Source organism: Novosphingobium hassiacum, assembly GCF_014196055.1.
GTDB lineage: Bacteria > Pseudomonadota > Alphaproteobacteria > Sphingomonadales > Sphingomonadaceae > Novosphingobium > Novosphingobium hassiacum.
Genome location: NZ_JACICY010000007.1, coordinates 114,192 through 170,645, shown reverse-complemented (window position 1 = coordinate 170,645; position 56,454 = coordinate 114,192). Strand labels below are relative to the sequence as shown.

General features: G+C 63.6%; 54 protein-coding genes (2 of these 54 running past the window's edge). 19 read left to right on the top strand and 35 right to left on the bottom strand.

The window, feature by feature from the left end; translation table 11 throughout:
* The 5 genes from GGQ88_RS14835 to GGQ88_RS14815 all read right to left on the bottom strand — a co-directional run.
* On the bottom strand, nt 1-146 hold the 5' portion of the coding sequence (locus GGQ88_RS14835) for an iron-containing alcohol dehydrogenase (protein WP_183614223.1). 1,012 nt of this gene lie to the left of the window's left edge; only the first 146 of its 1,158 coding nucleotides appear in the window; it begins with the start codon at nt 144-146; the stop codon falls past the left edge of the window.
* Nucleotides 147-205: 59 nt separating this feature from the next.
* Nucleotides 206-1,396 carry a mechanosensitive ion channel family protein gene (locus tag GGQ88_RS14830; protein WP_183614222.1) on the bottom strand — a complete coding sequence of 397 codons (1,191 nt, stop codon included), beginning with the start codon at nt 1,394-1,396 and terminating at the stop codon, nt 206-208.
* Between the two features lie 176 nt (nt 1,397-1,572).
* Entirely contained in the window at nt 1,573-1,905 is a 333-nt protein-coding gene (locus tag GGQ88_RS14825; protein WP_183614221.1) for a 2Fe-2S iron-sulfur cluster-binding protein, read from the bottom strand.
* Between the two features lie 2 nt (nt 1,906-1,907).
* A complete protein-coding gene (locus GGQ88_RS14820) occupies nt 1,908-2,990 on the bottom strand; it encodes a cysteine desulfurase family protein (RefSeq protein WP_183614220.1) in 1,083 nt (360 codons plus the stop codon).
* Nucleotides 2,987-3,961 carry a cysteine desulfurase family protein gene (locus tag GGQ88_RS14815; protein ID WP_246386068.1) on the bottom strand — a complete coding sequence of 325 codons (975 nt, stop codon included), beginning with the start codon at nt 3,959-3,961 and terminating at the stop codon, nt 2,987-2,989. Before GGQ88_RS14815 ends, GGQ88_RS14820 begins: the two co-directional genes overlap by 4 nt.
* A gap of 176 nt (nt 3,962-4,137) precedes the next feature.
* On the opposite strand from GGQ88_RS14815, the gene GGQ88_RS14810 reads away from it, so the two are divergent.
* The gene (locus GGQ88_RS14810) at nt 4,138-4,794 is read left to right on the top strand and encodes an alpha/beta hydrolase (RefSeq protein WP_183614218.1); all 657 of its coding nucleotides are present in this window, start codon (nt 4,138-4,140) and stop codon (nt 4,792-4,794) included.
* 52 nt (nt 4,795-4,846) lie between these two features.
* On the opposite strand, the gene GGQ88_RS14805 is transcribed toward GGQ88_RS14810, so the two are convergent.
* A complete protein-coding gene (locus GGQ88_RS14805) occupies nt 4,847-6,316 on the bottom strand; it encodes an aldehyde dehydrogenase (protein WP_183614217.1) in 1,470 nt (489 codons plus the stop codon).
* A 99-nt stretch (nt 6,317-6,415) separates the two neighbouring features.
* Nucleotides 6,416-8,755 carry a TonB-dependent receptor gene (locus GGQ88_RS14800; RefSeq protein WP_183614216.1) on the bottom strand — a complete coding sequence of 780 codons (2,340 nt, stop codon included), beginning with the start codon at nt 8,753-8,755 and terminating at the stop codon, nt 6,416-6,418.
* Between the two features lie 174 nt (nt 8,756-8,929).
* On the opposite strand from GGQ88_RS14800, the gene GGQ88_RS14795 reads away from it, so the two are divergent.
* Nucleotides 8,930-9,421, top strand: a complete 492-nt coding sequence (locus GGQ88_RS14795) for a MarR family winged helix-turn-helix transcriptional regulator (RefSeq protein WP_183614215.1) — start codon at nt 8,930-8,932, stop codon at nt 9,419-9,421.
* 37 nt (nt 9,422-9,458) lie between these two features.
* On the opposite strand, the gene GGQ88_RS14790 is transcribed toward GGQ88_RS14795, so the two are convergent.
* The gene (locus tag GGQ88_RS14790; RefSeq protein WP_183614214.1) at nt 9,459-10,178 is read right to left on the bottom strand and encodes a nuclear transport factor 2 family protein; all 720 of its coding nucleotides are present in this window, start codon (nt 10,176-10,178) and stop codon (nt 9,459-9,461) included.
* A gap of 175 nt (nt 10,179-10,353) precedes the next feature.
* On the opposite strand from GGQ88_RS14790, the gene GGQ88_RS14785 reads away from it, so the two are divergent.
* Nucleotides 10,354-11,235, top strand: coding sequence for a dienelactone hydrolase family protein (locus tag GGQ88_RS14785; RefSeq protein ID WP_183614213.1), 882 nt, complete (start codon nt 10,354-10,356; stop codon nt 11,233-11,235).
* 40 nt (nt 11,236-11,275) lie between these two features.
* Here the strand turns inward: GGQ88_RS14785 and GGQ88_RS14780 are convergent, their stop codons facing one another.
* The 10 genes from GGQ88_RS14780 to ligR all read right to left on the bottom strand — a co-directional run bounded on the left by GGQ88_RS14780 (nt 11,276) and on the right by ligR (nt 21,218).
* On the bottom strand, nt 11,276-12,331 hold the full coding sequence (locus GGQ88_RS14780; RefSeq protein WP_183614212.1) for a phosphatase PAP2 family protein: 1,056 nt from the start codon (nt 12,329-12,331) through the stop codon (nt 11,276-11,278).
* Between the two features lie 5 nt (nt 12,332-12,336).
* Complete coding sequence (locus GGQ88_RS14775; RefSeq protein ID WP_183614211.1) at nt 12,337-13,260, bottom strand: NAD(P)H-binding protein; 924 nt, start codon at nt 13,258-13,260, stop codon at nt 12,337-12,339.
* On the bottom strand, nt 13,257-14,735 hold the full coding sequence (gene nov2 / locus GGQ88_RS14770) for a lignostilbene-alpha,beta-dioxygenase NOV2 (RefSeq protein ID WP_183614210.1): 1,479 nt from the start codon (nt 14,733-14,735) through the stop codon (nt 13,257-13,259). The genes GGQ88_RS14775 and nov2 overlap by 4 nt, the downstream gene beginning before the upstream one ends.
* Nucleotides 14,736-14,791: 56 nt before the next feature.
* Nucleotides 14,792-15,580: a CmcJ/NvfI family oxidoreductase gene (locus GGQ88_RS14765; RefSeq protein WP_183614209.1), complete on the bottom strand. Its 789-nt coding sequence runs from the start codon at nt 15,578-15,580 to the stop codon at nt 14,792-14,794.
* A gap of 195 nt (nt 15,581-15,775) precedes the next feature.
* Complete coding sequence (locus tag GGQ88_RS14760) at nt 15,776-16,720, bottom strand: Gfo/Idh/MocA family oxidoreductase (RefSeq protein ID WP_183614208.1); 945 nt, start codon at nt 16,718-16,720, stop codon at nt 15,776-15,778.
* A gap of 126 nt (nt 16,721-16,846) precedes the next feature.
* Entirely contained in the window at nt 16,847-17,689 is an 843-nt protein-coding gene (locus tag GGQ88_RS14755) for a class III extradiol dioxygenase subunit beta (RefSeq protein WP_183614207.1), read from the bottom strand.
* Nucleotide 17,690: 1 nt separating this feature from the next.
* Nucleotides 17,691-18,128, bottom strand: coding sequence for a protocatechuate 4,5-dioxygenase subunit alpha (gene ligA, locus GGQ88_RS14750; RefSeq protein ID WP_183614206.1), 438 nt, complete (start codon nt 18,126-18,128; stop codon nt 17,691-17,693).
* Nucleotides 18,125-19,150, bottom strand: coding sequence for an amidohydrolase family protein (locus tag GGQ88_RS14745; protein ID WP_183614205.1), 1,026 nt, complete (start codon nt 19,148-19,150; stop codon nt 18,125-18,127). The genes ligA and GGQ88_RS14745 overlap by 4 nt, the downstream gene beginning before the upstream one ends.
* Complete coding sequence (locus GGQ88_RS14740) at nt 19,147-19,986, bottom strand: NAD(P)-dependent oxidoreductase (RefSeq protein WP_183614204.1); 840 nt, start codon at nt 19,984-19,986, stop codon at nt 19,147-19,149. The genes GGQ88_RS14745 and GGQ88_RS14740 overlap by 4 nt, the downstream gene beginning before the upstream one ends.
* 62 nt (nt 19,987-20,048) lie before the next feature.
* Nucleotides 20,049-21,218, bottom strand: coding sequence for an aromatic metabolism transcription factor LigR (gene ligR, locus GGQ88_RS14735; RefSeq protein WP_183614203.1), 1,170 nt, complete (start codon nt 21,216-21,218; stop codon nt 20,049-20,051).
* 103 nt (nt 21,219-21,321) lie between these two features.
* On the opposite strand from ligR, the gene ligK reads away from it, so the two are divergent.
* The 3 genes from ligK (at nt 21,322) to GGQ88_RS14720 (ending at nt 24,219) form a co-directional block, all read left to right on the top strand.
* On the top strand, nt 21,322-21,996 hold the full coding sequence (gene ligK, locus GGQ88_RS14730) for a 4-carboxy-4-hydroxy-2-oxoadipate aldolase/oxaloacetate decarboxylase (protein WP_183614202.1): 675 nt from the start codon (nt 21,322-21,324) through the stop codon (nt 21,994-21,996).
* Nucleotides 21,997-22,119: 123 nt separating this feature from the next.
* Complete coding sequence (locus GGQ88_RS14725) at nt 22,120-23,184, top strand: 4-oxalomesaconate tautomerase (RefSeq protein WP_246386047.1); 1,065 nt, start codon at nt 22,120-22,122, stop codon at nt 23,182-23,184.
* Between the two features lie 135 nt (nt 23,185-23,319).
* Nucleotides 23,320-24,219 carry an amidohydrolase family protein gene (locus GGQ88_RS14720; protein WP_183614201.1) on the top strand — a complete coding sequence of 300 codons (900 nt, stop codon included), beginning with the start codon at nt 23,320-23,322 and terminating at the stop codon, nt 24,217-24,219.
* Here GGQ88_RS14720 and GGQ88_RS14715 read toward each other — a convergent pair.
* Nucleotides 24,189-24,809, bottom strand: a complete 621-nt coding sequence (locus GGQ88_RS14715; RefSeq protein WP_343057227.1) for an alpha-ketoglutarate-dependent dioxygenase AlkB — start codon at nt 24,807-24,809, stop codon at nt 24,189-24,191. The two genes, GGQ88_RS14720 and GGQ88_RS14715, sit on opposite strands and share 31 nt — an antisense overlap.
* Before the next feature lie 9 nt (nt 24,810-24,818).
* On the opposite strand from GGQ88_RS14715, the gene GGQ88_RS14710 reads away from it, so the two are divergent.
* From GGQ88_RS14710 to GGQ88_RS14700, 3 genes are all read left to right on the top strand, one after another.
* Nucleotides 24,819-25,235: a secondary thiamine-phosphate synthase enzyme YjbQ gene (locus GGQ88_RS14710; protein WP_183614200.1), complete on the top strand. Its 417-nt coding sequence runs from the start codon at nt 24,819-24,821 to the stop codon at nt 25,233-25,235.
* A 189-nt stretch (nt 25,236-25,424) separates the two neighbouring features.
* On the top strand, nt 25,425-27,314 hold the full coding sequence (locus tag GGQ88_RS14705) for a methyl-accepting chemotaxis protein (RefSeq protein WP_183614199.1): 1,890 nt from the start codon (nt 25,425-25,427) through the stop codon (nt 27,312-27,314).
* Between the two features lie 37 nt (nt 27,315-27,351).
* The gene (locus GGQ88_RS14700; protein ID WP_183614198.1) at nt 27,352-27,696 is read left to right on the top strand and encodes an energy transducer TonB family protein; all 345 of its coding nucleotides are present in this window, start codon (nt 27,352-27,354) and stop codon (nt 27,694-27,696) included.
* A gap of 75 nt (nt 27,697-27,771) precedes the next feature.
* On the opposite strand, the gene clpB is transcribed toward GGQ88_RS14700, so the two are convergent.
* The gene (clpB, locus tag GGQ88_RS14695; RefSeq protein ID WP_183614197.1) at nt 27,772-30,351 is read right to left on the bottom strand and encodes an ATP-dependent chaperone ClpB; all 2,580 of its coding nucleotides are present in this window, start codon (nt 30,349-30,351) and stop codon (nt 27,772-27,774) included.
* 255 nt (nt 30,352-30,606) lie between these two features.
* Nucleotides 30,607-32,226: a M28 family metallopeptidase gene (locus GGQ88_RS14690; protein ID WP_183614196.1), complete on the bottom strand. Its 1,620-nt coding sequence runs from the start codon at nt 32,224-32,226 to the stop codon at nt 30,607-30,609.
* 215 nt (nt 32,227-32,441) lie between these two features.
* On the opposite strand from GGQ88_RS14690, the gene GGQ88_RS14685 reads away from it, so the two are divergent.
* Together GGQ88_RS14685 and GGQ88_RS14680 are read left to right on the top strand one after the other, a co-directional pair.
* Nucleotides 32,442-35,297: a M16 family metallopeptidase gene (locus GGQ88_RS14685; protein WP_183614195.1), complete on the top strand. Its 2,856-nt coding sequence runs from the start codon at nt 32,442-32,444 to the stop codon at nt 35,295-35,297.
* 203 nt (nt 35,298-35,500) lie between these two features.
* Nucleotides 35,501-35,800 (top strand): hypothetical protein, encoded by a 300-nt coding sequence (locus GGQ88_RS14680; RefSeq protein ID WP_183614194.1) that lies wholly within the window; start codon nt 35,501-35,503, stop codon nt 35,798-35,800.
* A 42-nt stretch (nt 35,801-35,842) separates the two neighbouring features.
* On the opposite strand, the gene GGQ88_RS14675 is transcribed toward GGQ88_RS14680, so the two are convergent.
* The 9 genes from GGQ88_RS14675 to rpsU form a co-directional block, all read right to left on the bottom strand.
* Nucleotides 35,843-36,436, bottom strand: coding sequence for a DcrB/PsbP domain-containing protein (locus GGQ88_RS14675; RefSeq protein WP_183614193.1), 594 nt, complete (start codon nt 36,434-36,436; stop codon nt 35,843-35,845).
* 1 nt (nt 36,437) lies between these two features.
* The gene (locus GGQ88_RS14670; protein ID WP_183614192.1) at nt 36,438-37,469 is read right to left on the bottom strand and encodes a M48 family metallopeptidase; all 1,032 of its coding nucleotides are present in this window, start codon (nt 37,467-37,469) and stop codon (nt 36,438-36,440) included.
* A gap of 143 nt (nt 37,470-37,612) precedes the next feature.
* Nucleotides 37,613-38,341, bottom strand: coding sequence for a hypothetical protein (locus GGQ88_RS14665; RefSeq protein ID WP_183614191.1), 729 nt, complete (start codon nt 38,339-38,341; stop codon nt 37,613-37,615).
* Nucleotides 38,342-38,431: 90 nt separating this feature from the next.
* Nucleotides 38,432-39,925, bottom strand: coding sequence for an Asp-tRNA(Asn)/Glu-tRNA(Gln) amidotransferase subunit GatB (gene gatB / locus GGQ88_RS14660; RefSeq protein WP_183614190.1), 1,494 nt, complete (start codon nt 39,923-39,925; stop codon nt 38,432-38,434).
* Between the two features lie 57 nt (nt 39,926-39,982).
* Entirely contained in the window at nt 39,983-41,143 is a 1,161-nt protein-coding gene (locus GGQ88_RS14655) for an acyltransferase family protein (protein ID WP_183614189.1), read from the bottom strand.
* Complete coding sequence (gatA, locus tag GGQ88_RS14650; protein ID WP_183614188.1) at nt 41,137-42,621, bottom strand: Asp-tRNA(Asn)/Glu-tRNA(Gln) amidotransferase subunit GatA; 1,485 nt, start codon at nt 42,619-42,621, stop codon at nt 41,137-41,139. The genes GGQ88_RS14655 and gatA overlap by 7 nt, the downstream gene beginning before the upstream one ends.
* Before the next feature lie 115 nt (nt 42,622-42,736).
* A complete protein-coding gene (gene gatC, locus GGQ88_RS14645; protein WP_183614187.1) occupies nt 42,737-43,039 on the bottom strand; it encodes an Asp-tRNA(Asn)/Glu-tRNA(Gln) amidotransferase subunit GatC in 303 nt (100 codons plus the stop codon).
* A 99-nt stretch (nt 43,040-43,138) separates the two neighbouring features.
* Nucleotides 43,139-43,732, bottom strand: a complete 594-nt coding sequence (locus tag GGQ88_RS14640) for an FKBP-type peptidyl-prolyl cis-trans isomerase (protein ID WP_183614186.1) — start codon at nt 43,730-43,732, stop codon at nt 43,139-43,141.
* Nucleotides 43,733-43,881: 149 nt separating this feature from the next.
* Complete coding sequence (gene rpsU / locus GGQ88_RS14635; protein WP_144902223.1) at nt 43,882-44,088, bottom strand: 30S ribosomal protein S21; 207 nt, start codon at nt 44,086-44,088, stop codon at nt 43,882-43,884.
* A gap of 184 nt (nt 44,089-44,272) precedes the next feature.
* Between rpsU and crcB the strand changes: the two genes are divergently transcribed.
* Genes crcB through GGQ88_RS14605 form a run of 6 tightly spaced genes read left to right on the top strand, consistent with a single transcriptional unit; the run spans nt 44,273 to nt 48,294 of the window.
* The gene (gene crcB / locus GGQ88_RS14630; RefSeq protein ID WP_183614185.1) at nt 44,273-44,671 is read left to right on the top strand and encodes a fluoride efflux transporter CrcB; all 399 of its coding nucleotides are present in this window, start codon (nt 44,273-44,275) and stop codon (nt 44,669-44,671) included.
* Nucleotides 44,668-46,104, top strand: a complete 1,437-nt coding sequence (locus tag GGQ88_RS14625; RefSeq protein WP_183614184.1) for an RluA family pseudouridine synthase — start codon at nt 44,668-44,670, stop codon at nt 46,102-46,104. Before crcB ends, GGQ88_RS14625 begins: the two co-directional genes overlap by 4 nt.
* A gap of 9 nt (nt 46,105-46,113) precedes the next feature.
* Nucleotides 46,114-46,716 carry an FMN-binding negative transcriptional regulator gene (locus GGQ88_RS14620; RefSeq protein ID WP_183614183.1) on the top strand — a complete coding sequence of 201 codons (603 nt, stop codon included), beginning with the start codon at nt 46,114-46,116 and terminating at the stop codon, nt 46,714-46,716.
* Nucleotides 46,713-47,369, top strand: a complete 657-nt coding sequence (locus GGQ88_RS14615; protein ID WP_183614182.1) for an HAD-IA family hydrolase — start codon at nt 46,713-46,715, stop codon at nt 47,367-47,369. Before GGQ88_RS14620 ends, GGQ88_RS14615 begins: the two co-directional genes overlap by 4 nt.
* On the top strand, nt 47,366-47,596 hold the full coding sequence (locus tag GGQ88_RS14610; protein WP_183614181.1) for a hypothetical protein: 231 nt from the start codon (nt 47,366-47,368) through the stop codon (nt 47,594-47,596). Before GGQ88_RS14615 ends, GGQ88_RS14610 begins: the two co-directional genes overlap by 4 nt.
* Nucleotides 47,593-48,294: an ATP12 family chaperone protein gene (locus GGQ88_RS14605; RefSeq protein ID WP_183614180.1), complete on the top strand. Its 702-nt coding sequence runs from the start codon at nt 47,593-47,595 to the stop codon at nt 48,292-48,294. The genes GGQ88_RS14610 and GGQ88_RS14605 overlap by 4 nt, the downstream gene beginning before the upstream one ends.
* Before the next feature lie 144 nt (nt 48,295-48,438).
* On the opposite strand, the gene GGQ88_RS14600 is transcribed toward GGQ88_RS14605, so the two are convergent.
* From GGQ88_RS14600 to GGQ88_RS14585, 4 genes are read right to left on the bottom strand one after another with little or no spacing between them, the layout of a single operon-like run.
* A complete protein-coding gene (locus tag GGQ88_RS14600) occupies nt 48,439-49,014 on the bottom strand; it encodes an ABC-type transport auxiliary lipoprotein family protein (RefSeq protein ID WP_183614179.1) in 576 nt (191 codons plus the stop codon).
* Nucleotides 49,015-49,027: 13 nt separating this feature from the next.
* Complete coding sequence (locus GGQ88_RS14595) at nt 49,028-49,987, bottom strand: MlaD family protein (RefSeq protein WP_183614178.1); 960 nt, start codon at nt 49,985-49,987, stop codon at nt 49,028-49,030.
* Nucleotides 49,988-49,996: 9 nt separating this feature from the next.
* Complete coding sequence (locus GGQ88_RS14590; RefSeq protein WP_183614177.1) at nt 49,997-50,884, bottom strand: ABC transporter ATP-binding protein; 888 nt, start codon at nt 50,882-50,884, stop codon at nt 49,997-49,999.
* On the bottom strand, nt 50,884-52,002 hold the full coding sequence (locus GGQ88_RS14585; RefSeq protein ID WP_183614176.1) for an MlaE family ABC transporter permease: 1,119 nt from the start codon (nt 52,000-52,002) through the stop codon (nt 50,884-50,886). The genes GGQ88_RS14590 and GGQ88_RS14585 overlap by 1 nt, the downstream gene beginning before the upstream one ends.
* A gap of 141 nt (nt 52,003-52,143) precedes the next feature.
* On the opposite strand from GGQ88_RS14585, the gene GGQ88_RS21335 reads away from it, so the two are divergent.
* A complete protein-coding gene (locus GGQ88_RS21335; RefSeq protein ID WP_246386043.1) occupies nt 52,144-55,140 on the top strand; it encodes a valine--tRNA ligase in 2,997 nt (998 codons plus the stop codon).
* Between the two features lie 129 nt (nt 55,141-55,269).
* Nucleotides 55,270-56,013: a 7-carboxy-7-deazaguanine synthase QueE gene (locus GGQ88_RS14570; protein WP_183614175.1), complete on the top strand. Its 744-nt coding sequence runs from the start codon at nt 55,270-55,272 to the stop codon at nt 56,011-56,013.
* Nucleotides 56,014-56,147: 134 nt separating this feature from the next.
* On the opposite strand, the gene ssb is transcribed toward GGQ88_RS14570, so the two are convergent.
* Nucleotides 56,148-56,454, bottom strand: the 3' portion of a protein-coding gene (gene ssb / locus GGQ88_RS14565; protein WP_183614174.1) for a single-stranded DNA-binding protein. Its footprint extends 236 nt past the window's final position; only the last 307 of its 543 coding nucleotides appear in the window; its start codon lies beyond the right edge, outside the window; the stop codon is at nt 56,148-56,150.

Here is a 56,454-nt window from a genome sequence, read left to right as displayed (position 1 = left end):
ATCCGCGCGACCAGGCCGGACTGCACCAGAAACGCATCGGTCACCACAAATGGCCGTGACAGCCCGCAGCGCGCCAGGACTTCGGGAAGATCGTTGATAGTACCGCCGCCCACCCGCACGATCCGTGGCAAACTGATTTCGACCATGCGCATCCTCTCCGATTGCGCCGCCATGCAACCGCAATACCGGCATGGGCGCAAGGGGATTACGTGTGGTGCGCTGCCGCTACAGCGGTCAGGTCTCCTGCAACCACGTTCACTTCGGGGTATGGCATGATGATCGTGCCGTCTGGTGCGGCGGTGTACGACGTCTGCGTGGGGTAGGCCAAGCCAATGCCCTCTGCGGCAAAGCGGTCCATGATCGCCACGAGCAAACGGTCGCGCAACGGGTGCGCAACGCCCCAGTCGGAACCATGCACGTCGACGATGAACTGGAAGTCGAGCGAGCTTTCGCCGAATCCTTCGAACCCCGCCCGCGCGACCTTGGCGCCTTGGGCTTCGCCCAGCTCGTGCAGCATCCCGGGAATGCGGGCAAGCGTCGCGCTGGGAGTTTCGTAGGTAACGCCCAGCATGAACGTCAGGCGGATGTGATCGCGCTTGGTGACGTTGCGGATTTCCTTGTCCATCAGGTTCTTGTTGGAAATGATCAGCAACTCGCCGGTGAACAGGCGGATGCGCGTGGAGCGCATGCCGATCTGCTCGACGACCCCGATGATGTCGCCAAACGCCACCTTTTCGCCGACCTTGAACGGGCGGTCGAACAGGATCGATATCCCAGCGAACAAATCGGAAAAAACACCCTGCGCAGCAAGACCGATGGCGATGCCACCTACGCCAAGGCCTGCGATCAGTCCCGTCACATTGACGCCGAGATTGCCCAGAATCAGCACGCTAGCGATTGCGAACACAAGGAACGTGACCAAGGCGCGGATGATATTCATCGCCGAATTCAGCGCGCCATTGGCATGCTGCGCGCCGCCTGCACGGTGCTCGACAAGGCCCAACACCAGTTCGCGCGCCCAGATCGCAGCCTGAACCGTCACAGCGATGGTGAACAAAAAGCTGATCGTCTTGTCCAGCAGGACCGGCGTCTCGGCATATCCCGCCACGATCCGCGCCGCGATGATCACAATAAACCAGAATTTCGTGCGCGCCGCCATGCGACCGACGATCGTGCGCCAGTTCACCAGCGCGTCGTCCTCGCGGCAAAGACGCTGAGACAGCTTCTGCAGGGTGAGCAGCAGCAGCACGATCAGGACGGCAAAGCCGACGGCGATGGCGATTTTAAGCCAGTTCTCTGCAAGCCAGCTTGTCGTTTCCGACATCAGAAGCTGGGCTTGTGCGGTTATGTCCTTGGCTGCGGGAGGAGGCGTGGGTGATGTCTTGATGATCTGCATGAGGCGGCAGATGTCCTTTGCATGTTCTTGCCGGAATGAACGGGCTGCAGATGCGCGACCACGCGCACGCCCGTCGAGAAACGGCGCAAAGCAGCCATTCCTGTGTTCTTAAAGCCCCGGCCCGAACTAGGTTCCCGAATGGCGTTGGCCCGGGCGCCTATCCGGACCAGCCGGGACTACCGCCCCTGCATATCCCGTGCTTCTGCGGGAATATGGACGATCAGCCCGTCGATCGCCTCGGTCAGTTCGATCTGACACGACAGGCGGCTGGTGCGCGTCACCCCGGCAGCAAGGTCGAGCATGTCTTCCTCATCGTCCACCGCAGGCGGTACTTTGGCGAACCAGTCGGGGTCGATCACGACGTGGCAAGTGGAGCAGGCCATCTGGCCTTCGCAGGTGCCTTCGAGCGGCATGCCCTTGGCCTGGCCCAGTTCGAGCAGGCGCGTCCCGGCCTCGCCTTCAGCGGCGATCTTTTCGCCCTGGGGAGTTACGAAGGTGACGCGGACCATGACTACAAGACTCCCTGCGACCTCACAGCGGCATGGATTGCCGCTGCGGCCTCGATCAGATCATCGTCCCGTGTATAGCGTCCGAACCCTAGCCGGATCGCGGTTTTGCTATCCCTGTCCGAAAGTCCCAGCGCGCGCAAGACATGGCTTGGCCTGCCCGACCCGCTGGCGCAGGCAGAGCCTGCGGAAAATGCCACGTTGCGACATTCCGACAACAGCCGCGCCACGTCCAGCCCGTCCAGCCGCACATTGAGATTACCGTGCCAGCGCGCCTCCTCGCTGCCGTTCAGCGTCCAGTCGGCGAAGAGTGATCGAGCCAGCGTCCACAGCCTCTCCACATGTTCCGCATCGCTTGTGCCCAGGCTTGTGCACAGCGCCGCAGCCGCACCGAACCCGGCGCAAAGCGCGGGGCTGAGCGTGCCCGACCGCAAGCCGCCCTCCTGCCCGCCGCCATGGATCAACGGCGAAAGCTCCACCCCGTCGCGCACCCACAACGCGCCGATGCCCTTCGGCCCGTAGAGCTTGTGCGACGACACCGCGATCAGGTCCGCCCCCTCGGGCGCGGCGAGCTTACCGGCACCTTGGACCGCATCGCACAGGAAAAGCGCCGCAATCGCTCGCGTCCGCATAGCCAAGGCTTCGACCGGCTGCACCGTCCCGATCTCGTTGTTGACCTGCATCACCGCGACAAGGCCGGTCCCGTCCGGTATCGCCGCATCGGAATCGACAACCCCCGCCGCGTCCACCGGCAGCAGCGCCACGCCCGGATCAACGAACCGCGCCGTATCCAGCACCGCCGCATGCTCGATCGCCGAAACCGCGAGCCGCGTGGCGCGCGATCCGATGATCGCCAGATTGAGCGCCTCGGTCGCCCCGGACGTGAACACCACGCGCCCGCCCGCCGGAAACAGCGCAGCCACCTGTGCCCGCGCCACCTCGACCGCCGCCGCCGCCGCACGGCCATAGCGATGCGGGCTGTGCGGATTGGCAAAGCCCGGAGCCTCAGGCCCTGCCAGCCACGGCATCATCGCCTCGCGCGCTTCGGGCGCCAGCGGCGTCGTCGCCTGATAATCGAGGTAGATCATCCCCGGATATCCCGCCAAACTTCGACAAAGCGCGCAATCTCCGCCTCGGTCGTCTCGCGCCCGATAGACACCCGGATCACTTCGCTCGGGCCCTCGATGCCCATTGCCGTCAGCACGTGGCTTGCCTTCAACGAGCCCGAGGAACACGCACTTCCCGCCGAGACCGCGATGCCCGCGCCGTCGAAGCGGATCAGTTGCGCGGTGCTCGACTTGCCGGGCATCCGGTAGGCACCGATCGTCGCAAGGCGCGGCGCGGTTGGAGCGACAACTTCGGCCCCGATTTCAAGCAATTGACTCGTAAGGGATTCCCGCAAAGCTAAAGCGGACTTGAGCCATGAACCGCCCGCTTCCAGCGCCGCCGCCATGCCCAGCACCAGCGGCAAGGGCTCAGTCCCCGGCCGATAGCCGCGCTCCTGCCCTCCCGTCGGGCGCAGCAGCGCATAGTCGCGCACCAGCAGCGCCCCGATCCCGATAGGCCCACCGAACTTGTGTGCCGAAAACGCGATCATGTCGGCAGGCGGCAGCGGCAGTTTGGCGACCCCTTGCGCTGCGTCGACCAGAACAGTCCCACCCCGCGCTGTCACAGCCTCGGCCACGCGCGCGACATCCTGCACCACGCCGGTCTCGCTGTTGACCTGCTGAACCGCCACCAGTGCCGGACCATCCCCCAGCGCCTCGTCGAGCACCGCGAAGTCGAGCAGTCCATCCACGCCCACCGGCAAACGCACCGCATCGCGCGTCGTGCGCAGCACGGCATCATGCTCGACCGCGCTGGTAAGCACGCGTTCGTGCAAGCCCGAGGACACGGCCAGAGCAATCGCCTCGCTCGCCCCGCTGGTGAAGATCACCTCGCCCGTCCACCCAAGCGCCGCCTTGATCCGCGCGCGCGCATCTTCCAGCGCTGCCCGCGCCGCGCGCCCGGCCTTGTGCGGGCTGGAAGGATTGGCCCAGATACGGAACCCCTCCTCCATCGCGGCAAGCGCCTGCGGCAGTATGGGCGTCGTCGCAGCGTGGTCGAGATAGATCGTCAACGCAAATCCCGGAAAAGTTGCTTTCGCAACACTGGTTTCTATATAGCCGGTAACGCAATTCCCAGCCCCGGCATTCCTTGCCGTCGCGGCAAGAACACAGGCGACCAGAACAGGCAATGCCCGCAGTCATTTTTCCCGGCCCCGAAGGCCGTCTCGAAGGCCGTTTCCAGCCCGGTTCACGCCCGCGCGCACCGGTGGCTATGATCCTCCACCCGCATCCGCAAGCAGGTGGCACGATGAACGATCGCATCACCCAGGCGATGTACAAGACCTTCGTCGCGCGCGGCTTTGCCACGTTGCGCTTCAACTTTCGCGGTGTCGGACGCAGCCAAGGGTCGTTCGATAACGGCATCGGCGAACTGTCCGACGCGGCGGCGGCGCTCGACTGGGTCCAGTCGATCCATCCCGAAGCCAGCACCACGTGGATCGCGGGCTATTCGTTCGGCGCGCTGATCGGCATGCAGTTGCTGATGCGCCGCCCGGAAATCCGCGGCTTCATCTCGGTCGCACCGCCTGCCAACATGTACGATTTCAGCTTCCTCGCGCCTTGCCCCGCCTCGGGAATCATCGTGCAGGGCACCGCTGACACTGTGGTGACGCCCGGCGCTGTGCAGAAGCTGGTCGACAAGCTGCGCACGCAGAAGCACATCACCATCCATCACGATGAAGTGCCTCGCGCCAACCACTTCTTCGAGAGTGAACTCGACGATATGATGCGCGCCGTCGACAACTATCTCGACATGCGCCTGTCGCCCGACTGCCCGATCCGCTGATCCTCACTTCCCCCCTCCCGCAGGTGGGAGGGGGCGGGGGTGGGCCACTATGTCAAAGCGTGGCTGGCATCGCGTCGATCAGGATCGTCTTCATCTCGAGATAGGGCAACAGCCCCTCACGCCCGCCCTCGCGGCCGATGCCCGATTGCTTGAACCCGCCGAAGGGCAGTCCAAAGTCCATGCGCAATCCGTTCTGCCCGAAACCGCCCGTGCGGATGCGCCGGGCGATGCGGTAGGCGGCATCGGCGTCGTTGGTCAGCACCGATCCGTTGAGGCCATAGGCGCTGGCATTGGCGGTCCGGATCGCGTCTTCCTCATCGTCGACCGGGATCAGGCTCAGCACCGGCCCGAAAATCTCCTCCTGCGCGATGCGGCTGTCATTGCGGACATTGGCAAACAGCGTCGGCTCGATGAAAAAACCGCGATTGAGGTGCGCCGGCCGACTGCCGCCGGTCACGAGATCCGCAGTGCTCTTGCCCTCCTCGATATACATCTCGATGCGCTCAAGCTGGCGTTTCATCGCGACAGGCCCCAGTTGTGTATCCGGATCGTCCGAATAGCCGATGCGCACCTGCTTCATTTCGGCAGCGATCGCATCGGCCAGTTCATCCTGGCGATGGCGCGGCACGATCACGCGGCTGAGCATCGCGCAGACCTGACCTGACATCATCGTGATCGTGCCCGTCAGCATCTTTGCGGCAGCGTCGATCGGAAAGTCATCGCGAATGATAGCTGCCGACTTGCCGCCCAGTTCCAGCGTGCACCGCGCCATGCGCCCGCCGCAGACTGACGCGATGCGCTTGCCCGCCAGCGTCGATCCGGTGAACGAAACCTTGTCCACGCCCTCGTTGCACACCAGATGATCGCTCGCCTCGCGGTGTCCGGTGACAAGGTTGACCACGCCCGCCGGAATGCCAGCCGCCTCGGCCGCCTCTGCGATGATATACGCCTCGAGCGGGGTTTCCGGCGAAGGCTTCATGATCACCGTGCAACCCGTCAGCAGCGCATAGGCAACCTTGTTGGCCATGATCCCGAACGGTCCGTTCCACGGCGCGATGGCCGCGACGACGCCGACCGGTTCATAGGCGATCAGCGCGGCTTCTGCGGCGTGGCTGGGCCTGCGCTCGACGAATTCGAAGCTTTCGGCAAAGCCCGTGATGGCGCTCAGCGCCATCACGCTGCCGCCGTGCATCGGCCCTGCAAACGACGCGAGCCCACCCATCTGCGCGGTCCACGCTTTCGCCAGTTCCGGCAGACGCGCTTCGAGATGGGCAACCATGCGGCGAAAGGTGGCGATGCGCTCTGCAGGGGGCGTAGTTGACCAAGGACCATTGTCGAACGCCTCACGCGCGGCGGCAACTGCTGCGTCCATGTCAGACTCGTCCGCTTCGGCTACGCGCCCGATGACCTGCTCGGTGTCAGGTGAGACAAGCTCGATCATCCGGCCGGAGTTCGCCCGAACCCAGCAGCCGCCAATATAGAGCTTGCCGGGGTGGGCGATGTTGACGCCTGGTGGGGTCATCGTCATTTTCCTTTGCGCGCTGCGACAGGATGATACGTCTTCAACGGAAAAAGGGCGACCATCGCTGGCCGCCCCTTCCCCTCATGACTTTGCAATCGATCAGAAGCGCTTCTGGACGGTAACCGCCCATTCACGCGGTCGGCCAACCTGGCTGTAACCGGTGCCGGTGAAGCTATAGACCGACACGAAGCGGGCGGGCGTGTAGTATTCATCGAACACGTTCTGCACTTCGAGCGAGATCGAGAGGTCTTCCTCGGCGTTTCTCCATGTCAGACGTGCGTTGCCCAGATCATAGGCGTTGAAATATTCGATCGGCTGGCCAGCGGCGAGGCGGCCCGCACTCTGCCGCCCGACGTGTGCGTAATCGAAGCGCGGCGTGATCGAACCGGCAGTGCCCAGATCTGCGCGATACTGGATGCCCGCGCTCCACTTCCAGTTGGGCGTGACGATCGGATCGCTCAGCAGGATGGCGTTGCCGACGCGCGGATCGATGTTCTTGTAGTTGCCGGTCAGGTGGCTGAGCGACGCGTCGATATCCAGACCATCGATCGGCGAGGCCTGCATCTCGACTTCGAAGCCCTTGATCTTGCCGTTGCCCGCATTCTGACGAGCACCGCACGGCGCAAGCGAGCCCAGCGAGGCGCACGAGATCAGCGGAAGCTGGATGTCGTTGTAGTCGTTGATAAAGCCGGCGAAGTTCAGCCGCAGGCGACGGTCGAACAGGTCGGTCTTAAGGCCCGCTTCATAGGCGGTGACGGTTTCAGGATCGAAGCTGCCGTTGAGTGCTTGTGCCGCGTCGAATGGACGGGCGGTGACACCACCACCCTTGAAGCCGGTGCTGACCGTGACATAGGCCAGAACTTCGGGGCTGAAGCGGTAGTCGGCCGAAACGCGCCAGTCGACCTTGTCGCCAGAGTAGACTGCCTTGACGCCATCGAGCGCACCGAGGAAGGTCGAAACCGTGCCGTTGTAGTTCTTGCGAACGAACGTGTAGTCCTTGCTTTCCTTGGTGTAGCGCAGGCCGCCGGTGAGGGTCAGACCTTCGATCGGACGGGCGATGAGCGTGCCGAACAATGCCTTGCTGTCTGCGTTGACCGGATCGTTGCCGAGGAACTGGAAGTTCAGCCCCGGCGCAATGTAGCGGATGTCCTGACGGGTGAAGTACACTGAACGCTGGTCGGAATAGAAGCCGCCGACGGTGAAGTCGATGTTGTCACCGATCTGCCCGTTGACGCGCAGTTCCTGACTGAAAAACCAGAACTTGAGGTCATTGTAGCCTTGGCCCGCGATGGCGAGGTCCGGCGTGAAGTCATCGTCCGTGCCCCACCTTTGGCGATAGTTGCGATAGGCGGTGATCGATTGCACATTCAGAGAATCGTTCAGGCCCACGGTCATGTTGGCCGAGAAACCGTAGCCGTCGAACTTCAGACGGTTCGGCATTTCGTAGGCCTGGCTGACCTGTCCACCGGCCGGCGCGTAGAAGTTGGCGTAGGTGCAGAAGCGACCGCAGGCATAGGCATTGGTAATGCGGGCGGGGTTGATCAGCGAGATCACTTCGGCCGAATTGGTGCGCTCTTCATGCGTGTAGTCGCCGATGATCACCACGTCGAAATTGTCGCCCGGGTTGTAGCGAAGCGAGCCACGCAGGCCAGCGTAGCCCTTTTCGCCCAGCTTATCGATCACGCAGTCCGAACCTGAACCTGCGCGCCCGGTGATGCCCTGCGGGTTGCCCGGCTTTGCGCAGCCGTAGTCGATCTGATCGACGTAGCCGTTCTGGCGCTTGTAGACGCCCGAAACGCGGGCAGAGAGATCCTGTGCAAGCACGAAGTTCGCGCTGCCACGAATATCGACGCGGTTGCGGCTGCCGTAGACGGCCTCGACCATGCCCGAGTTTTCGTTGGTTGGCTTCTTCGAGAACAGCTTGATCGCGCCGCCGATGGCGTTGCGCCCGGTGAGCGTGCCCTGCGGTCCGCGCAGGACTTCGACGCGCTCGAGATCGAGCAGATCGAAGATGCCGCCGGTCAGTGTGGCGTAATAGACGTCATCGACATAGAGACCGACGCCGGGCTCATACGCGGGATTGAAATCGAACTGGCCGACGCCGCGGATCGACGCGCCGAGCGACGAGCCGAAGGCGCCGCCCATGGCGTTGAGCGTGACATTCGGAGCCTGCTGCGCGATCTGCGCGATGTCGGTCTGGTTGCGCGAAGCAAGCAGCGTGGCATCGACAGCGGTGATCGAGAGCGGCGTATCCTGCAGTCGCTGTTCGCGGAATTGCGCGGTGACGACGATTTCGCGGTTGGTGGCGGTCTCTTCGGCCTGAGCCTGGTTCTGAGCTTCCTGCGCGAACGCAGGCATGGCAGTTCCCAGCGCTAGCGCAGCGGTGCTGGCGGCGGCAAAAAGGCGCACGAATGATGTGGTACGATTGGCGATTGCCATAAACCCCTCTCCTGTATGTTCTCTGCGGAACAGCTTGATGTTTGTTAGTAAGACATACTAAATTGCGATTTGCAAGCCTAACATTTGCGACGATTGCGCGGCCGGATTTGTGATGCACAAAGTCCACACCCGACCTCTTGCCGACCAGTCAAAACCCGGCGATACAGGCGTGCTATGACCACGTCGCAGTTGCCCCGGCAGAACCCGAAGTCCGCGCTCGACGGCATCGCTGTCGAAGGCGATGTCGCACTGCTCATCGACCTGCTCAAGCTGGGCACCTTCATCGGTGGGCCGATGCGCGAAGGCGTTGCGGACCCGCTCGGCCTGACCACGACCGACTTGCGCATCGTGCTGGCGCTCGGCGGCGAGGGTGAACTGGCGGGCCACGAACTCTGCGAGATCATGGGCGTCGCCCCGATGAACGTCAGCCGCGCGATCACCGGCCTGATGGAGCGCGGGCTGGTCGAACCCGGGCTTGATCGGTCGAACCGCAGGCGCAAACCGGTGCGCCTCAGCCAGGATGGGGAACGCCTGTTCGCGGACACCATTCCCGCAATGACCACCGTCGGTGCCGACCTGTTCAAAGGCGTGCCCCAGCGGGATCGCGAGGCGTTCCGCCGGGTCGCTGCCGCCGTTCTCGCGCGGATCGGCCGCTGGAGCGTTTGAACCGAGAACGCTCACCCCTCCTGACCCTGCCCCAGAATCAAGGCCACTTCGTCTGCAGCTTGGTGAAGTCGCCGACCGCGAACGATTTCGCCAGCACCGGATGCGCAAAGCTCATCGGCACTTCCTGACGGTGCGGCCAGGTCTGGCGCACTTCCTTGTCGGGCAGGATCACATCGGGCCCGATCGGATTTTCGGGAAAACACACCACAGCTGGCTGTAAATGCGCGACCGTCTTGGCCCAGCCGCTTTCGTAATCGGCCTGCCACTGCATCATGTAGTCGAGCCGTTTGATCTTCCAGACCCCGTCTTCCTTGACGTAGTCGTTCTCGTACATGCCCGATTCCCAGAATTGCTGGGGCATCCCCTCAGGCTTGGCACCGACGATATCGTCATGCCAGCCGCCGGCCAGGATGCCGCGGAAGCGGCCCTTGGCGGTCTGCCCGTCGGGCGCGATGGTGATCACATCCTGCAATTGGAAATGATCGAGCAGCAGCCCGTGGACCGGGCCGCGACGGCCATCGGTGAACAGGTTCTGGAACCACGTTCCGTAGAGCCGCATCACCCCTTCGTAACCGCGGTATTCGCCCGACAGGAACACGACCGCGCCGTCCTTGGAGAACAGGCCTGCCACTTCCTCGGGCCGGTTGTAATCTATGTAGTAGCCATAAGCCCACTGCAGGCGGCGTATGGCGTTCAGGTCCTCAAGCTCGGTGACGCGGGCTTCGAGCGCGGCAAGCCGCGTATCGACATTGGACATCTGCGACTCTCCCAAGTCAGATAATTTGTATGTAACACTAACAATTCTAGGGGCGATTGCGAGCGGAATTTTCACTGCGCCTGCGTTTTCCCGCTCGCCCCGCTGAGGGCGACTTGTTTCGACGCGTGGGCACGCTAGGCTGCAAAGCAGACGGATATCCTGAGGAACGCTGCCGATGTGCGATGAGATCACCGAAGCCGAAAACGCCGCCCTGATGCGCGACGCAGGTTTCAACCGCCGCGAGTTTGCCAGCATGGGCGCGGGGGTTGCAGCGCTAGCTGCCCTACCCGGCTGCAGCATGGCCCGCGAATCGAGCGCCGCCACCGCCAGCCGCACCGTCACGATCGATACGCCCGACGGCAAGGCCGACGCGTTCTTCGTCTATCCGACCAAGGGGAAGCACCCGGCCGTGATCATGTGGCCCGATATTGCGGGGCTTCGCGATGCCTACATGACCATGGGCACACGTCTTGCCGCTGCGGGCTATGCGGTGCTGGTGGTGAACCAGTACTACCGGTCGAGCCCTGCCCCGATCCTCAATTCGCTGATGGAATGGCGCGCGCCCGAAGGCGCGGCGAAGCTCAAGCCGATGATTGCCGCGATCACGCCCAAGGGCACCACGTCCGATGCCGGAGCCTTCGTCGGCTGGCTCGACACCCAGAAGGAAGTGGACACGAAAAAGAAGATCGGCACCTGCGGCTACTGCATGGGCGGCCCATTCACCGTACGCACCGCCTTCGCCAATCCCGCGCGCGTTGGCGCGGCGGCCTCGTTCCATGGCGGTGGCCTCGTTGGCACCGACACCGATTCGCCCAACCGCCTGCTGGCCGAGACACAGGCCGCCTACCTGTTCGCCATCGCCAAGAACGATGATGAGCGCGCGCCTGATGAGAAGAACGTGTTACGCGCCGCCGCCAAAGCCGCCGGTCGCCCAGCAGAGATCGAAGTCTATCCCGCGCAACACGGTTGGTGCACCCTCGACGCGCCGATCTACGACCGCGCGCAGGCCGAAAAGGCGTGGAGCCGGATGCTGGCGCTGTTCAAGACCAATCTCTGAGATTGGAGACAGCGCGCAGGCTTGTTTCATGCATAGGGGGTCAGCGCGCCCGGTCAGGGTCGCGGCCTGCTGAGCGGATCAACCAGGCAGAAGCCGCCCAGGTTGCGGCTCCCGCCAACAAGTCGATGACATAATGTCCACCGATGACCACGGATGAAAGTGCGACCAGGAGCGACCAGATCACCGCAATCCAGATGCCAATCCGCGTTTCGCCGCGCAGGGCATAGGGCAACAATATTGCCATAACCATGTGAAACGATGGGAAAGTCACGATCCCCTGAACCTTCGCGAGGTCGAATATCGCGGAGGGGTCGTTCCGGAAGTACTCAACGGTCGCCATGTGGAACGTACCTGCCTGGCTCGGCAAGCCGGCAGTGCTTTCCATGCCGTGATAGACGGTACTTCCCAGCGCGGGGAAACCGGCCGAAACCGTCGCGGCCAGCAGAATGCAGAAGGTGAAACTGAATGCAAACTCGCACGCCCTCGCTCTGCGCCCGCTTGCCGCAAGAGCCAAGGCGGTGATCACGCAGACCGGCATGGCGCTGCTATAAATTACACCCAACAGCGCTGCAAAGGCGGGATATTTCGAAAGTTTGAGGACGATAGCCGGAGCATATAAACCGAGCGCGAGGTCCGCCCCGTCGAGTGCCCCGTCAATCTGAGGCGCGCGCAAGCGCAAGCTTGCGTGGCTGATGATAGCGGCCAAAAGGCAGGCCGAGATAAGGATGGCAAGAATCCCGCAGGTTGCGACAATCCGTTCATCGAACCTGTAGCGAGTGTAATAGGCCTGCACCCCGACCAGGGCCACCGCAAAGCAGACCAACGGGGCCACGCTGGTCACCAAAATTCCCATTCCGGTGACCTTCAAGGTCAACAATGCGACCAGAAACCCACAAGCGATGACGAGCCAGCTCGCCTGAAAGGATTGTGCCCGAGCAGAACCGCCCTCGCCTCGGGTTACACAAACAACGGGAGGTGCGGCGTGAACGGCTATCGGTGGCATGCCCAACGGATAGCCTTTCATGATTAAGAAGCACTTTACCTGGCGGCACCCTGCGCTCGCGCTGCCGGTTTTTTTGCGATGCAAACCGCGCAAAGGTCTCAAGCCCCGCGCAGGATCCCCACGTTTTCCTCGATCATCTGCCGCACCGAACGCGCCTTGCGTCCGGTCAGCCTCTCGACATCATCGGTACATATCTCGAGAAAGCCCTCGCGGATGGCGCGGCCGAACGAAACCATGTCGTCGCTGTTCCAGGGGAGCCCCGCCACTTCCAGATCATCCACCGGGCGGCGCGGGATGCCCAGCGCATCGAACATCGCGTATTGGCCTTCGTCGTCGAGCGGGACGAAGTCCACTGGACGCCCGGCAACGTCGGCCATCAACGCGGCGACCTCCTCGAACGTCTGCAACTCCGGCCCGGTGATGTCGTAAGTCCGGTTCTCGTCGCCCTGCCCCGTCAGCACCGCGACCGCGCATTCGATACAGTCGTCGCGCCAGACCATCGCCTCACGACCCTCGCCAGCGTTGGAGAACCACTTGCCCGACTGCATCACGCCGGGCCCCGCCATCAGGATCATCGCGTCGGCATAGTGCGCGTCGCGCAACATCGTCCATGCGCAGCCGCTCGCCTTGATCAGGCGTTCGGTCTCGATATGGTCGTGCCGCACTTCGGCAGGGTTGGCGGGATCGTCGATGCCGATGAAGCTGGTGTAGACGATGTGCTTCACCCCGCCCGCCGTGGCGGCATCGATCGCCGCCTTGTGCTGCACCACGCGCGCACCGACGCGGGTGCCTGAGATCAGCAACATCCTCTCCGCACCCTGCACCGCTGCGGCCAGAGTCTCAGGCTTGTCGAAATCGCCGTAGCGCACGTCGCAGCCGAGTGCAGCGCGATCGGCTAGTTTCTCCGGCTTGCGCGTGATCAGGATCAGGTCGGCGGCGCGGCCCTTGGCAACCAAGCGATCCGTTACGCCCCGGCCATAGTTGCCCGATGCCCCGGTGATGACGATCCTGCCCGCACTCACAGCGCGTCGAGCTGCGCTTGCGGCACCCACCAGCCGTGCACTTGCGGGCGCAGGCGCGCAGGGATCACCACCTTGGCGACGGCCCCCGCTGCGATGTTGCCTGCATCCACGACCCACGCCTCATGCGTAAACTGGTTGTCCCCGATCTGGCTGTCGACAATGAACACCAACCAGCCGTCCTTCGCTGGATCGGTTGAGGGTACGTGTACCGGCTCGTTGAACCCAGCCATCGGTGGCAGTGGCAGCGCCTGCGTGACCTGCGGCGTCGGCGTGTCCATGCCGTCCAGGCGCAGCAGGATATTGAAGCTGACACCGACCGGGCCTGCAAACAGCGGCGGCCCCTGCAGCGCCGGGTTCATCGAAAGCATGAAACCGGTCGTGTAGGGCTTCCCCTGCACTTTTGCCGCAATCACCGGGAAATCGCCCGGAGGCCCGATGATCGTTTCGACCACGTCTCCACCGTCGCTGCGCGGATCGACGGTCCAGCGGGTCAGCGCCCCGACCATGTCCTGCAGACCCATCTGGATACCCGATGGCTCGCGGATGAAAGCAAAAGCGTTGGTATTGTTGAGGCACGCGTCGAAGTGCAGCATGCCGTCTGCATCCTCCCACGCATTCATCATGTGGTACGAATGGCAGCCCTTGGGGCCCTTGAACCACTTGATCTCCGCAACATCGCCATAGCGCGGCATCACCCCGAGCCAGCTGTCGAGTTCCGGCTCGTGGTGCCAATGCTCGCCGCCAGCCTTGAGCCGGGCGAGGTCGGACGTCGTCGGGTAGATCGGGAACAGCGCGTAGTTCTCGCTCACCGTGAAATCGTGCATCATCGCGCAGTAGGGCGCGTCGAACCACTGCTCCGATTTCAGCGCGCCGTCGGGCGCGACCACGCAATAGGCGACCTTGGTCGACGCCTGCCCATCTGCTTCGTAACCATAGAAAAACAGCTCACCCGTCGCAGCGTCGATCCGCACATGCGCGGTCATCGTCTCGGATTTCAGCGCGCCGCCAAAATCGTAAGAGCCGATGGTTTCCAACGTCAATGGATTGACACGGTACGGCCGACCGTCTTCCTTGGCCATGAGCAGGCGTCCCGCGTGCCACACCGGGGTCGTGTTCGCGACGGTTCGGTCCACGCCCTGCACTTCCGCATCGTCGGTGAACGGATTGCGATATTTGCCGAACAGCGCCTTGCCCGCCGCCTTCTCCGCTTTGTACCGTGCCGTTTCGACGAACCTCATGATGAAGTCCGCGGTGCCATCATCGTTGAATGACAAGCGACTGATCATGCCATCGCCCGACAAGGTGTGATCGTTTTCGAAGCGCGGTGCGAAGGCCGGATCGGGAATCGCGCGGTAGAAACTACCCCGTACCTCGGCTGGCAGATCGCCTTCGACCTTCAGACCCCGGAGTTCGATTTCCTTGCCCACCGGTTCGTTCAGACCGGTAAAGTACATCGTCTGCGGAAACGCGCCCATCGTCATCCCTAACCGTAACTTTTGTTACGGTCCTTGTATCGCGATTCGAGCGCAGATCAAGCCCACCACCAAGCCGTGGCGCGCATCTCGATACTGATGCGTGGCGGCGCATCGGCCGGACAATCGGGCAGGTCGAACGCCACGTGCGGCACGTGGTGCGCCCGGCCCGGATCGCTGTCGTTGGTCTTGAACACGATAACCTCGTCGATCGTCATTGCCGGGTAGTAATACCAGCGATGCGAAGGGTTATGCGCCACGACAAGGCCCTCGAACGACCACTCGGGCTTGCCCGCTTCATCGAAAACGGCGTCGGCCTCGATCAGGTCCTGTGGCGCGATGCTGCGCGCGTCGCACACTGCCAGCGGCACGTCTTGTGGTGGCGGGGATATGGCGCGCCAGACGTTGTAGGCGGCGCAACGCAGGTATGGCCGCCCGTTTGCGCCTCGATCACCGAACTGCCGCGCGGTCCTGTCCGAGATATCGACATGAGCAAAGCGCGCGGGCATGGAATTGTGGAGACTTCCCGCCTTGCCCGACTTTTCGGAGAAACGCAGCAGTCCGGGCGCGCCGACATGGACATGGTCTGCACCCGTCACTGCCTGCACCAGGTCCTGGATCTCGCGCATGTGAACGCGCGCGACCTGATCGCGGTCGGCGAAATCGGTAACTGCGCTGGCGTGGCGCAGCAACTGGAAGCCTTCGCAGTCGATGGTTGCAGCAGCAGTACGCGCATCGTGCATTGTCACCGGCACGGGGACGATTTCGACCTCGTCACGTTCATGCGCGTTGGCATAATAGCGCGGACGCGCGAACTTGCGGCCCGAATAGGCAATCAGCGCTTCCATCATGCTCTCCTGTGGCGGCCGACTTTGTGTCGATCCTGCCGATGCACCAAACCTCGTCATGGTTAGCGTAGCGAAGCAATCCAGGGCGTCGTGCGCAGCATCTCTGGATTGCTTCGTCGCTGCGCTTCTTGCAATGCCGAGGTTGAGGACTCACTCACGAAAAAGGCCCGCCGTTTCCGGCAGGCCTGCATCGCATCACCCCGCAGCCAGTTGCTGCTCCAATTCGCCCAGCACCCGGTAGCAATCGAGCACTTGTCGCACCGAACTGTTCGGCTCGCGCCCTTCGCGGATCGACGAAATGAACTCGCGGTCCTGCAACTCGATTCCGTTCATCGAAACATCGACCTTCGAAACGTCGATCGGCTCTTCCTTGCCCGTAAACAGATCGTCGTAGCGCGCGATATAGGTCGCGGTATCGCCGATGTAGCGGAAGAACGTGCCAAGCGGCCCGTCGTTGTTGAACGACAGCGACAGCGTACAGATCGCGCCGCTTTCGCTCTTCAACTGGATCGACATATCCATCGCGATGCCCAGCTGTGGGTGGATTGGGCCTTCGACCGCATTGGCCTTGACGATCTTGCCCGCCTGATAGGCGAACAGATCGACCGTGTGCGCGGCATGGTGCCACAGCAGATGGTCGGTCCATGACCGCGCCTCACCCTTGGCGTTCATGTTCTTGCGGCGGAAGAAGTAGGTCTGCACATCCATCTGCTGGATGTTGAACTCTCCGCCCACGATCTTGTTGTGCACGTACTGGTGCGAAGGATTGAAGCGGCGGGTGTGGCCGACCATGCAAACCTTGCCCGTCTCTTCCTGAACGCGCAGCACGTCCTGTGCATCGGCCCAGCTGTCCGACAGCGGAATTTCCACTTGCACGTGCTTGCCCGCCTTCATGCAGGCAATCGCCTGTGCGGCATGCATTTGCGTGGGCGTGCACAAGATCACGGCGTCGACATCGTCGCGAGCCAGCGCATCCTCAAGCTCGGTGGACGAATGCTTCGCGCCATATTTCTCAGCCACTGCTGCAGCCTGATCGGCGCGGCGGCTGATGATCGAGGTAATCTCGACCCCGTCGATGTTCTTCAGTCCATCAAGATGCTTTTCGCCGAACGCGCCGGCACCCGCGAGGGCAATACGCATATAAATCTCCCTCTCCCCTTCAGGGGAGAGGGCCGGGGAGAGGGGGAATCTCGGGCCGGCCCATAATCCAAGTTGATCGTGGAGAGTCCCCCTCTCCCAACCCTTTCCCCTGAAGGGGAGAGGGCTTTAGATGGCTGGCTCCAGAACGATGTGGCCGATGGCCGTGTTGGAACAGGGAATGTGGTAGTGACGGTGCAGGGTCTTGACCTTCTCGCCCAGGGCTCCGCGCATGATCAGCCACATCACCATCTCGATACCTTCGGAGCCGGTCTCGCGCAGGTATTCGATATGCGGGATGTAGCGCGCAGCGTCGGTATCGGACGACAGCAGGTCGAGGAACTTGTTGTCCCATTCGCGATTGAGCAGACCCGCGCGCGGGCCCTGAAGCTGGTGGCTCATGCCGCCCGTACCCCAGATCTGCACGTTGAGATCTTCGGGGAAGCTTTCGACCGCACGCGCGATCGCCTCACCCAGCGCCCAGCAGCGGTTGCCCGAGGGGACCGGGTAGGTCACTACGTTGACTGCCACCGGCACGACCTTGACCGGCCATTTCTCGGGCTGGCCGAACATCATCGACAGCGGCACGGTAAGCCCGTGATCGACGTCCATCTCGTTGATGATGGTCATGTCGAAATCATCAAGGATCAGGCTTTGCGCGATGTGCCACGCCATGTCGGCATGCCCTTCGACGTCAGGCACCGGACGCGGGCCCCAGCCTTCGTCGGCGGACTTGTAGCGCTCGCCGCAACCAATCGCGAAAGTCGGGATGATGTTGGCATCGAACGCCGATGCATGATCGTTGTAGACCAGAATGACGACGTCGGGCTTGGCCTCGGTCTCCCACTGCCTGGTCCAATCGTAGCCCGCAAAAATCGGGCCGAAATAGTCGTCGCGGGTCTTGCCCTGATCGACGGCTACGCCAAGCAGCGGAACGTGGCTCGAGCCGACGCCTGCGGTGATACGCGCCATGTCAGTTGGTGTCCTTCAATGCGGCAAGGTTGGCCCGGATCGAACGGTTGCCTTCGGCAGAGCGCCCACCGTCCATCATCATTTGGCGATACTCGGGCCAGGTCATGTCGGTCATCGTGCTGACCGCTTCGGCGAACGGCAGCCCATCGGCCGAAAACAGCTTCGACAGGAAATAGACGTTGCCGCCCAGATCCAGCAGCTTGTTGTAGTCGCGCACCAGCAGCGCCTGCTTGGCCTCTTCCGAGATGTTCCACTCGTCCAGATAGGCGCGCTGGTCGGCCTTGAACCGGTCGCGGTTTTCGGGCTTCATCAGGCTCATCGCGAACTGGTTGATCCAGTACCCTTTGCGCGCGCGCGCGGCGGTATAGATCCGCGTGCCGGGAATATCGTCCAGTTCGGCAAGGTATTCGTGGATGTCCTGCTTGGGCTTGTCGCTCACAGGCCTCTCTCCTTCAATTTGGCGTCGAGGCGCGGGAACACCCGGCGGGCGTTGCCCTCGAAGATTGCGTGGCGCTCGGCATCGGTGATGTCCAGAGCATCGACGTACCGCTTGGTGTCGTCGAAATAGAAGCCAGTGGTGGGATCGATCCCGCGCACCGCGCCGACCATTTCGCTTCCGAACAGGATGTTCTTGTTCTCGATCACATCGGCCAGCAGGTTGATCCCCGGCTGGTGATAGACGCAAGTGTCGAAGTACACGTTGTTCATCAGATGCCCCGAAAGATCGGGCTTCTTCAACATGTCTGCCAAGCCGCGATAGCGCCCCCAGTGATAGGGCACCGCGCCTCCGCCATGCGGGATGATAAAGCGCAAGGTCGGGAAGCGGCTGAACAGATCGCCTTCGAGCAGTTGCATGAACGCGATGGTATCGGCGGCGATGTAGTATCCGCCGGTGGCGTGCATCGCGGGATTGCATGAACCCGAGACGTGGATCATCGCGGGCACGTCCAGCTCGACCATCTTTTCATAGAACGGGAACCAGTATGGGTCGGTCAGCGGGGGATGGGTGAAGCGCCCGCCGCCCGGATCGGGATTGAGGTTGCACCCGATGAAGCCCAGTTCGGTGACGCAGCGCTCAAGCTCGGCAATCGAACTGGTCATGTCCGCCTCGGGCGACTGCGGCAGCATGCACACGCCAGCGAAGATGTCCGGATACAAGCCGACAACACGCGCAATCAGATCGTTGCAGACTTGCGCCCACTTCACCGCGACCGACTGGTCACCCACATGCGGCGCCATCGCTGAGGCGCGGGGCGAGAAGATCGTCATGTCCGCGCCACGTTCTTTCAGCAAGCGCAACTGATTGCTCTCGATCGTCTCGCGGATTTCGTCGTCCGAGATATCCGGATAGGCCGGACACTCGGTCCCCGCCTTGAACGCCGCCTTCTGCTGCTCGCGCCATTCGTCATGCGCTTTCGGCAACACGGTATAATGGCCGTGGCAGTCGATGATCATGGTCATTCCGTCATCACTCCAATCACATCCCCACATCCGTTCGTGTCGAACGGAAGTTTCTTTCCAGCCATATCCCGCTGGCGCCTGACCGTGCCACTCGTCATCACCGGCTCGACCCCGAGCCCGATCAGCGTCTTGGCAGACTCCTCCATCTCCGCGGCGCGACGAAGCCCGTGCGTCGTCATCCGCTCGATGTTGTACTCAGCGCGCGCAAACCAGCTCTGCGATTTCTCGCTGGCGTCCAGCGAAGACAGCACTTCGTCCACAACGCCCGCCTTAGTCGCCGCCAGCATCATCTCAGCCGTCAGCGCCTCGACGCCTTTGACCATGATCGAGCGGATCATCTTGATCGCGCTGGCACGGCCGATGTCGGTGCCCACCACGCGCGTATTGCAGAAGCCCAAGGCGCGCAGCAGCGCCTCGGCCGACGGCGCAGCCTTGCCGGCCAGCAACAGCGGCACGTTCATTCGCGCCGGATTGACCGGGGCCAGCACCGCCACATCGACATAGCGCCCACCAGCTGCCTCGATGGCCAGCGCCGCCGCCCGCTTGGTGTCCGGAGCGACCGAATTCATGTCGCACCATAACACGTTCGGCTTGATCAGCGCGGCATAGTCCCGTGCGGCTGAAAGCGTCGAATCGGCAGTCACCAACGACAGCACGATATCGGCATCGGACAGCGCGTCCTCGGCTGCGGCACAGGCCACGACGCCTGCGCGCTCCATCGCAGCCCGCCGACAGGGCAGCACGTCGAAAGCGAGCGCCGCCGAGCGCCAGCCTGCAGCTTCGGCAAATGTCGACCCGGCCTCACCGAAGCCGATCAAGGCGATTGTGCTCTCCATGCCGGCGGTCCTGCGTCGGCGGGGGCAAACGAACAAATGCAAACATCGCAAGCGGTATAAATTTATGCAAAGCCTTCTGCCGCAACCTCACGCAGAAGCGTGACGAACACCTCCTGCGGTGCGGTCGGTCGCCAGCCTTCGCGCGTGGTAATCCCGATCGTGCGCAGGACCTGCACCGGCGGCGGCAGCGTTGCCAGAACGCCCGCCTGCAATTCCACCGCCAGTTGCGCCGGGGACAACAGCGTCAGCGCGTCCGATCCGAGCAGCAATTGCCGCACGGTCAGCACCGATCCGCACTCGATCCCGACATGCGGCGGCTCGGCCCCAGCCGCGCGCATCATGGCCTCCCAGTAGTGACGCAAAGGCGTATCGCGACCCGGCAAGATCCATGGGAATGCAGCCAGCATTGCCCCATCCACGCGATAGTTGAGCAACGGATGCCCCGCCCGCATCACCAGCGCCGGACGATCCTCGAACACCGCCTCCTGGTGCAGGTCGTCAAGCGCCATAGCCTCGCGCAAAGCGCCGAGCATCAGGTCCACCTCGCCATCGCGCAACGGCCCGGCAAGCTCGGCATGGCTGCCCTCGACGACCGCCACATCCACCCCCGGATGCCGCGCGCCGAAGCGCAGGATCGTTTCGGGCAACCAGCGCGCCCGGCTCAGCGGCATCGCACCGACCACGATCCGTCCCGCCGCCTTGCCCTGCCACGCGGCCACTTCGGCAAGCCCTGAACGCAGTTCCGCCATCGCCAGCCCGAACCCGCGCGCGCGCCGCGCTCCTGCTGGCGTCAACGCAACCGAACGCCCGCGCCGATCGACCAGCCGTTGCCCCAGCGCCACCGAAAGATCGGCCACAGCCCGATGCAACGACGCCGACGACAGCCCCGTCGCTTCGGCCGCCGCAGCGTAGCTTCCGGCCCTTGCCAAGGCGAGCAACGCCCGTACCTGCGTGCCAGTAACGCGCGGCGATCCGATCTGCGCGATGGCCGCCTCGGCGCGCGGCGCCAGCAGCAAGGCGGGCTCGGTCGGTGCCATGCCCGCAGGACCTCGTTCGAACAGCGTGCAGCCAAGCTCTGCCTCCAGCCGCGCGATGGCCTGCGTCAGCGCCGGTTGCGTCAGGTTCACCGCCCTTGCTGCACGCGTCACGCTGCCATGGCGGACCGTTGCGGCAAACGCAGCCCAATGGCGCGTGTTGAAAGCGTGGCGGCCATTGTTCGCAGGTTGAGCCATAAGCAGTGGCTTAGCATTTCCTTATGCCCATCGGCAAACAATGCATTGGCTGGCACGGATGACCGGTCGCATGGACGATCCACCATTTCCACAGGAGCCGTCCATGTCGGGTATCGTCGTCCAGAACATCGAACGCGCCGATCCGGCTGTGATCGACGGTCTTGCCGCATGTGGCGTCGCCACCGTGCACGAAGCGCAGGGTCGCACCGGCCTTCTCGCCAGCTACATGCGCCCGATCTATCGTGGCGCGCGCATCGCAGGCAGCGCGGTCACGATCAGTTCCGCTCCGGGCGACAACTGGATGATCCACGTCGCGATCGAACAGTTACAGCCCGGCGATATCATGGTGCTCGCGCCCACCTCGCCATGCGAGGACGGCTACTTCGGCGATCTGCTGGCGACATCGGCGCAAGCGCGCCAATGCCGTGGGCTCGTGATCGACGCTGGCGTGCGCGACGTGCGCGACCTGACCGAAATGAACTTCCCCGTCTGGTCTAAGGCGATCTACGCGCAGGGCACGGTCAAGAACACGCTCGGCAGCGTCAACGTCCCCGTCATTTGCGCCAACGCGCTGGTCAATCCGGGTGATGTGATCGTGGCCGACGATGACGGCGTCTGCGTCGTCCCGCGCGAGAAAGCGGCGGAAGTACTCGCCGCAGCGCAGGCGCGCGAAGCCAATGAAGGCGAAAAGCGCGAAAAGCTGGCCTCAGGCATACTCGGCCTCGACATGTACAAGATGCGCGAGCGGCTCGAAAAGGAAGGGCTGAAGTATGTGTAAGCACATCAGGGCACTCCTCGCTTCCCCCCTCCCGCAGGCGGGAGGGGTCGGGGGTGGGCTGTCCAGGCGCATTGCCCTGCCTCTGCCCACCCCCAGCCCCTCCCGCCTGCGGGTGGGGAGCAAATGACCACCACCAACCTCTCAGCCCCCTGCATGTGGATGCGCGGCGGCACCTCAAAGGGCGGTTACTTCCTCAAGGATGATCTCCCCGCCGACACCGCCACCCGCGACACCTTCCTTCTCGCCGTCATGGGCAGCCCCGACCCGCGCCAGATCGACGGCATGGGCGGTGCGGACCCACTGACCAGCAAGGTCGCGGTCGTCTCGAAGTCCACCCGTGAGGGCATCGACGTCGATTACCTGTTCCTTCAGGTCTTCGTCGATCAGGCCATCGTCACCGATGCGCAGAACTGCGGCAACATTCTGGCAGGCGTCGGCCCCTTCGCCATCGAACGGGGGCTGGTCCAAGCCACCGGCGATGAAACCCGCGTAGCGATCTTCATGGAAAATACCGGTCAAGTCGCGGTCGCTGCGGTGCAGACGCCCGGCGGCACGGTCACCTATCAGGGCGATGCCGCGATCGACGGCGTGCCCGGCACACACGCCCCCATCCCGCTCGAATTCCGCGATACCGCAGGCTCCTCCTGTGGCGCGCTCCTGCCAACCGGCAACGCGGTCGACGTGGTGAACGGCGTCGCCGTCACGCTGATCGACAACGGCATGCCCTGCGTCGTGATGAAGGCGCAGAACCTCGGCATCACCGGCTACGAAGACCGCGACTGGCTCGACAACGCTACCGACCTCAAGGCGCAGCTCGAAGCCATCCGCCTGATCGTCGGGCCGATGATGAATCTCGGGGATGTGAAAGACAAGTCCGTCCCCAAGATGATGCTGGTCGCCCCGCCCAAGAACGGCGGCGCGGTCACCGTGCGCAGCTTCATCCCCCACCGCGCCCACGCCACGATCGGCGTACTTGGCGCAGTCAGCGTGGCAACCGCCTGCCTGCTTGAAGGCTCTCCTGCTGCCAAAGTGGCGCAGATCCCGGACGGCCCTCGCAAGCTGGTTTCGGTAGAGCACCCTACTGGCGAAATGAGCTGCGTTCTGGAAGTGGACGAAAAGGGCGATGTCCGCACGGCAGCTTTGCTGCGCACCGCGCGCAAATTGATGGATGGGACCGCATTCGGGTAATAGCCCTCTCCCCTTCAGGGGAGAGGGTTGGGAGAGGGGCCACACGCTACTTGCCCCCGCTCAACTCCGGCTAGCCAGCAAGCTGGCAAGCCTGCGTATCTCTCCCCTGAAGGGGAGAGAGCTTAAGGAATAGACATGACCGACCGCATCATCAGTTGGCACGCCAACCCATCCAAGCCCCGCTACACCCCACCCGCAGGCGCGGTAGACGCGCATTGCCACGTGTTCGGCCCGATGGCGCAGTTCCCGTTCAGCGCGAAGGCGAAGTACCTGCCCGAGGACGCCGGGCCGGACATGCTGTTCGCCTTGCGCGATCACCTCGGCTTCGCACGCAACGTCATTGTGCAAGCCAGCTGCCACGGCACCGACAACGCCGCCACGCTCGATGCCATCGCCAGATCCAACGGTCGCGCCCGCGGCGTCGCGGTCGTCGATCCCGCGATCTCCGAAGCCGATCTCCACGCACTCCACGACGGCGGCATCCGCGGCATCCGCTTCAACTTCCTCAAGCGTCTTGTCGATGACGCGCCCAAGGACAAGTTCCTCGAAGTCGCGCGCCGTCTGCCCAAAGGCTGGCACGTGGTGATCTATTTCGAGGCCGACATCCTCGAAGAACTGCGCCCGTTCATGGACGCGATCGAAGTGCCGCTGGTGGTCGACCACATGGGCCGTCCCGATGTGCGCCAAGGGCCGAACGGCGCGGACATGAAGGCATTCCGCAATTTCCTGAACAGCCGCGACGACATCTGGTTCAAGGCGACCTGCCCCGACCGGCTCGACGCGATCAAGGAAGGCGGCGCGGGCGATCCCTGGAATCCCTTTGCCGATGCGGTTGCACCGCTGGTCGCCGATTATCAGGACCGCGTTTTGTGGGGCACCGACTGGCCGCACCCCAACATGGACACCGAAATCCCCGACGACGGCCACCTCGTCGACATGATCCCGCGCATCGCGCCGACCGCCGAGCTGCAGCGCAAGCTGCTGATCGACAACCCGATGCGCCTCTACTGGCCGGAAGAGACGGTCGGCGGCTGATCGCGCAAGGTCCGGAAAGTCACCGACCAGCGCGCCGATTCGACAGGCGCGATCGAATGCTCCCACTCGGTACGCGCAGGCCCATCAAGCAGATAGGCCTCGCGCGGCCGGAGCGGTAACGCGAACCGCTCGAACCCGCCCTCGTCACGCCGTCTGCGCAGACGCATCGTTTCAGCAGCGCCGAGCGATACGCCGATTACCGTCCCATATTGCGGGCGATCACGATGCCAGCCGATGCCGGCCCCCGGATCATAGCGGATGACCAGCGCCTGCTTCAGCCGCTCGGGTGCAAGGCCCGCCCACCGCGCCAGCCGCGCGCGCAAGGGCAGCAGCCAGTCGGGCATCGGCGGAGCGGGCATCACCGCGCCGCGCGTGTAATCGTAGGCACTGCCGAACGATGCCGTCAGCCGCTTGCCCAGCCAGCCCTGAAACTTGAACGGCTCAAGCCCCGCTGCATCAATACGCGCAATGATCGCCGCCTCCTCGTCGGCCGTCACCACACCAGCCTGCAGCCGCAGACCCTCCACGGGACAGGCAATCGGCAACGCCATGCCGAACAGGTCTGGCTGATCTGCGCTCATGTCTGGCATATGGGTACGATGCGCCAGACGACCACCGAACTTGTGATAGCCACGCCGGGCCAGGGCCTGCACGAAATCACGCGCCAAATCACCCGCTGGGTCTCCGCGCAAGGCATGAACACCGGCCTGCTCACGGTATTCTGCCGTCACACCTCGGCATCCCTATGCATCCAGGAAAACGCTGCGCCCGAAGTGCGCGACGACGTGGTCCGCTGGCTCGGCCGGATGGCGCCCGAAAGCACGGCTTATGCGCATGACGATGAAGGCCCCGACGACATGCCCGCTCACCTCAAGTCGATCCTGACCGGGGTCAGCCTGTCGATCCCGGTCATGGGCGGCAGGCCTGCGCTCGGCACATGGCAGGGCATCTACCTTTGTGAACATCGTCGCGCCCCGCACCGCCGCTCGATCGCCCTGCATCTTCTTGGAGATTGACGGTGCGTTAACCATGCCATGCGGCCATTGAAGCGGAGTCAGGTCCCCCTAACCCGACCAGCACGCGAACGCATTGGTTAATGCTTCCGTCCAGAACCTGCGAAGCAATACGGGGTCACGGACTCACCGAACCTTCCCCTTATCCCGGCTACTGGACGGCGACGTGCCGATCTTCAGCCAGGGAACACCATGCGAAAATTCAACATTTCGGTCAAGATCGTCACTGCCTTCGCCATTCTTCTGGCGGTCATGGCTTCGATCGGCGTGCTCGCGATCACCAAGACCGGAGCGGTCAACGCCATCGCGACCGAACAGCGAGACCGCTGGATGCCGGCGGCAGCCACGCTGGGCGACATTCATGCTTACACCTCACAGTACCGCTTGAAGCAGGATGAGATGTTCAACGCGTCCGCACCGGACGCCATGGCTCGCAACCAGAAGCTGCTGCGCAATGCCCGCAGTGTAATTGACGCAAGCCTGGACGACTACGGCAAGCTTGCCGTGGTGCCGGAGCAGGCCACCGCGCTCAAATCGATCCGCGACGCATGGGATGTCTACGCCCGACAGGACGAGACCATGCAGAAGATGACGTTGGGAGGCGACGGCGCAGGTGCGCAGGCGATGCATGATGCAGAGGGCCTCGATACCTTTTATGCACTCGAAGATTCCATCCTGGCCGCAATCGAGACCAACAAGAAGGCGTCCGATGGCGTCGCAGCACAAAGCGAACAGATCTACCGCTCGGGCCGCACGATTACGCTCGCCGCAATCACCTTCGGTCTCGTTACGGCGCTCGTGATGCTTGCGCTGCTGATGCGTGACATCGCCCGGCCCGTCAGACAGATGTCCGAGGCTGTCCGTCGCCTGCTCGACGGGGATCACGCAATCGCGATCCCGGGTCTCAACCGCCAGGACGAACTGGGCCACCTGGCCCGCGCACTCGATCAGTTCCGCGATGTCTTCGCGTCCGACCACGCCCGCGCCGAAGCCGAAAACGCCCGCGCGCGCGAAACGCAACTGACGATCGACGCGATCGGTGAAGGCCTGACCGCGCTCGCGGACGGCAACCTGACGTTGCGCGTTCCCGAGAACGGCAGCGGCGCACTTGCCAAGCTTCACGTCGATTACAACGCCGCCGTTGCCGAACTGGAGCGGGTCCTTGCCAAGATCGCGGACGGCTGCCACACGATCAGGCTCGGCACGGATGAGATTGCCAGCGCATCGACCGATCTTTCGCTGCGCACCGAACAGCAGGCCAATTCGCTGGCCGAGACATCGCGGACGCTCAACGAATTCACGACCTCGGTCAAGACCACTGCCGAGAACGCCAAGCAGACCAGTTCGCGTCTCACAATCGCGCGCGACACTGCCAATGGCGTTGGCGACACTGCCAACCGCGCCGTCGCTGCCATGCGCAGCATCGAGAGCAGTTCGCGCGAAATGGCCGAGATCGTCAACGTGATCGACGGGATCGCTTTCCAGACAAACTTGCTTGCGCTCAACGCTGGCGTCGAGGCAGCCCGAGCGGGCGAGGCAGGTAGAGGCTTTGCCGTCGTCGCAACCGAAGTGCGCGCTCTGGCTCAGCGTTCGTCGGACGCCGCCAAGTCCATCCGCGAACTGATCGGCAAGAGCACTGGCGAAATCAGCGGCGGCGTCGCCCTCGTTGAATCGAGCGGCGACGCGCTGCGCCAGATCGTTTCGGAAGTCAGCGCCGTGTCTTCTCTGGTCGAAGAGATCGCCGATGCGGCCGGAAAACAGGCCGCTGGCATCGCCGATATCTCGACGATGGTGGGCTCGATGGATGCGTTCACCCAGCAGAACGCCGCCATGGTCGAGGAAAGCTCGGCCGGAACGCGCAATCTGGCGTCGGAAACCGTCGCTCTGGTGCAGCAGCTCGGCCGGTTCCAGCTTGGCGGTACGGCGCATCACGCAAGAGCCGAAAAGCCCGCCGCCTATGCATTCGAGGCTGCCGCCACTGCCCAACCCGCGCCTGTCCTCCGGTCAGTCCTGCAAGCGCGGCACGCACCCCCGATCGTCGGAAATACCGCGCTCAAGGCCGACGATTGGTCCGAATTCTGACTCGCCTTTCCTCAACCATGTACAAGGATATAAGCCAATGAAAATGATCGGAAAGTTTGTCCTCGGCGTGACTGCGCTGGCGCTGACCACGACTGCCGCGTTTGCACAGGCAGCAGACTGGCAACGCCAGGTGACGCGCATCATCGCATCCAAGCAGACTTACCCACGCTCGGCGCAGATGCGCGGCGAGGAAGGGACGGCCCGTGTCAAGATTTACGTCGGTGCCGGTGGCGCGATCGAACGCGCCGAACTGGTCGCGCCGTCGGGTTCGGCTACACTCGACAAGGAAGCGCTGTCGATGACCACGCGTGCCGGCTCGGTTCCGCCCCCGCCCGGCGGAGCGACGGCGCTGGTCGTGCCATTGACGTGGAAACTGCTCTAATCCGACATCTGTACCGGTCTACCCCTGCCGGTCAGCAAGACTGGGGCGGTCCTTCGCAGGACCGCCCCATTTTTATCAGGCGACGCTGAATGTCAGCGCGCCGTCGCCTTCGTCGATCCGCACGGTACTGCCGTCGGGGATTTCGCCACCGAGCAGCTTTTCGGCAAGCGGGTCCTGCAGATGCCGCTGCACCGCCCGCTTCAACGGCCTTGCACCGTAGACCGGATCGTAGCCGACGCGGCCCAACCAGCGTTTGGCCGCATCGGTCAGGTCGAGGACGATCTTGCGGTCCTTGAGCAGCTTCTGAACACGTCCGACCTGGATTTCCACGATCGGAGCCATGTGCTCCTGGCCAAGCCTGTGGAACAGGATGATCTCGTCCAACCGGTTCAGGAATTCCGGGCGGAAGTGGCCGCGCACGATGTCCATCACCTGCGGCTCGACCGCCTGCACGTCCTGCCCTTCTTCCAGATTGGCGAGGTACTGACTGCCAAGGTTGCTGGTCAGGATGATCAGCGTGTTGGTGAAATCGACCTGCCGCCCCTGTCCGTCGGTCAGGCGACCGTCGTCGAGAACCTGCAACAGCACGTTGAACACATCGGCATGTGCCTTTTCGACCTCATCGAACAGCACGACCTGATACGGTCGTCTGCGAACCGCTTCGGTGAGAACGCCACCTTCGTCATAACCAACATAGCCCGGAGGCGCGCCGATCAACCGGCTCACGGAATGCTTTTCCATGAACTCGGACATGTCGATACGCACCATCGCGCTGTCGTCGTCGAACAGGAAACCAGCCAGTGCCTTGGTCAGTTCGGTCTTGCCGACGCCCGTGGGCCCCAGGAACAGGAAACTGCCCAGCGGACGGTTCGGGTCCTGCAAACCTGCCCGCGCCCGGCGCACGGCCTTCGATACTGCCAGCACCGCGTCCTTCTGGCCGATCACGCGCTCGCCGATCACGTGCTCCATCTTGAGCAGCTTCTCGCGCTCGCCTTCCATCATCCGGTCGACCGGAATGCCGGTCCACTTGCTGACGACCGCCGCGATGTCCTCTGCGGTCACTTCCTCGCGCAGCATCGCATTCTGGGTCACGCCCTGCGCCTCGGCTTGCTGCCGCTCCAGATCGGGGATGCGCCCATAGGCAAGCTCGCCCGCCTTGGCGAGATCGCCATTGCGCTGCGCCTGCTCAAGTTCGATCCGCGCCGCGTCCAACGCTTCCTTGATCTTGCCTTCGGCGGCGATCTTGTCGCGCTCGTTCTGCCAGCGCGTCGTCAGTTCGGACGACTGCTGCTCAAGGTTGGCCAGTTCCTCGCGCAAGGTCGCCAGCCGGTCCTTCGACGCGACATCGCTCTCCTTGGCGAGCGCCATTTCCTCGATCTTGAGCTGGATGATCTTGCGGTCGAGCTTCTCGATTTCCTCCGGCTTGCTTTCCACTTCCATGCGGATGCGGCTGGCAGCCTCGTCCATCAGGTCGATCGCCTTGTCGGGCAGGAAGCGATCGGCGATGTAGCGGTGCGACAGGGTCGCCGCCGCCACGATCGCGCCATCGGCGATGCGCACGCCATGGTGCAGTTCGTACTTGTCCTTGATCCCGCGCAGGATCGAAATCGTGTCCTCCACGGTGGGCTCACCCACGAACACCGGCTGGAACCGCCGCTGCAACGCGGGGTCCTTCTCGACGTACTTCTGGTATTCATCCAGCGTCGTCGCACCGATGCAATGCAGTTCGCCCCGCGCCAGCGCGGGCTTGAGCAGGTTCGAGGCGTCCATCGACCCTTCGGAAGCACCCGCGCCGATCAGCGTGTGCATCTCGTCGATGAACAGGATGATCTCGCCCTCGGCACCCTTGACCTCGTCGAGCACCGCCTTGAGCCGTTCCTCGAACTCGCCGCGATACTTCGCGCCCGCGATCAGGCTGCCCATGTCGAGCGCCATCAGACGGCGGTCCTTGAGGCTGTCGGGCACGTCGCCATTGGCGATACGCAGCGCCAGCCCCTCGGCAATCGCGGTCTTGCCGACGCCGGGTTCGCCGATCAGCGCGGGGTTGTTCTTGGTCCGGCGCGCCAGGATCTGCACGGTCCGACGGATTTCTTCATCACGGCCGATCACCGGATCGAGCTTGCCGTCACGCGCAGCCTGCGTCAGATCACGCGCATACTTCTTCATCGCGTCATAGGCGTTCTCGGCGCTCGCGCTGTCGGCGCTGCGGCCACCGCGCAGCGCAGTGATCGCAGCTTCGAGCGCCTGCGGCGTGACATTCGCGGCCTTCAGCGCCTGCCCGGCAGCCGTCGTGCTGGCGAGCGCCAGGGCCACGAGCATGCGCTCAACCGTGACGAAGCTGTCGCCCGACTTGGTCGCGATCTGCTCGGCCGAATCGAGCACGCGCACGGCGTCGTTGTCGAGCCCCGGCGTCTGCTGCGCGCCCGAGCCCGAAACCGCAGCCAGCTTGCCCAGCGCCTTGTCGACTTCGGCCTGCGCGACGGCGGGATTACCGCCCGCACGCTGGATCAATCCGCTCGCCATGCCTTCGCTATCCTCAAGCAGTGCCTTGAGGATATGCTCGGACGTGATCCGCTGATGGCTCATGCGGATGGCTACAGTCTGGGCGGCTTGCAGAAAGCCCTTGGCGCGGTCGGTGAATTTCTCGAGGTTCATAACTTGAGTGTCCTCCTGTTGCGCAGAACATGGTGTGGCTTTTGCGCAACACAAGGGCCACGCCGACGAAAGTGCGATAGCACTCGATACGGGGCGTTGTGTTGATCGAACGCAAGAAGGGTTTCACGCAGGGACGCCGAGAGAAAGGGAGACGCGGAGAAGAGGAATTGGTCGTGGCTGAGCCATAGGCCAGCTTGGATTTCTTCCTCCGCGTCTCCCTTCTTCTCTGCGGCTCTGCGTGAAACAGCAAAGTGCTTACTTCGCCGGAGCATCCGCCTTGGCCGCACCCGGCGCGAATTCCTTGCCGAAAAAGCTGTTCGCGTACCACTTCGGCCGCTCGTCCCCGTTCGCGAGGCCCAGCACCGTGAAGTAATTCACCTTGGCAAACAGCGCCCCCGCATCCCAGTTGAACGGCAGCTTCAGGTCGTCGCTCGGCTGGTGGTAATGGGTTTTGAGGAAGTCGCGGAACGCCTTTTCACCCGGCCCTGCAAACCCGGTCATCATGAACACGGCAGGCACGCCCTGCTGGACGAAGCGGTAGTGATCCGAACGCGTGAACAGCCCTTCCTCGGGCATCGGGTCGGGCGAAAGCTTGATGCCCGCTTTCTTCGCCGCTTCGGCCACGATCGGCCCCATCGTCGAATTCTCCGCGCCGAACGCCACCACGTCCGAGAACATGTACGTCAGCACCGGCATGTCGAAGTTGACGACCGCCACCAGATCGCTTTTCGCAACGGGATGGCGCGCGAGGTAGTCCGATCCGATCAACCCGCCTTCCTCTCCCGTCAGCGCCGCAAAAAGCACCGAACGGCGTGGACGGTCTTTCGCCACCGCCTTGGCCACTTCGATCATCGTCGCCACGCCCGAAGCGTTGTCCATCGCGCCGTTGTGGAGCGTGTCCTCGCCCTTGCCGTGAATTCCGATGTGATCGAGGTGTGCCGTCATACCGACGAATTCACCAGCCAGCTTCGGATCGCTACCCGGCAGCATCGCGACCACGTTCTCGCTGATCACGTCCTTCCACGTGCTCGCCAGCGTCAGGCTCGCCTTGCCCGGCAGCGCAAAGCCCTTGGGCCGCCCGCCCTTCTTGTCGGCCTCTGCCAGAATCTTGGCCAAGGGCTTTTTAGCCGCAGCAAACAGCGGCGTGGCGGCATCGGGATTGAGTGTGATCGAAGCCTTGATGCCCGGTGCGCGGCTGAAAGCCTTGCCGTCGCTCCCGACCCATCCCTTGGAGGGACCATCGGAAATCGCAACGCGCTTGTCCCAAGGACGTCGCGCGGTGTCCTCGTTGGTCGGCACCGAGATCACGGCAACCGCGCCACGCTTCATCGCCATCACGGCCTTGTCCGAATTGAGATGCGCGCCAAGCTCGCTCGGCATGCCCTTGGGAAAGCCGGTCAGCACGACAACGATCTTGCCCTTGACGTCCAACCCCCTGTAATCGTCGAAGCCAAGATCGGGCCGATCGAAGCCGAAGCCTGCAAACACCATCGGCGCATCGAGCGTGACCGCCTTGTCGCCAAGGCTCGGCCGCACCAGCACCTGCGCAGTGTCGGACAGCACCGTGTCCTTGCCGCCAAAGGTCAGCGTCAGCTTTGGCGCACCATCCAACCGCGCCTCGCGAACGGTAAGCTTCTGGAAGAATGTGCCATCGGGTGCGGCGGGCTTGAGCCCCATCATCGTGAACTGGGAGGCTACATAGTTGGCCGCGATGTCGTACCCGCGCGAACCGGTATCGCGGCCTTCCAGCAGGTCGTCGGCCAGAAAGGTGACATGCGCCCGCACGGCGTCGGGATCGAAAGTCGGTTCCTGCGCGTAGACAGGCGTCGCCACAGTAACGAGCAGGGCGGCAAGAAGGGCTGGCTTGACGTTCATCGGTCTCTCTTTGTCGTTGGTCGAAACGGGTCCAAGCGGCCCCTTCCGGTTTCGGTCGGTCCGCTTGCGCGCACGCGAGAATGCGCACAAAGAAGTTTCTTCACAAACTAAATCTGGAGCAACCTATTCCGGCTCTGTTCAGGCCGGAAATGTTCTGGAACAACTGCCTTCATCGCGTGGCGCCCCTTGGAGTCACGACCAAATTCGGGAACATCATGCAGCGTTTCATCTCCGCCAGCCTGCTCGCCATTGCCATCGCCGCACCAACGCACGTCATCGCCCAGGAAGCAAAGCCCGCCCCGCTTGCCGACCTCGTGTCGAAGGTCACGATCCCTTACGAAAGCTTCAAGCTCGACAATGGCCTGACCGTGTTGGTCAACACCGACCGCAAGGCGCCGGTCGTCGCCCTGTCCGTCTGGTACGGGGTTGGCTCGAAAAACGAACCCAAGGGCAAGACCGGCTTCGCGCACCTGTTCGAACACCTGATGTTCAACGGCACCGAGAACGTGCCGGGCGATTTCTTCCAGCCGCTCCAGCAGGTCGGCGCGACCGATCTTAACGGCACGACCTGGTTCGATCGCACCAACTACTTCGAAACCGTCCCCACCGCCGCGCTCGACATGACGCTGATGATGGAGAGCGACCGCATGGGGCACCTGCTCGGCGCGGTAACGCAAGCAGTACTCGATAACCAGCGCAAGGTCGTCCAGAACGAGAAGCGCCAAGGTGACAACAACCCGTTCGGCATGGTCGAATACGAGCAGCTCGAAAACCTCTACCCCTCGGGCCACCCCTACCATCACTCGACCATCGGCTCGATGGCGGACCTCGATTCTGCCAGCCTCGATGACGTGAAGGGCTGGTTCAAGGATCACTACGGCCCCAACAACGCGATCCTCGCACTCTCGGGCGATATCGACCTTGCAACCGCCAAGGCCAAGGTCACCAAATGGTTCGGCGATATCCCTTCAGGCCCGTCGGTAAAGCCGGTCAGCGCTCCCGTGCCGACCCTGCCCGCCCCGCTTGCCAAGACGATCAAGGACCAGGTCGCCACCACGCGTATCTACCGCATGTGGGCGGTTCCCGGCCTCGACAATCCCGACTACCTGCCTCTCGACCTTGCGGCATCGGTTCTCGGCGGCCTCGCCTCGTCACGTCTGGACGATGCGCTGGTGCGCCAGCAGAAGGTCGCCGTCGCGGTGTCCGCCGACGCGGAAATCTTTGCGCAGGCAGCTCAATTCGTCGTCAAGGCCGACGTCACCCCGGGGCAGGACCCGGCCAAGGTCGCCGCCGCGCTCGATGCCGCTATTGCGCAGTTCGTGAAAGAAGGCCCCAGCGCCGACGAGATGCTCCGCGCTGCGACCAGCGCGACCGCTGGAGAAATCCGTGGCCTCGAACGCACCGGCAGCGGCAGCGGCAAGGCGCCGACACTGGCCGAAGGGCTGCTCTACAACGGTGATCCCGAGCATTACCGCAAGGAGCTCGCCCGTATCGCCGCGATGAAGCCGGGTGAAGTTGCGGCGGCAATGCAGAAGTGGCTTACCCGCCCCGCCTTTGCCCTGACCGTCGAACCCGGCGCACGCGTCGAAGGCGGCGAGGGCCGTGGTGGCTTCTACACCAACGAAGCGACCGGCAACCGCCCGGCCTACTTCCGCGATCCGGACATGCAGGCCAAGGGCGCGCCTGCCTCCAGCGTCGCCAAGGCTGACCGTTCGAAGCTGCCCGCCGTGGGTGAACTGGCCCCGCTCGATTTCCCCTCGATCGAACGCGCCACGCTCAAGAACGGCATCCCGGTGTTCTTCGCACGCCGCGCCGCCGTGCCTACCGTCGCCGTCCGCGTCAGCTTCGATGCGGGCTATGCCGCCGATCCGAAGTCGGCTCTGGGCACGCAGTCGCTGCTGCTTAGCCTGATGAACGAAGGCACCGAAAAGCTCGACAGTTCGGCCCTTGCACGCGAACGCGAACGCCTCGGCGCGGTCATCAGTCTGTCAGCCAACACCGACACCACCTCGTTCCAGCTCGATGCGCTGTCTTCCAACCTTGCCCCCTCGCTGGGACTGTTGTCGGACGTCGTGCTGCACCCCGCGCTCGACCCCACCGAACTGGAGCGCGTCCGCACCCAGCAACTGGCTGGCATCGCTGCTGAGATGAAGAACCCCCAGTCATTGGCAGCGCGCGTGCTCAATCCGACGCTCTACGGCACGCAACACCCTTATGCCTTTCCCCCCAGTGGCACCGGCGATCCGGCGGTGGTCAAGACGCTGTCCCGCGCCGATCTCGCCGCGTTCCACGCGCGCTGGTTCCGCCCGGACACCGCGCAGATCTTCGTCGTCGGCGACACCACGCTCGATCAGGTCGTCAAGATGCTCGACGGCTCGTTCGGCAGCTGGAAGTCCAACCGCATGGCGCGACCGACCAAGGACTTCTCGGTCGCGATCCCGGCGCAGAAAGCGCGCGTGATTCTCGTCGACCGCCCCGGCTCGCCGCAGTCGTTCATCCAGGCGGGCAAGGTCATCGACGCCAAGGGCACCGACGATCTGGTGACGCTGAACACCGCCAACGACATCCTCGGCGGCAATTTCCTCGGCCGGATCAACATGAACCTGCGCGAGGACAAGGGCTGGAGCTACGGCACCTTCAACGGCGTCACTGCGCCGCTCGACCGGGTCAAGTTCCAGATCATCGCGCCTGTCCAGACCGACCAGACCGGCGCTGCGATCGCCGAGATCCGCAAGCAAATCGACGCCTTCGTCGGCACAAAGGGAGTCAGCGCTGCTGAACTCGACTGGTCGACCAAGGGCAGCGCACGCGAGCTTCCCGGCATGTTCGAGACCAGCGGCGCGGTGCTCGAGGGTCTCGCCAAGATCGTCACCTACAAGCGCCCCGACAACTATTACGAGACGCTGGCCGCCCGCTACGAGAAGATGACCCCGGCCCAGGCCGACAAGGACTTCCGTGCAAAGATCTCGAGCGACAGCATGGTCTGGGTCGTGGTTGGCGATGCCGCCAAGGTAAAGCCCCAACTCGCCCAGCTCGGCCTGCCCATCGAGGAAGTCGCCGAAGCCAAGTAGCTCCCTTCCCCCTCCTCTTCAGAGGGGGGGACGCTCGATCCTTCTCCCCCTCCTCTTCAGAGGGGGACTCTTGATCCTTCTCCCCCTCCTCTTCAGAGGAGGGGGCCGGGGGGTGGTGACTTCCTGCTTCCTCCCACACGCCGTCTTGCTATTGACACATCTGTAGGTAGACTAACCCAACAACACCCGAGCGGAGAGTCGCCATGTCAGTTGCAGGCACCTATACTTGCGTAACCCACACCCCCATGGGCGATCAGACCAGCACCCTGACGGTCAACGAACCGACCGGCGACAGCTTCACCGGCGTCAATACCGGCATGACCGGCCCGATCGACGTGGAAAACGGCAAGGTCGATGGCAACACCATCACCTGGCAGATGAAGATGACCGTGCCGATGCCGATGACGCTCGACTGCAAGGCCACGATCGAAGGCGACACGCTGACCGGCACCGTGACAGCGGGCATGTTCGGCAGCTTCCCTATGGAGGGGACGCGGGTTTGATCGCACCGGCTGGTGGGGTGCTGCGTCACTCCACCAAAATCGTCAGAACTTTGCGCTGTCCATGATGGCAATTGCCTCGGACACACCGTCGTCGAAGTAATGCAGCGATGGACCGGTGAAGTTAAGGATGTACAGCCGACCCTCGACCACGGCCATGCGCACAACCCCTTGGCGGTGAAGGGGGCTGTCCGGCGTAATGTAGCGGTACCGCATCTGCATTGCCGAATGCCCGCTCAATTTGGCAGGCTCTTCGGAATCCCTGGTGAATTCGACGGCCTGTTCCTTCGCCCGGAACACGCGCTCGAACAAGTCCCCCAGTTCGAGAAGCATCATCGTGCTCTCGAAACGTGGCATCGGATTTCGCTTCTTGTCCTTGTCAGCATAGACAGTCGCGCCGCCCGGAACGGCTGCGAACAGATCAAATCGATTCAGGGCAAAGCCGTCGTGCGTCCATGTCACGCCTTGCTTACCCGGACGTGCGCTTGCCTGATTCCAGTCCGTGCCCGGCGTCACCGCCATCGTGCCAATCTTTACCGAAGCGTCAGCGGGAATGAGTTTCCAGCCAGCTTGCGCCGCCGTGGGAATGACACTCATGCCCAACGCCAGAGTGAGCGCAAGTGCGTAGAATCTCTTCATTTCAATTCTCCAGCAGCATCTTGAGCATGTTGGCGTCGGGGGCGGCAGGGTCACGCTTCAGAAAATCCGCCAAAGTGTCGCGCCCGGCAGGATTGCCAAGCTTTAGTTGGGCCAATCCCAATCCTCGCCAAGCCGATGACGGCGCTTCAGGCTTGGCGATCGCCTGCTGATAAAAATCCTGAGCGGACGCCAAATCGCGGGGACTTCCGTGCAACCGGTACAAATCGCCGCGCAAAGCCAGCAGAGGTGCATCCCAACCTAGCGCCTCGCCGCGCGAGCGGATGACGTAGTCCGCAACGGCAAAGTCGTTGCCCTTGATCAAAGCGTCGAACAGGATGGGAAGAACGACGCTGGTCGCGGCGCGATACCCCTCGGTCCCATCCTCGCCCCAATCCCCCACCTCGCTCTCCTGCTTGGCAAAATAGAGGAACCTCTGTTCATTTGTCGGGTGGTCGTCTGACAACGCTGGAACAAGTCTACGAATTTTGCGCAAACCTCGCTCTGCCCGCAATGCATCCTCTTCCTCGATCACACGGAGCCACACATACGACGCGCGCAACCGATAATGCGATCCGACCACGAGACCACCGGCGAGTATGTCTGCTTCTGTCTCCTGAAGCCGCGTAAAGGCGATCAACCCGATACGCAGGTCACGGATCGTATCGTTTGTATTTACCGCTGCAGCTGCACCCGCCAGCGCGATCCAGCTTGCCCAATCGTTCGATCTGCGCCGCTCGAGAAACTTGTTTAGGGAATGCCGCTTCTCAAAATGCGCGAACTCATGACCAAAGATTGCAGCCAATTCCGCTTCCGAATGCAGCCGCGCGAGCAGGCCAGTATTCACCAGCATCATCCCGTTCGGAAACATGCCTGCATTCATGGAGCTGTCTTTAACGACATAGATTCGTACCGATCCGCACCGTTCACTGCCGACCGTGTCGCACATCACCTTACGCAGAAAAGCGTCGAGCGACGCCTCGCGCAGCACTCTCGCCGAGTGCTGCAACGAGCGCTCGTACTCGTCGATTTCCATCCATAGGCCGCGTTCGTCTACGCCTTGCGGCTGATACGCGCCTACGTAGGGTGGTCGGGCGAATACGACATTCCCAGCTCGTGCCGGCGAGATAAAGACCGACGCCAAGCAACCGGCTAACACAAATAACCGTGGCGCGCGCTTCACAGCCGTGGCTGATCCACTAACCCCGGAAAACCTTCGAGTAGTTGATCAACCCGTTTCTGCATGCCCTCGGCCACTCGGACATCGCCGCCCATGGCATTATCGGCGTTCAGCCAAAGCAGGTTGCCCGTTTCCAGATCAACCAGTCCGGCATATCCTCGATGGACTCCAGACTGTACGCCGACCCCGACAAGCCCTGCGGCCAGTACCTGGAACATCTTCCTCCCGAACGAGCCGAATTCATCCTTGACGTTGATGAACAGCGCGTACTTAGCGCCCGTCCGTTCGGCTAGGACCTTTCCGCTTGGCCCAAGCGTCCATTCGAACGGATGGTTCTTGCGCGTAGGGAGGCGGTTCCCTTTAAAAAACTGATACTCGACGACCGCCCCGGCAACGGATTCAAACAGAGCACCATAGTCTGCCAGCAAAGCAGCGTCGCGTGCCAACGCATCTGTCTCGCTGACGACTTCGACGCGGAAGCTCTTCTGTCGCCTGCCTAGTTCTTCGGCCAGCAGCACCCGGGATTGCGCCGTCCAGTCGGCGTTCGGTTCTGCCATGCCGCCGGTCGACTGCTCACCCACCCAGACCGCGGGCCTGACGATGAGAATTTTCTGCCCGGCTAGGCTCGATTGTGCAAAATCAGGCCGAACGGCGCTCTTTTCCTGTGCAAATGCAGGCGTGCCAAACAACAGCGCGACAAGCGCCGTCACAACAACCAGACGTCTCATAAGGCCCCATCCCCATTCTGGACGAATGGTGGATCAAACGCTTTACCTTATCAACGCAAATTGTCTCGATTTCAGCGGCACCGTGCCGAATCACCCCAGCTTCTTGCGCAACAGTTCGTTCACCACGCCCGGATTGGCCTTGCCCTGCATGGCCTTCATCGTCTGGCCGACGAAGAACCCGAACAGCGCTTCCTTGCCCGCCCGGAACTGCTCGACCTTGTCGGCATTCGCGGCAAGGATGCCGTCGATGGCGGCTTCGATTGCGCCTGTATCGGATGTCTGCTTCAAACCCTCGCGTTCGACGATCACGCCCGCGCCGTCTCCGGTTTCGAGCATCTTTTCGAGCACCTGCTTGGCGATCGAACCCGAGATCGTGCCATCCGCGATCAGCGCCAGCAGTTCGCCACCAGCAGCCGGCGTCACCGGCGACGTCTCAAGATTCTTGCCCAGCTTGTTCAGCGCGCCGAACAGTTCCGAAATCAGCCAGTTGGCGGCCTGCTTGGCAACTTCGGCCTCTGGCTTGTTCGCCTTCGTCGCAGTCTCGGCCAGCAGCACTTCGAACCAGCGCGCCGTCTCGACATCGGCCGTCAGCACCGCAGCGTTGTAGGCCGATAGGCCAAGCGCGGTCTCATAGCGCTGACGCTTGGCATCGGGCAGTTCGGGAAGGCTCGCGCGGCATTCCTCGATATAGGCATCGTCCAGCACCAGCGGCAGCAGGTCTGGATCGGGGAAGTAGCGATAATCGTGCGCGTCTTCCTTCGACCGCATCGAACGCGTTTCGTTGCGGTCGGGATCGTAGAGCCGCGTTTCCTGAACGACCTTGCCGCCGTCCTCGATCAGCGCGACCTGGCGCTTGGCCTCCTGCTCGACCACGGCCATCACGAAACGCACCGAATTGACGTTCTTGGTCTCGGTCCGCGTGCCGAGGTCTTCGCCCGGCTTGCGCACCGAGACGTTTACGTCGGCCCGCATCGAGCCCTGATCCATGTTACCGTCGCACGATCCGACATAGCGCAGGATCGTGCGCAGCTTCGAAAGGTACGCGCCCGCCTCTGCCGGTGAGCCCATGTCCGGACGGCTGACGATTTCCATCAGCGCCACGCCCGAGCGGTTGAGATCGACATAGGACATCGTCGGATGCTGATCGTGCATCAGCTTGCCCGCGTCCTGCTCCACATGGATGCGCTCGACCCCGATGGTCTTCACCGAATCCGGGTTCTTGTCGTCCAGCTGGATCTCGATCGCGCCCTCGCCCACGATTGGGTGGTAGAGCTGGCTGATCTGGTAGCCCTGCGGCAGATCGGCGTAGAAGTAGTTCTTCCGGTCGAAGCGCGACCACTTGTTGATCTGCGCATTGATCGCAAGGCCCGTGCGCACCGCCTGCCGGATGCACTCGCCATTGGGCACAGGCAACATTCCCGGCATCGCCGCATCGACGAGGCTGACCTGCGTGTTAGGCTCTGCCCCGAACGCGGTCGCCGCGCCCGAAAACAGCTTGGCGTTGGTGGTGATCTGCGCATGGACCTCAAGGCCGATCACGACCTCCCACTCGCCGGTGTCGCCCTGGATACGATATGTGCTCATGGTCTGCCCGATAAGGTGTGAGGTGGTGCTTGGAAAGAGGCGACTTGCGTAAATTGGTCAGTGGGCCGGAGTAACGGCGGGGCCGATCCGCGCAGCGCGATGGCGCGACCACGCGCGCGCCGGTCGCTCGACAAGCACGGCGGCGGGCCAGGCTGCCAGCAGGCAGATGCCGATCATCACGACGTTCGCGGCATTCGCCTGCCAGTCCGGCCCGACGAGCGCATCGGCCCCGCCGAGATGCGTGTCGGCGATGGTCAGGCCCAGGCTGTCCTGCGCCATCCCCAGCAGATCGAACATCCTCCCGATGACGAACACGTGGACCATGTAGAGCGCATAGGACAATTGACCGAGTTGCTGGAAGGGACGGGCAAGCAGAATTTGCGAAACACCGCCGCTGCCGACCGCAAAAATGCCAACCAGTGCCACCGCTGCCAGGTCGAAGGCCACGATGTCGCCACCGCCCCACAGAACCTGCGCAAACAGGGCAAGCGCGCCAAGTTCGGCTAACGTGGCCATGGCCCATGGCAACCTGACGTTCGTCACCCGATCACCGATCAGCCAATGCAGGGTCATTCCAAGACCAAATCCGGCAATCCCGCGCATCAGGTCATAAGCTGAACCAAGGTCGGCAGGCACCATCTCCAGAGCCACAAGTGCGCCGGTCGCCGCGCCAACGCCTGTCCATCCCGCATATCTTCCGCAAAAGCGCCATGCCAGAGCCGCAAGCCCGTAGAGCGCCATTTCGATGGAAACAGACCAGCTCGGCAGGTTCCATGGCATGCCGACGCTCGGCACGAAGCCGTTGAGCAGCAGCAGCGCGGCAGGCAGGTCCACCAGCCTCTGCCGCCCGGCCAGAATGCCGTCGGTTCGCAGATCCGGTCGCACAAGGCCCAGCACGATCATCGCAACAAGAAAAAGGCCCAGCATCGCGGCATGCAGCGGCCACACGCGTCCCCACCGCAACCAGAAGAAGCGGCGAAACGAGTACCCATCGCCGAGTTTGCGACCATAGGCCGACGCGATGACGAAACCCGAAATCACGAAGAACAGATCGACCAGCCGCCCGAAGTGATCGTCCCAAGCCGTGGCGGACAGGCCGGCCTGCGCAGGAATATGGTGGAACACCACACCGACAGCCGCGATACCTCGCCATGCATCCAGAACAGGAAAGCGATGGCCGAAGCCCGCGCCGATCCCGTCCTGATGGGTTCTTACCACCACTTCTCCGGTCGGGCCGTGAACCCCGCGCGCGCTTCGAGCGCAAGACCTGCGTTGAGCACGCCCTGTTCGTCGAACGCCTTGCCGATGACCTGCAGGCCGAGCGGCAAACCGCTGCGGTCGAGTCCTGCGGGGACCGACATCGCGGGCAGCCCGGCGAGGCTGGCGGGCACCGAGAACACGTCGTTCAGGTACATCTCCAGCGGATCGGCGCTCTTTTCACCCAGTGCGAAGGCCGATGACGGCGCGGTGGGCGCAAGGATCACGTCGACCTGTTCGAACGCGCGCGTGAAATCGCGGGCGATCAGCGCGCGGACCTTCTGTGCCTGCGTGTAGTAGGCGTCGTAGAAGCCTGCCGACAGGACGTACGTGCCGATCATGATGCGGCGCTTCACTTCCGGGCCGAAGCCAGCCGCGCGGGTGGCGGCGTACATGTCCTGCAGCCCTGCGCCATCGGGCAGGTCGCGCAGGCCATAGCGCACGCCGTCATAGCGCGCGAGGTTGGACGAGGCTTCGGCGGGCGCGATGATATAATACGCGGGCAGCGCATACTTGGTATGCGGCAGGCTGATCTCGACGATCTCGGCGCCCGCATCCTTCAGCCACGCGATGCCGTCGTCCCACGATTTCGCGACGTCCGGGTCCATCCCGTCGAGGCGGTATTCGCGCGGGATGCCGACCTTCTTGCCCTTCATGTCGCCCGAAAGGTTTGCGCTCCATGCCGGCACGGGCATGTCGAGGCTGGTCGAATCCTTGGGGTCGAACCCGGCCATCACTTCGAGCATGATCGCGCAATCGGTCACATCGCGCGCCATCGGGCCTGCCTGATCGAGCGACGAGGCGAACGCGACCACACCCCAGCGCGAACAGCGGCCGTATGTTGGCTTGATGCCCGCAATGCCGGTGAATGCGGCAGGCTGGCGGATCGAGCCGCCAGTGTCGGTGCCGGTCGCAGCGGGCGCAATGCGCGCGGCCACCGCCGTGGACGAGCCGCCCGACGATCCACCGGGAGCCAGCGGCGCGGTGTCGTTCGGCCTGCGCCACGGCGAAATCACATTGCCGAATGCGCTGGTCTCGTTCGACGAACCCATCGCGAACTGATCGAGGTTGAGCTTGCCGAGCATGCCCGCGCCCGCGTCCCACAGCTTGGCGGAAACGGTCGATTCGTACTGCGGCTTGAAACCTTCAAGGATCTTCGAGGCAGCGGTCGTCTGCACGCCGTGCGTGGCGAACAAGTCCTTCATGCCGATCGGGACGCCGGCCATCTTTCCCAGTGGCTTGCCCGCAGCGCGGTCGGCATCGACCTTGGCTGCAGCGTCCAGCGCCTTTTCCGGAGTCGTCACGATAAACGCGTTCAGCGCGCCCTGCGCCTCTGCCACGGCGGCGTTGAACGCAGTCGCCACTTCGGTCGCACTGAATTCACCATCCGCAACGCCCTTGCGGATGGCGGCAATGCCGAGATCGGTCAGGTCGGTCATGGTCTTTTCCTCGACCCGCTGCACGCGTGCTTCGACAAGCTCAGCATGAGCGGAAATTGTATGATCTTCATAGCCCGCTCATCCTGAGCCTGTCGAAGGATGCGCGCTAAACCCATCACTCGATCACCTTGGGCACGCCAAAGAAGCCATGTTCAGCCGCTGGCGCGTTGGCCAGCACCGCGTCGCGCATGTTGCCACCGGTCAGCGGATCGGCATTGACCACGTCTTCGCGCAGGCGCTGCGTGTTCGGAATGACTGCCGTCATCGGCTCGATTCCGGTCACGTCGACTTCGGACAGTTGCTCGACCCAGGCGAGGATGCCGTTCAATTCGGGCACCATCGCCGCGACCTCGGCATCGGTCATCTTGATGCGCGACAGCGAGGCGATCTTCGCCACGGTGGCGGTATCTACGGACATGTCAGAGACTTTCGCGGAGATAAAAGGAACGCCGCGCGCTACCAGAGCGCGCGGCGTGCTTCAAGCCAAGGCAGGACCCCTGGAGGCCCTGCCCGGCGATCAAGGTTGCGGTGCGCCCTGTGGCGGCATTGGCACAGGCATAGGCATCGGCTGCCCACCCGGAGCCGCGCCACCCGGCGCTCCACCGGCGCCGCCCTGCATCTGCTGCATCTGCTGCATCAGCGCGCGCTGCTGTTCCAGTTCGGCGGCGCTCTTGTAGTCGATCAGCTCAATCTCGAACACGAGGTCGCTGTTGGCCGGAATCACGACTTCGCCGGTCTGCGGGTTGCGCTTTTCCTCCGCGCCATAGCCCTTTTCGGCCGGGATGTTCAGGACGTACTTGCCGCCCTTCTGCATCTTGCCAAGGCCTTCGGAGAAGCCGGGAATAACGGTCTCGAGCGGCAGCACGGCGCGCTCACCGCGATCGAATTCCTTGCCGCTGGCAAGCCGCCCGACATAGTTGATCAGCGCCACGTCGGTCTTGGTCGGCGATGCGCCGGAACCTGCCGTCAGCGTTTCAACCACGACGCCCTTGTAGCGCGTGGCATAAGCAACGCCCGAACCGACGAGCAGGGCAAGAATGACGCCCAGCCAGATCTTGGTGATCGAGCCCTTGGCGACGGGCTGGAGCGGAACGCGGGTGATTTCCGACATGACTTCCCCCTGGAAACGCGACTCGAGCGAGGCGCGCCGGATTCGATAGAGTCCCGGACACGAAAAAGGGCGCCGGTGTGCGGCGCCCTCTTGGCCCAAGCGGGCTCAAACGGCAAGTGCCAGATGGGGCGTTTCCGCCCCGTCCGACCTTACTTCCCGCCGTCACGCTCCTGGCGCTTGCGCTCGAGCTTGCGGGCACGACGGACAGCGGCAGCCTTTTCACGGGCGCGCTTTTCCGACGGCTTTTCGAAGTGGCGGCGCAGCTTCATTTCGCGATAAACGCCTTCGCGCTGCAGCTTCTTCTTGAGCGCACGAAGGGCCTGGTCGACGTTGTTATCGCGAACGAGAATCTGCATAAACCGCTATACCTCAAGTCTTGGCGAGAGCCCGCTGTGCCTGCGGGATGCACCTTGATTCGTAGAAACACTAAACGGGCCGAATCCAACGGGATCGGCTCGGACCGGCGGGCCACTACCCAAATCGAGCGGTAAAGGCAAGCAAAGTCGTGCAATTCGCACACCGACGGTCTAAGGGCGCGGCATGAACCCACCTTCGACATTGCAGGCCTCTACGCTGGTCGCCCTCGGCGGCGCAAGCGGGGCGGTGCTGCGTTACCATAGCGGACGCCTGATCGGCACGATCGCCGGTCCCAATAACGTGTTCCCATGGGGCACCTTCTCGATCAACGTCGTCGGCAGCCTGCTGATGGGCGTTCTGGCCGGATGGCTCGCGCGCCATGACGCGAACGAGGCCTGGCGCCTGCTGATCGGCGTCGGCGTGCTCGGCGGCTTCACCACATTCTCGGCCTTCAGCCTCGAGTCGGCCCTGCTGATCGAACGCGGCCTGATCGGCCCCGCAGCGCTTTACGCCGCAGGATCGGTCGTCGCCGGGATCGTAGGCCTGTTCGCAGGCATCGCCATCGCGAGGGCCGTGGCATGAAGGCTCCCAAGAAGACGGGCGAAGATCACGTTCGCCAGTTCACCGTCCAGCATGACGATAACGACGTGCGTCTGGACCGCTGGTTCAAGCGGCACCTGCCCGACGTCGGCTTTGCCACGGTATCGCGCTGGGCACGCACCGGACAAATCCGCGTCGATGGCAAGCGCGCCGATGTCGATACCCGCCTGCTCAAGGGCCAGGTCCTGCGCGTACCGCCGGGTGGCGCACTTATCCCCGGCATAAAGGGCCAGCGCGTTCGCAAGCCGCTGACCGACGCGCAGATCGAACTCGCCGAATCGATGGTCCTCGAAAAGGACCGCGCCGCGATCATTCTCAACAAGCCTCCCGGGCTTGCCACGCAAGGCGGCACGGGCACGTTCGAGCACGTCGACGGGTTGCTCGATGCCTTCGTCGGCGAAACCGACGCCCGCCCGCGTCTGGTCCACCGTCTCGACAAGGACACCTCGGGCGTCCTGCTCGTCGCGCGTTCGGCCAATAGCGCCGCGTTCTTTTCAAAGCGCTTCTCGGGCCGCACCGCCCGCAAGATCTACTGGGCGCTGATCGTCGGCATTCCCGAGATCAAGGACGGCATGATCGAACTGCCCATCTCGAAGCAGCCGGGCACCGGCGGCGAAAAGATGATGGTCGATGAAAGCGGCGAGGGCCAGTCGGCCCGCACCCGCTATCGCGTGATCGGACGCGCGGGCAATTCGACTGCGTGGGTCGAACTGCAACCGCTGACCGGCCGCACCCACCAGTTGCGCGTACACATGGCAGCCATCGGCCATCCGATCGTGGGCGATGGCAAGTATGGCGGACAGGGCGCATTCCTCACCGGCAGCATCAGCCGCAAGATGCACCTTCACGCGCGCCGCCTGCGGATCGAACATCCCGAAGGCGATCTGATTGACGTCAGCGCCCCCCTGCCCGAACACTTCGCGGCCAGCATGGCGCAGTTGGGCTTCCACGAGGAAGACGGCGATCTGGCGATCGACCCGATCAAGCCGATCCCCGAAAAGACCATGCAGAAGCGCGCGGCCAAGGCGCATTCGAAGGAATACCGCAAGGAACGCCGTGGCGAACGGCGCAAGCGCGCCGATGGGACCTCGGTTGCAGCTGGCGGCGGCGGCCGCAAGCCCACAGGCAAGCGCGCAGCGGCAGGGGCGCTCCTTGCAAAGGGACCGGCAAAAGCGGACTCCCGCGGGGCGCCTAAGTCGGCGGGCAGAACGTCGGCCAAGCCCGACGGCAAGGCTCCAGCACGCAAGTCTGCAGCGCCTCGGGCTCCCGCTGGCACCGACAAGGCCCCGGCACGTTCGGCTGCTCCTCGGTCTGCAGCGCCCAAGTCGGCGCCGCGCTCGGCTGCGCCCCGCTCGACTGGACCCAAGTCCGGCCCCGCCCGGCCCAAGGCTCCACCCCGGGACAAACCACGGTAAACGGCGCGGATGCATCCCAACGCCGCCTTCCGTCTCGATGACCGCGATCTTCACGAAGCGTTGATCGCGCAAGTCGGGTTCGCGACGGTCTTTGCCACCACGCCCGATGGGCCCCGCGTGGCGCATGTGCCGCTGCTGTCGACGGGCGATGGCGCGGTGCAGTTCCATCTCGCGCGCGGCAACGCGCTTGCGCGGCACCTCGACGGCATGACCGCACTGGCAGTGGTCAATGGCCCGGACGGCTACGTCTCGCCGCGCTGGTACGCTGACAGCGCGCAGGTTCCGACATGGAACTACGTCGCGCTCGAACTCGAAGGACGCGTCCGGCGTCTCTATCAGGATGGGCTTCTGGCGCAACTCGAAGGCATCTCGACCATCAATGAAGCGCGCGTTATCGAAGGCATTCCCTGGACGATGGATAAGATGCCCCCCGACGCCTTGCGCAAGATGATGGCCGCAATCGTGGGGTTCGAAATGGAAATTCAGGCCTGGCGCCCGACCTTCAAGCTCTCGCAGAACAAGAGCGCTGACGAACGCGCGCGCGTTGCCACCGGGCTTGAAGCCGAAGGCTCCCCCGCCATCGCCGAACTCATGCGCAGGCTGGTCCCATGAAGCTGGCTATCTTCGATTGCGACGGCACGCTGGTCGATAGCCAAGCCGATATTTGTGCGGCGATGGACGCTGCGTTTTCCGTCGCAGGACTCGTCCCGCCCGAGCGCCACGCCACCCGCCGCGTCGTCGGCCTGTCGCTGCACGAAGCGATGCGCCAGCTGCATCCCGAGGGTGAGCACCAACTCCACGCCGACCTCACCCAGCTCTACAAGGACGCCTTCCGCGCGCGGCGGACCGCCGGAGCCGTAGCCGAACCGCTTTATGACGGCATTGCCGAACTGATCGAGGACTTGTCGAAGGACGGCTGGCAGCTCGCCGTCGCAACCGGCAAATCCGATCGCGGCCTCGCACATTGCCTTGCCACCCATGGGCTGACGAAGCACTTCGTCTCGCTCCAGACCGCCGACCGCCACCCGTCCAAGCCCGATCCTTCAATGATCGAACAGTGCATCGCCGATGCCGGGGCCGATCGCGCGCGCACCGCGATGATCGGCGATACCGTCTACGACATCGCCATGGCCTGCAACGCGGGCGTCACCGGCCTGGGCGTCGACTGGGGCTATCACGACGTGCCCGAACTGGTCGAAGCAGGCGCAACCGCCATCGCCACCAGCGTTCCCCACTTGCGCGAACTGCTGCGAGGCATCGAATGACCACGACACGCGATCCTGCCGCGGCCCGCTTTTTCATCCTGCAGATCGTGCGGCTCGGCGGAGCAGTGGCGGTTCTGCTCGGCGTGCTGGTGCAGGCCGGTCGCGCGCCCGCTTGGCTCAGCGCCCTGCCAACATGGACCGGCTACATCCTTGCGCTCGCCGGGATGATCGCGTTTTTCGCGCTCCCCAGGCTGCTCGCGCGCCGCTGGAAGTCCCCCACGCCATGAAGCGGTTCTACAAGGACGTGACGGTTGCCGAAGCTGACGGCGGCTATGGCATCCGGCTCGATGGCCGCCCGATCAAGACCGTCAGTAGTCGCCCACAACTGGTCCCCACCCGCGCGCTCGCCGAAGAGATGGCCGCAGAATGGGCGGAGCAAGGCGACGAAATCGCCCCCGCCCGCTTCCTGTTCCGCGACATGGCCGACTACGCGACCGACGTGGTCACGCCCGACCGCGCAGCCGCCGTCGCCAGTCTGCTCCCCTACGCCGCCACCGATACGCTGTGCTACCGCGCCGAGCCGGACGAGGCCTTTGCCGCCCGTCAGCGCATGATGTGGGAGCCGCTGCTCACCGCCGCCGAAACGCGCTATGGGATCAAGTTCGTGCGCATTGCGGGCGTGATCCACAAGCCCCAGCCCGATGCCACGATGGCGCGGCTCAAGGTCGAACTCGAACGACTCGATCCCTTTACGCTGGCCGCTCTGCGCAATACCGCAGGCCTCGCCGCCTCGTTGGTAATCGGCCTCGCAGCACTTGATCCCGCGGCAGATATCGACGCGCTATGGGACGCGGCCAACCTCGAGGAGGACTGGCAGGCTGAACTCTGGGGCAAGGACTGGGAAGCCGTCGAACTGCGCGCCCTACGCGCCAAAGCCTTCGCCGCCGCCGCAAGGTTTGCGAGCCTGGCGCAGAACGAACACTAATTCATCACTCAGATCGCAAGCGCACGCGCTGCACACCCTCCCGGCTGCGACTAACGTCGCCTGCGGCTCAGCAAGTCTCGCTCCCCTCCCTCAAGGGAGGGGCTGGGGGTGGGTTTACGACTTCAGCGCCGGCAGACTGGCGACTTACCCGACCCACTCCGCGACAGCCTGCGCAACCGAATTCGCGGCCTCGTTCAAAGCAGGCCCGACATACTGCGCCTCAGCCTCAGCCACCGGCACCATGCTCTCGAACCGCCGCGTATCGATCCGGCCGTCCGTGCCAGCCTTGACCGCGTCGAATCGCACCACCGCCATGCGCGTACGCGCGTCGTAGCCCATGTCGAGCAAACGCCCCGAAAGCTGCGTACCCGTTCCGCCGGGATTGGCCTCGATCACCAGCCGGTTGCCCTTGGCCCGGATCGTCTCGGCGAGCAGGCGCTGAAACAGCCGCGAGGGCCGTTCCACCCACAGCGTCTTCTTCAGGTAAGCCAGGTTCGAATCGTCGATCTGCACCGGCACTCGCGTCACCGCGATGCGCGCTTCGGCCGACGGCTCGAGCACCACAAGCGCGCTCGCTAGCGTCCCGCTGGCGCTTGTTCCCGCCGCCGGAGCGTTTGTCGGCCGCAAAGACAGCAGCGTGTCGGGCGTCTTGGGACCAAAACTCACGCAGCCCGCCAGAGCAGCGGTGAGCGAAAGCGAGATCAGGAATTTGGCGTTCATGTGTCTCGCCTCCTCAGTTCTTGTAGTCGGGCAGCTTGGGGCCACCCACCAGGCCACGCACGCCCTGGTCGTTGATGCGGTCGGTCACTTCACGCAGCGACCGGCTGGTCGCCTGCAGGTCGCGGATCATCGCCTCGGCAGCGGGCAGCGTGCGCTCGTTCAGCTGCTGTGCCGCTGGCCGCGCATCGCCCAGCGTCGCCTGCAGCGCATCGGCTGCACCCTGCGCCGATTTCAGCGTCTGGCGCATCTGCTTGGCCAGGCCATTGCCCTCGTCGTTGAGCATCGAGTCCGCCGAATTGGTCAGCTTCTCAAAGCTCGCCAGCGAGTAGTTCGCCTGCCGCAGCGTTGCCTGCAATTCGGCCATCGTGCGCTTCACATCGGGCGAGGCATCGGCCAGATTCCCGCTCAGCTTGTCGGTATTGGCCAGGATGTTCTCGATCGACTTCTGGTTCTTGTCCGACAGCACCATCGTCAGGCGCTCGGTCAGCGTCGCCAGTCGTTCGAGCAACAGCGGCGCGTTGGACAGGATTTCGCCGAGGCCAGACCGTTTGGTCGGGATCACCGGTACGCCCTCCGGGCAGGCCGCACGCTTGTTTTGACTGGGGCACTCGATCGCCGGAGCACCCTTGACCGCACCCGAAAGCTGGATCGTAGATACGCCGGTGAAACTGCCCTGCAGGCTGGCCGTGGTCCCCTGCAGGATCGGCAGCTTGTCATCGACCGCGATGCGCACCCGGACGAATTCGGGATCGCGCTCCCACAGTTCGATTGCCTTGACCTGCCCCGAAGGTACGCCTGAAAACGCGACTTCTGAACCCTTCGCCAAGCCATCGACCGACTGCTTGAAGAAGATGTCGTATTCGTTGAGCTTGCCCTGATTGAGGCGCGCGATCCAGATGGTCAGGAACGCCGTGCCCAACAGCAGCGCCAGAGTGACCAGACCCACCCAGATGTGGTTTGCCCGCGTTTCCATGGCCTGTCCTTATTCCTCGCCCTGCAAGAGCGCATCTGATTTGCGCGTATCGCGCACGCCATCATGCCGTGCCTGCGCGTCTTGCGCTGCCCGGCCACGCGGCCCGTTGAAGTATTCCTGGATCCACGGATGGTCGGTCGCCAGCAGTTCCGGGATCGTCCCCACCGCGATGACCTTCTTGTCGGCAATCACCGCCACCCGGTCGCAGATCTCGTACAGCGTATCCAGATCGTGCGTGATCAGGAACACGGTCAGCCCCAGCGTCTGTTGCAATTGCAGGATCAGTTGGTCGAACGCCGCCGCGCCAATCGGGTCGAGGCCCGCCGTCGGTTCGTCCAGAAACAGCAGCTCGGGATCGAGCGACAGCGCCCGCGCCAAACCGGCGCGCTTTTTCATTCCGCCCGAAAGCTCGGATGGATATTTGCTCGTCGCGTCCGCCGGCAGGCCTGAAAGCAGCACCTTGTAGCGCGCGATTTCGTGGCGCAGGTCATCCTCGATTTCCGGATAGAACTCGCGCAGCGGCACTTCGACATTCTCGGCCACGGTCAGCGTCGAGAACAGCGCCCCGCCCTGGAACAGCACGCCCCAGCGGCTGCGGATGTCGATATCGGCATCGTCGCGCGCGTCGGTGATCGACTGCCCGAGCACTTCGACCTCGCCCGACTCGGGGATCTGCAATCCGATGATCGTGCGCATCAGCACCGACTTGCCGGTGCCCGACCCACCGACCACACCGATGATCTCGCCCTTGTTGACCTCAAGGTCCAGCCCGTCGTGAATCACATGATCGCCGAACACGTTGCGCAAAGCCCGCACGCGGATCGGATGTTCGCCGTCATAAGGCTCAGGCAGATCGGGCAGCTCTTGCGCGATCACTGGGGTTTCGACCTCGGTCATCAACCCCACCCGATGTTGGTAAAGAACACTGCGAAAAACGCGTCAAGCACGATCACGGTGAAGATCGCCATGACCACCGCAGCGGTCGTGCGTGCGCCGACTTCCTCGGCATTGTTCTTCACCTGCATGCCCTGATAACATCCCGCCAGCGCGACGATCAGCCCGAACACCGGGGCCTTGGTAATGCCCACCCATACGTCGTGCAGCGGCACGACTTCCTGTACGCGCGACAGGAACGTGAAGAACGGGATGCCCAGCGTAAGCGTCGACAGGAACGCGCCACCGACGATACCCAGAAACGCCGAGTAGAACCCCAACAGCGGCATCATGATCATCGTGGCCAGGATGCGCGGCACCACCAGCGCTTCCATCGGCGAGACGCCGATGGTGCGCATCGCGTCGACCTCTTCGGTCAGCTTCATCGTGCCGATCTGCGCCGCGAAGGCCGAGCCCGACCGGCCCGCGACCATGATCGCGGTCATCAGCACGCCCAGTTCGCGCAGCGTCAACCGCCCGACGAGGTTGACCGTATAGATCTCCGCCCCGAACTGGCGCAGCTGCACCGCGCCCTGCTGTGCGATGACGATCCCGACCAGAAAACTCATCAACCCGATGATCGCCAGCGAGTTGACCCCGACCAACTCCATCTGGTGAATCAGCGCTTTCGGGCGGAAGCGCCCCGGATGGCGGAACAGCGAACCCGCCGACAGGATCACCTGCCCGAGGAACCCGACGACCTGCAGGAAGCCACGCCCGAGGTTTAGCATGACCGTGCCGATATGTTCGGGCACGCGCTGCAGCAGCGGCAGGCGGGGGGCGCGGATCGAATGGGCGTTGGAGTCGGCCTTGCTGATCGCATCGATCAACTTCTGCGGCTCATCCTTGCAGCCGATGATCTTCGCACCGGTATCGCGCGACAGCCGCCACACGGTCCACGCGCCGACCGTATCCATCATGGTTACGTCACTGACGTTGATTTCGCCGATCGATCCGTCGATCTTGCGCAAATCCTTGTCGGCCAGCCCCAGCGAGGACACGGTCATCGGCCCGCTGAACACGAGTGTCGCCCCTTGGTCGTCCGACCCGGGATTAAGCTGAAAACTGGTTAGTGCCCGCATCTTGTCCGCTTCATGCGGGAATTCTGGCAAGGCGACAAGTGCAACACATGCGCCATAACGCGGGAACGCAGCTTCCGGTTCCTCTTGCGTTCATGCCTGCGCCCTTGCAGCGAACTTCCGGCAATGGCAAGGCGCGGCCCCATGAGCGAACAAAATCCCGCAGAACTGGCCAAGACATTCGAACCCGCAGGCCTTGAGGCCAAGTGGTATGCCCATTGGGAGGCAAACGGCCTGTTCCGGCCCGAGCGCCCCGACGCAGCGCCCTTCACCATCGTGAATCCCCCGCCCAACGTGACCGGGTCCTTGCACATCGGCCACGCGCTCGACAACACGCTGCAGGACGTCATGGTCCGCTATGAACGCCTGCGCGGCAAGGACGCGCTGTGGGTGGTCGGCACCGACCACGCCGGCATCGCCACGCAGATGGTGGTCGAACGCCAGATGGAGGCGAAACAGGACAAGCGCACCAACTACACCCGCGAACAGTTCATCGAGAAGGTGTGGGAGTGGAAGCACGAGAGCGGCGGCACGATCACCGGCCAGCTCCGTCGTCTGGGCTGTTCGATGGACTGGAGCCGCGAGCAGTTCACCATGGACCCGCACTTCACCAAGGCCGTGGTTAAGGTCTTCGTCGACCTGCACCAGAAGGGCCTGATCTACCGCGACAAGCGACTGGTGAACTGGGACCCCAAGCTCAAGACCGCGATCTCCGACCTCGAGGTTGAAACCCGCGAGACGCAGGGCGGCTTCTGGCACTTCAAATACCCGCTGGCTGACGGCGTGACCCGCGACGACGGCCTCGATTACATCGAGGTCGCCACCACGCGCCCCGAAACGATGCTCGCCGACATGGCCGTGGCGGTTCACCCTGACGACGCGCGCTACAAATCCGTCATCGGCAAGGACATCCTCCAGCCCCTGACCGGCCGCCGCTTCCGCATCGTCGCAGACGAACACGCCGACCCCGAACTGGGCTCAGGCGCGGTCAAGATCACCCCCGGCCACGATTTCAACGACTTCGAAGTCGGCAAGCGCGCCGCGATCAAGGCGTCCGACATGCTCAACATGTTCGACGCCGAAGCCAAGGTCGTCCAGACTTCCGACGGTCTGGTGCCGGACGAGTTCATCGGCATGGACCGCTTCGACGCGCGCAAGCTGGTCGTCGAGCGCATTAAGGAAGCTGGCTTCCTGATCCCGCACATCACGAAGGACAAGGAAGGCAACGAGGTTTCCGCCGACTTCGAACCCCGCACGATCCAGACGCCGTACGGGGATCGCGGCGGCGTGGTCATCGAACCATGGCTGACCGACCAGTGGTACGTCGATGCGGAAAAGCTGGCCGTCGCACCAATCGAGGCGGTACGCTCGGGCGCGGTCGAGATCGTACCCAAGACCTGGGAAAAGACCTTCTTCAACTGGATGGAAAACATCCAGCCGTGGTGTGTCTCGCGTCAGTTGTGGTGGGGTCACCGGATTCCGGCTTGGTATGGGCCGGAGCTAGGGAAAGATGGCACGCCGCACGACCCAATCCATGTCAAAGCTGCCAAACACATTCCAGGAAAACCAATTCAAGTTTTGGGTGTTGGCCGAAAGAAAAATAAGATTTTCGTTGCCGAATCTGAGGATGAAGCTCTGGCACTGGCGAGAGAATATTATCCTGAAGGAACAGACATTGCTTTTGATTATGTCACTCCCACTGGGCCAAACGCCGCAATTCTAACCCGCGACAACGACGTCCTCGACACATGGTTCTCCTCAGCCCTGTGGCCCTTCGCCACGCTAGGCTGGCCCGAGGGCGCAGCAAATCCCCCCTCCTCTTCAGAGGAGGGGTCAGGGGGTGGTGGCGCTGCCGCAGGCGGCGCGAACCAGGCACTGAGCGCGGGGGATCACCACCCCCCGGCCCCCTCCTCTGAAGAGGAGGGGGAGCAGAAGCCCCGCCCCAACCTCCTCGCCAAACACTACCCCAACGACCTGCTCGTCTCGGGCTTCGACATCCTGTTCTTCTGGGATGCCCGCATGATGATGATGGGTCAGGCGATGACCGGGCAGAACCCGTGGAAGAAGCTCTATCTCCACGGCCTCGTGCGCGCGGCTGATGGCGCCAAGATGTCCAAGTCCAAGGGCAACGTCGTCGATCCGCTGCTGCTGATCGACAAGTACGGCGCTGACGCGCTGCGCTTTTTCATGTGCGCGATGGAGAGCCAGGGCCGCGACGTGAAGATGGATGAAAAGCGCGTCGAGGGTTACCGCAACTTCGCCACGAAGCTGTGGAACGCCGCGCGTTTCTGCCAGAGCAACGGCATCACCGGCAGCACCTCGGTCACCGCACCCGCAGCCACCAGCGCGGTCAACAAGTGGATCATCGGCGAAGTCGTCGAAACCGTCGCCGCGCTCGATCGGGCCATGGCCGACCTGCGCTTCGATGCCGCAGCCAACACCGTCTACCACTTCGTCTGGGACCAGTTCTGCGACTGGTACATCGAACTGGTCAAAGGCAATTTCGACGCGGAAACCAAGGCCGTCGCCGGTTGGGTGCTCGACCAGATCCTCGTCATGCTCCACCCGTTCATGCCGTTCGTGACCGAAGAACTGTGGCACGCGCTCGGCACCCGCGACGGCGAGTTGATCGTGGCCGCATGGCCCGCTCCGCAGGCTGAAATCGATCCCGCCGCCAAGCGCGAAGTCGAATGGCTGATCGCGCTCGTCTCGGCCCTGCGCACCGCCAAGAACGAACTCGGCATCGCCCCCGGCGCGCGTCTGGAAGCTTACCTGCCGGAGCCATCGGCGCAGACCCGCGCGATCATCGAGGCCAACCCCGCCGTGATCGAACGCCTCGCCCGCCTCACCGCAATCCGTTTCGAAGCCGCTCCTGCAGGCGCGGCGATGCAGATCGGCGCGGGCGATGCCAACCTGATCGTGCCGCTGGAAGGCGTGATCGACATCGCCTCCGAAAAGGCGCGCCTCGAAAAGGCGCTGGCGGTGTCGCTCAAGGAAGCCAAATCGCTCGAAGGCCGCCTCTCGAACGCCTCGTTCGTCGAAAAGGCCAAACCCGAAGCCGTCGAAAAAGCCCGCGCCGACCACGCCATGCACGCCGCCGAAGCCGAACGGCTGGCGGCAGCGCTGAAGCGGCTGGGGTGATCCAGACAGGCTTTCTTCCTCCCCTCCTCTTCAGAGGAGGGGATCGAGGGGTGGTGTTGACCCGTCAGGGTCATCGCCCAACGCCACCACCCCCAACCCCCTCCTCTGAAGAGGAGGGGGCTTGAAGCAATGCTGACCCTGGCCACCACAAACCCCGGCGAACCGGAGATATTCGCCTCGCTCCAGGGCGAAGGCCCCTCATCGGGCCGGCCGTCGATCTTCGTCCGCCTGTCGCGCTGCAACCTCGCCTGCCGCTGGTGCGACACCGCCTACACCTGGCGCTTCACCGGCGACAATCGCCCCCACCGCGATGAAGTCGCGTTCGAGCGCAGCGACAATCAGCTCACACTGGACGAGGGCGAAGTCGCCGCCCTGATCCTCGCCCACAACGAGGACCGCCTTGTCATCACTGGCGGCGAACCGCTGCTGCAAGGCCCCGCGCTGGCAAAGCTTGTCGCGCAGCTCAAACAGGCCCGCCCCGGGCTACACGTCGAGATCGAGACCAACGGCACCGTCGCCCCGCACGCAGCGCTCGACGCAGCTGCCGATCAATACAACGTCAGTCCCAAGCTCGCGCACTCGGGCAATCCGGCCGAGCTCGCGCTGCTGCCTGAACGCCTTGAAGCGTGGGCCAAGGACCCCCGCGCATGGTTCAAGTTCGTGGTTGCGTCACCGGCAGACATCTCCGAAATCGCCGACCTGCAGAATCGCTACGGCATCGCGGGCGACCACCTGTTCGTGATGCCCGAAGGCACGAGCAGTTCCGTGCTTCGCGAACGCTCGCGCTGGCTCGCAGAAGAAGCCCTCGCCCAAGGCTGGCGCTTCACCGACCGCCTGCACATCCACTTGTACGGCGACACGCGCGGGACTTGACGTGAACTAAAAACGCACGCTCCCCCGCGCAGGCGGGGGCCTCAGGCACATCGCGGAAAACTAAAGCTGCATAATCCGGCCCGAGGCCCCCGCCTTCGCGGGGGCGCAGGTCAGCGCTTGAAAATAAAACCCGATCAGAACGGAATATCGTCGTCCAAATCGTCGCCGAAGCCGCCACCGCCAGCAGGCGAACCACCACCGCCGCCGCCCTGGTTCCAGCCACCGCCAGAACCACCGCGCGAACCGCCGCCTGACGAGCCACCCGAAGACCCACCTTCGTTCCAGCCACCCGACCGACCGCCACCGCCACCGCCGCCGCCGCCGGGAGCGCCATCAAGCATGGTCAGCACCGCGCCGGGGCCCTGCAGCACCACTTCGGTCGAATAACGGTCCGCGCCCTGCTGGTCCTGCCATTTGCGCGTGCGCAACTGGCCTTCGATA

Bases quoted from the DNA above. Each gene is read 5' to 3' on its own strand.
- GGQ88_RS14720 (WP_183614201.1), top strand. From the start codon at position 23,320: ATGACCGACCGCATCATCAGTTGGCACGCCAACCCATCCAAGCCCCGC.
- GGQ88_RS14795 (WP_183614215.1), top strand. From the start codon at position 8,930: ATGACCACGTCGCAGTTGCCCCGGCAGAACCCGAAGTCCGCGCTCGAC.
- rpsU (WP_144902223.1), bottom strand. From the start codon at position 44,088: ATGCAGATTCTCGTTCGCGATAACAACGTCGACCAGGCCCTTCGTGCG.
- GGQ88_RS14640 (WP_183614186.1), bottom strand. From the start codon at position 43,732: ATGTCGGAAATCACCCGCGTTCCGCTCCAGCCCGTCGCCAAGGGCTCG.
- GGQ88_RS14765 (WP_183614209.1), bottom strand. From the start codon at position 15,580: ATGGAAGCGCTGATTGCCTATTCGGGCCGCAAGTTCGCGCGTCCGCGC.
- GGQ88_RS14825 (WP_183614221.1), bottom strand. From the start codon at position 1,905: ATGGTCCGCGTCACCTTCGTAACTCCCCAGGGCGAAAAGATCGCCGCT.
- GGQ88_RS14830 (WP_183614222.1), bottom strand. From the start codon at position 1,396: ATGCAGATCATCAAGACATCACCCACGCCTCCTCCCGCAGCCAAGGAC.
- GGQ88_RS14755 (WP_183614207.1), bottom strand. From the start codon at position 17,689: ATGGCGCGTATCACCGCAGGCGTCGGCTCGAGCCACGTTCCGCTGCTT.
- GGQ88_RS14665 (WP_183614191.1), bottom strand. From the start codon at position 38,341: ATGAGACGTCTGGTTGTTGTGACGGCGCTTGTCGCGCTGTTGTTTGGC.
- clpB (WP_183614197.1), bottom strand. From the start codon at position 30,351: ATGAACCTCGAGAAATTCACCGACCGCGCCAAGGGCTTTCTGCAAGCC.
- GGQ88_RS14705 (WP_183614199.1), top strand. From the start codon at position 25,425: ATGCGAAAATTCAACATTTCGGTCAAGATCGTCACTGCCTTCGCCATT.
- GGQ88_RS14805 (WP_183614217.1), bottom strand. From the start codon at position 6,316: ATGACCCCACCAGGCGTCAACATCGCCCACCCCGGCAAGCTCTATATT.
- GGQ88_RS21335 (WP_246386043.1), top strand. From the start codon at position 52,144: ATGAGCGAACAAAATCCCGCAGAACTGGCCAAGACATTCGAACCCGCA.
- GGQ88_RS14745 (WP_183614205.1), bottom strand. From the start codon at position 19,150: ATGACCATGATCATCGACTGCCACGGCCATTATACCGTGTTGCCGAAA.
- ligR (WP_183614203.1), bottom strand. From the start codon at position 21,218: ATGGCTCAACCTGCGAACAATGGCCGCCACGCTTTCAACACGCGCCAT.
- GGQ88_RS14585 (WP_183614176.1), bottom strand. From the start codon at position 52,002: ATGCGGGCACTAACCAGTTTTCAGCTTAATCCCGGGTCGGACGACCAA.
- ligK (WP_183614202.1), top strand. From the start codon at position 21,322: ATGTCGGGTATCGTCGTCCAGAACATCGAACGCGCCGATCCGGCTGTG.
- GGQ88_RS14740 (WP_183614204.1), bottom strand. From the start codon at position 19,986: ATGGAGAGCACAATCGCCTTGATCGGCTTCGGTGAGGCCGGGTCGACA.
- GGQ88_RS14605 (WP_183614180.1), top strand. From the start codon at position 47,593: ATGAAGCGGTTCTACAAGGACGTGACGGTTGCCGAAGCTGACGGCGGC.
- GGQ88_RS14590 (WP_183614177.1), bottom strand. From the start codon at position 50,884: ATGACCGAGGTCGAAACCCCAGTGATCGCGCAAGAGCTGCCCGATCTG.
- GGQ88_RS14625 (WP_183614184.1), top strand. From the start codon at position 44,668: ATGAAGGCTCCCAAGAAGACGGGCGAAGATCACGTTCGCCAGTTCACC.
- GGQ88_RS14710 (WP_183614200.1), top strand. From the start codon at position 24,819: ATGCGCCAGACGACCACCGAACTTGTGATAGCCACGCCGGGCCAGGGC.
- GGQ88_RS14700 (WP_183614198.1), top strand. From the start codon at position 27,352: ATGAAAATGATCGGAAAGTTTGTCCTCGGCGTGACTGCGCTGGCGCTG.
- GGQ88_RS14675 (WP_183614193.1), bottom strand. From the start codon at position 36,436: ATGAAGAGATTCTACGCACTTGCGCTCACTCTGGCGTTGGGCATGAGT.
- GGQ88_RS14820 (WP_183614220.1), bottom strand. From the start codon at position 2,990: ATGATCTACCTCGATTATCAGGCGACGACGCCGCTGGCGCCCGAAGCG.
- nov2 (WP_183614210.1), bottom strand. From the start codon at position 14,735: ATGGGCGCGTTTCCGCAGACGATGTACTTTACCGGTCTGAACGAACCG.
- GGQ88_RS14760 (WP_183614208.1), bottom strand. From the start codon at position 16,720: ATGCGTATTGCCCTCGCGGGTGCCGGCGCGTTCGGCGAAAAGCATCTT.
- GGQ88_RS14600 (WP_183614179.1), bottom strand. From the start codon at position 49,014: ATGAACGCCAAATTCCTGATCTCGCTTTCGCTCACCGCTGCTCTGGCG.
- crcB (WP_183614185.1), top strand. From the start codon at position 44,273: ATGAACCCACCTTCGACATTGCAGGCCTCTACGCTGGTCGCCCTCGGC.
- GGQ88_RS14615 (WP_183614182.1), top strand. From the start codon at position 46,713: ATGAAGCTGGCTATCTTCGATTGCGACGGCACGCTGGTCGATAGCCAA.
- GGQ88_RS14670 (WP_183614192.1), bottom strand. From the start codon at position 37,469: ATGGAAATCGACGAGTACGAGCGCTCGTTGCAGCACTCGGCGAGAGTG.
- GGQ88_RS14570 (WP_183614175.1), top strand. From the start codon at position 55,270: ATGCTGACCCTGGCCACCACAAACCCCGGCGAACCGGAGATATTCGCC.
- GGQ88_RS14715 (WP_343057227.1), bottom strand. From the start codon at position 24,809: ATGCCAGACATGAGCGCAGATCAGCCAGACCTGTTCGGCATGGCGTTG.
- GGQ88_RS14620 (WP_183614183.1), top strand. From the start codon at position 46,114: ATGCATCCCAACGCCGCCTTCCGTCTCGATGACCGCGATCTTCACGAA.
- GGQ88_RS14725 (WP_246386047.1), top strand. From the start codon at position 22,120: ATGACCACCACCAACCTCTCAGCCCCCTGCATGTGGATGCGCGGCGGC.
- gatB (WP_183614190.1), bottom strand. From the start codon at position 39,925: ATGAGCACATATCGTATCCAGGGCGACACCGGCGAGTGGGAGGTCGTG.
- GGQ88_RS14690 (WP_183614196.1), bottom strand. From the start codon at position 32,226: ATGAACGTCAAGCCAGCCCTTCTTGCCGCCCTGCTCGTTACTGTGGCG.
- GGQ88_RS14680 (WP_183614194.1), top strand. From the start codon at position 35,501: ATGTCAGTTGCAGGCACCTATACTTGCGTAACCCACACCCCCATGGGC.
- gatA (WP_183614188.1), bottom strand. From the start codon at position 42,621: ATGACCGACCTGACCGATCTCGGCATTGCCGCCATCCGCAAGGGCGTT.
- GGQ88_RS14685 (WP_183614195.1), top strand. From the start codon at position 32,442: ATGCAGCGTTTCATCTCCGCCAGCCTGCTCGCCATTGCCATCGCCGCA.
- GGQ88_RS14595 (WP_183614178.1), bottom strand. From the start codon at position 49,987: ATGGAAACGCGGGCAAACCACATCTGGGTGGGTCTGGTCACTCTGGCG.
- GGQ88_RS14800 (WP_183614216.1), bottom strand. From the start codon at position 8,755: ATGGCAATCGCCAATCGTACCACATCATTCGTGCGCCTTTTTGCCGCC.
- GGQ88_RS14815 (WP_246386068.1), bottom strand. From the start codon at position 3,961: ATGGAGGAGGGGTTCCGTATCTGGGCCAATCCTTCCAGCCCGCACAAG.
- GGQ88_RS14610 (WP_183614181.1), top strand. From the start codon at position 47,366: ATGACCACGACACGCGATCCTGCCGCGGCCCGCTTTTTCATCCTGCAG.
- GGQ88_RS14810 (WP_183614218.1), top strand. From the start codon at position 4,138: ATGCCCGCAGTCATTTTTCCCGGCCCCGAAGGCCGTCTCGAAGGCCGT.
- GGQ88_RS14785 (WP_183614213.1), top strand. From the start codon at position 10,354: ATGTGCGATGAGATCACCGAAGCCGAAAACGCCGCCCTGATGCGCGAC.
- GGQ88_RS14790 (WP_183614214.1), bottom strand. From the start codon at position 10,178: ATGTCCAATGTCGATACGCGGCTTGCCGCGCTCGAAGCCCGCGTCACC.
- gatC (WP_183614187.1), bottom strand. From the start codon at position 43,039: ATGTCCGTAGATACCGCCACCGTGGCGAAGATCGCCTCGCTGTCGCGC.